Annotated in this window: 54 protein-coding genes and 4 pseudogenes (1 of these 58 only partly in view); 32 read left to right on the plus strand and 26 right to left on the minus strand. The window is 60.4% G+C overall.

Annotated elements, in window-relative coordinates; all coding sequences use genetic code 11:
* On the plus strand, positions 1-975 hold a 975-nt coding region (gene arsK / locus ACPYOJ_RS02480; protein WP_481414843.1), incomplete at its 5' end, for an arsenite efflux MFS transporter ArsK.
* Positions 976-1,146: 171 nt separating this feature from the next.
* On the plus strand, positions 1,147-1,917 hold the full coding sequence (locus tag ACPYOJ_RS02485) for an SDR family NAD(P)-dependent oxidoreductase (RefSeq protein ID WP_481414993.1): 771 nt from the start codon (positions 1,147-1,149) through the stop codon (positions 1,915-1,917).
* Between the two features lie 265 nt (positions 1,918-2,182).
* Here ACPYOJ_RS02485 and ACPYOJ_RS02490 read toward each other — a convergent pair whose 3' ends face one another.
* The gene (locus tag ACPYOJ_RS02490; RefSeq protein WP_481414844.1) at positions 2,183-2,374 is read right to left on the minus strand and encodes a DUF6494 family protein; all 192 of its coding nucleotides are present in this window, start codon (positions 2,372-2,374) and stop codon (positions 2,183-2,185) included.
* A 520-nt stretch (positions 2,375-2,894) separates the two neighbouring features.
* Between ACPYOJ_RS02490 and ACPYOJ_RS02495 the strand changes: the two are divergent.
* Positions 2,895-3,740 (plus strand): annotated as a pseudogene (locus ACPYOJ_RS02495) (septal ring lytic transglycosylase RlpA family protein); the annotation flags it as partial.
* A 544-nt stretch (positions 3,741-4,284) separates the two neighbouring features.
* Here the strand turns inward: ACPYOJ_RS02495 and ACPYOJ_RS02500 are convergent.
* A complete protein-coding gene (locus ACPYOJ_RS02500; RefSeq protein WP_481414845.1) occupies positions 4,285-4,779 on the minus strand; it encodes a YHS domain-containing (seleno)protein in 495 nt (164 codons plus the stop codon).
* Between the two features lie 185 nt (positions 4,780-4,964).
* Between ACPYOJ_RS02500 and ACPYOJ_RS02505 the strand changes: the two genes are divergently transcribed.
* The 4 genes from ACPYOJ_RS02505 to ACPYOJ_RS02520 all read left to right on the plus strand — a co-directional run bounded on the left by ACPYOJ_RS02505 (position 4,965) and on the right by ACPYOJ_RS02520 (position 10,907).
* Entirely contained in the window at positions 4,965-6,806 is a 1,842-nt protein-coding gene (locus ACPYOJ_RS02505; protein ID WP_481414846.1) for a tetratricopeptide repeat protein, read from the plus strand.
* Between the two features lie 289 nt (positions 6,807-7,095).
* Positions 7,096-7,449 carry a hypothetical protein gene (locus tag ACPYOJ_RS02510; RefSeq protein ID WP_481414847.1) on the plus strand — a complete coding sequence of 118 codons (354 nt, stop codon included), beginning with the start codon at positions 7,096-7,098 and terminating at the stop codon, positions 7,447-7,449.
* 1,032 nt (positions 7,450-8,481) lie between these two features.
* The gene (locus tag ACPYOJ_RS02515; RefSeq protein WP_481414848.1) at positions 8,482-8,751 is read left to right on the plus strand and encodes a cyclase; all 270 of its coding nucleotides are present in this window, start codon (positions 8,482-8,484) and stop codon (positions 8,749-8,751) included.
* Positions 8,752-8,903: 152 nt separating this feature from the next.
* Positions 8,904-10,907, plus strand: coding sequence for an ABC transporter ATP-binding protein/permease (locus tag ACPYOJ_RS02520; RefSeq protein ID WP_481414849.1), 2,004 nt, complete (start codon positions 8,904-8,906; stop codon positions 10,905-10,907).
* 54 nt (positions 10,908-10,961) lie between these two features.
* Here the strand turns inward: ACPYOJ_RS02520 and ACPYOJ_RS02525 are convergent, their stop codons facing one another.
* Positions 10,962-12,287, minus strand: a complete 1,326-nt coding sequence (locus ACPYOJ_RS02525) for a solute carrier family 23 protein (protein ID WP_481414850.1) — start codon at positions 12,285-12,287, stop codon at positions 10,962-10,964.
* A gap of 428 nt (positions 12,288-12,715) precedes the next feature.
* Here ACPYOJ_RS02525 and ACPYOJ_RS02530 point away from each other — a divergent pair, with 428 nt between their 5' ends.
* The gene (locus ACPYOJ_RS02530) at positions 12,716-13,189 is read left to right on the plus strand and encodes a VOC family protein (protein WP_481414851.1); all 474 of its coding nucleotides are present in this window, start codon (positions 12,716-12,718) and stop codon (positions 13,187-13,189) included.
* Positions 13,190-13,363: 174 nt separating this feature from the next.
* Here ACPYOJ_RS02530 and ACPYOJ_RS02535 read toward each other — a convergent pair whose 3' ends face one another.
* A complete protein-coding gene (locus ACPYOJ_RS02535; RefSeq protein WP_481414852.1) occupies positions 13,364-14,278 on the minus strand; it encodes a LysR family transcriptional regulator in 915 nt (304 codons plus the stop codon).
* A gap of 166 nt (positions 14,279-14,444) precedes the next feature.
* Between ACPYOJ_RS02535 and ACPYOJ_RS02540 the strand changes: the two genes are divergently transcribed.
* The 7 genes and pseudogenes from ACPYOJ_RS02540 (at position 14,445) to ACPYOJ_RS02570 (ending at position 19,385) form a co-directional block, all read left to right on the plus strand.
* A complete protein-coding gene (locus ACPYOJ_RS02540) occupies positions 14,445-14,870 on the plus strand; it encodes an ester cyclase (protein ID WP_481414853.1) in 426 nt (141 codons plus the stop codon).
* A gap of 35 nt (positions 14,871-14,905) precedes the next feature.
* On the plus strand, positions 14,906-15,130 hold the full coding sequence (locus tag ACPYOJ_RS02545; protein ID WP_168831009.1) for a DUF2798 domain-containing protein: 225 nt from the start codon (positions 14,906-14,908) through the stop codon (positions 15,128-15,130).
* A gap of 136 nt (positions 15,131-15,266) precedes the next feature.
* Complete coding sequence (locus tag ACPYOJ_RS02550) at positions 15,267-16,238, plus strand: DMT family transporter (protein WP_481414854.1); 972 nt, start codon at positions 15,267-15,269, stop codon at positions 16,236-16,238.
* Between the two features lie 58 nt (positions 16,239-16,296).
* The gene (locus ACPYOJ_RS02555) at positions 16,297-16,668 is read left to right on the plus strand and encodes a SpoIIAA family protein (protein ID WP_168831013.1); all 372 of its coding nucleotides are present in this window, start codon (positions 16,297-16,299) and stop codon (positions 16,666-16,668) included.
* The gene (locus ACPYOJ_RS02560; RefSeq protein ID WP_481414855.1) at positions 16,644-17,432 is read left to right on the plus strand and encodes a MarC family protein; all 789 of its coding nucleotides are present in this window, start codon (positions 16,644-16,646) and stop codon (positions 17,430-17,432) included. Before ACPYOJ_RS02555 ends, ACPYOJ_RS02560 begins: the two co-directional genes overlap by 25 nt.
* 167 nt (positions 17,433-17,599) lie before the next feature.
* Positions 17,600-18,836 (plus strand): annotated as a pseudogene (locus ACPYOJ_RS02565) (MFS transporter).
* Between the two features lie 195 nt (positions 18,837-19,031).
* The gene (locus ACPYOJ_RS02570; RefSeq protein WP_481414856.1) at positions 19,032-19,385 is read left to right on the plus strand and encodes a DMT family protein; all 354 of its coding nucleotides are present in this window, start codon (positions 19,032-19,034) and stop codon (positions 19,383-19,385) included.
* A 55-nt stretch (positions 19,386-19,440) separates the two neighbouring features.
* On the opposite strand, the gene ACPYOJ_RS02575 is transcribed toward ACPYOJ_RS02570, so the two are convergent.
* Positions 19,441-19,827 (minus strand): acyl-CoA thioesterase, encoded by a 387-nt coding sequence (locus tag ACPYOJ_RS02575; protein WP_481414857.1) that lies wholly within the window; start codon positions 19,825-19,827, stop codon positions 19,441-19,443.
* Complete coding sequence (locus ACPYOJ_RS02580; RefSeq protein WP_481414858.1) at positions 19,824-20,069, minus strand: hypothetical protein; 246 nt, start codon at positions 20,067-20,069, stop codon at positions 19,824-19,826. The genes ACPYOJ_RS02575 and ACPYOJ_RS02580 overlap by 4 nt, the downstream gene beginning before the upstream one ends.
* 44 nt (positions 20,070-20,113) lie before the next feature.
* On the opposite strand from ACPYOJ_RS02580, the gene ACPYOJ_RS02585 reads away from it, so the two are divergent.
* Positions 20,114-21,403, plus strand: a complete 1,290-nt coding sequence (locus ACPYOJ_RS02585; RefSeq protein ID WP_481414859.1) for an extensin-like domain-containing protein — start codon at positions 20,114-20,116, stop codon at positions 21,401-21,403.
* A gap of 77 nt (positions 21,404-21,480) precedes the next feature.
* On the opposite strand, the gene ACPYOJ_RS02590 is transcribed toward ACPYOJ_RS02585, so the two are convergent.
* Complete coding sequence (locus ACPYOJ_RS02590; protein WP_481414860.1) at positions 21,481-22,530, minus strand: HoxN/HupN/NixA family nickel/cobalt transporter; 1,050 nt, start codon at positions 22,528-22,530, stop codon at positions 21,481-21,483.
* 117 nt (positions 22,531-22,647) lie between these two features.
* On the opposite strand from ACPYOJ_RS02590, the gene nikR reads away from it, so the two are divergent.
* Positions 22,648-23,067 carry a nickel-responsive transcriptional regulator NikR gene (gene nikR / locus ACPYOJ_RS02595; RefSeq protein ID WP_168831018.1) on the plus strand — a complete coding sequence of 140 codons (420 nt, stop codon included), beginning with the start codon at positions 22,648-22,650 and terminating at the stop codon, positions 23,065-23,067.
* 37 nt (positions 23,068-23,104) lie between these two features.
* On the opposite strand, the gene ACPYOJ_RS02600 is transcribed toward nikR, so the two are convergent.
* Positions 23,105-25,045, minus strand: coding sequence for an adenylate/guanylate cyclase domain-containing protein (locus tag ACPYOJ_RS02600; RefSeq protein ID WP_481414861.1), 1,941 nt, complete (start codon positions 25,043-25,045; stop codon positions 23,105-23,107).
* A gap of 223 nt (positions 25,046-25,268) precedes the next feature.
* Here ACPYOJ_RS02600 and ACPYOJ_RS02605 point away from each other — a divergent pair, with 223 nt between their 5' ends.
* Entirely contained in the window at positions 25,269-25,739 is a 471-nt protein-coding gene (locus ACPYOJ_RS02605) for a cupin domain-containing protein (RefSeq protein WP_481414862.1), read from the plus strand.
* Between the two features lie 70 nt (positions 25,740-25,809).
* Here the strand turns inward: ACPYOJ_RS02605 and ACPYOJ_RS02610 are convergent, their stop codons facing one another.
* The 3 genes from ACPYOJ_RS02610 to ACPYOJ_RS02620 all read right to left on the minus strand — a co-directional run bounded on the left by ACPYOJ_RS02610 (position 25,810) and on the right by ACPYOJ_RS02620 (position 28,012).
* Positions 25,810-26,049 carry a hypothetical protein gene (locus ACPYOJ_RS02610; protein WP_481414863.1) on the minus strand — a complete coding sequence of 80 codons (240 nt, stop codon included), beginning with the start codon at positions 26,047-26,049 and terminating at the stop codon, positions 25,810-25,812.
* 181 nt (positions 26,050-26,230) lie between these two features.
* A complete protein-coding gene (locus ACPYOJ_RS02615; protein WP_481414864.1) occupies positions 26,231-27,001 on the minus strand; it encodes a 2-keto-4-pentenoate hydratase in 771 nt (256 codons plus the stop codon).
* 237 nt (positions 27,002-27,238) lie between these two features.
* The gene (locus ACPYOJ_RS02620) at positions 27,239-28,012 is read right to left on the minus strand and encodes an FkbM family methyltransferase (RefSeq protein ID WP_481414865.1); all 774 of its coding nucleotides are present in this window, start codon (positions 28,010-28,012) and stop codon (positions 27,239-27,241) included.
* Between the two features lie 242 nt (positions 28,013-28,254).
* Here ACPYOJ_RS02620 and ACPYOJ_RS02625 point away from each other — a divergent pair.
* Positions 28,255-28,967: pseudogene (locus tag ACPYOJ_RS02625) on the plus strand (DUF1194 domain-containing protein).
* A gap of 171 nt (positions 28,968-29,138) precedes the next feature.
* A complete protein-coding gene (locus tag ACPYOJ_RS02630; RefSeq protein WP_481414866.1) occupies positions 29,139-29,522 on the plus strand; it encodes a YciI family protein in 384 nt (127 codons plus the stop codon).
* Between the two features lie 115 nt (positions 29,523-29,637).
* Here the strand turns inward: ACPYOJ_RS02630 and ACPYOJ_RS02635 are convergent, their stop codons facing one another.
* Both ACPYOJ_RS02635 and ACPYOJ_RS02640 read right to left on the minus strand, forming a co-directional pair.
* Positions 29,638-31,080, minus strand: a complete 1,443-nt coding sequence (locus ACPYOJ_RS02635) for an MltF family protein (protein ID WP_481414867.1) — start codon at positions 31,078-31,080, stop codon at positions 29,638-29,640.
* A gap of 54 nt (positions 31,081-31,134) precedes the next feature.
* The gene (locus ACPYOJ_RS02640) at positions 31,135-32,355 is read right to left on the minus strand and encodes a hypothetical protein (protein ID WP_481414868.1); all 1,221 of its coding nucleotides are present in this window, start codon (positions 32,353-32,355) and stop codon (positions 31,135-31,137) included.
* A gap of 321 nt (positions 32,356-32,676) precedes the next feature.
* Between ACPYOJ_RS02640 and ACPYOJ_RS02645 the strand changes: the two genes are divergently transcribed.
* The 3 genes from ACPYOJ_RS02645 (at position 32,677) to ACPYOJ_RS02655 (ending at position 36,321) form a co-directional block, all read left to right on the plus strand.
* The gene (locus ACPYOJ_RS02645; protein ID WP_481414869.1) at positions 32,677-34,428 is read left to right on the plus strand and encodes a tetratricopeptide repeat protein; all 1,752 of its coding nucleotides are present in this window, start codon (positions 32,677-32,679) and stop codon (positions 34,426-34,428) included.
* A 348-nt stretch (positions 34,429-34,776) separates the two neighbouring features.
* Complete coding sequence (locus tag ACPYOJ_RS02650; protein ID WP_481414870.1) at positions 34,777-35,571, plus strand: DUF899 domain-containing protein; 795 nt, start codon at positions 34,777-34,779, stop codon at positions 35,569-35,571.
* Positions 35,572-35,742: 171 nt separating this feature from the next.
* The gene (locus ACPYOJ_RS02655; protein ID WP_481414871.1) at positions 35,743-36,321 is read left to right on the plus strand and encodes a hypothetical protein; all 579 of its coding nucleotides are present in this window, start codon (positions 35,743-35,745) and stop codon (positions 36,319-36,321) included.
* Positions 36,322-36,405: 84 nt separating this feature from the next.
* Here ACPYOJ_RS02655 and ACPYOJ_RS02660 read toward each other — a convergent pair whose 3' ends face one another.
* The 3 genes from ACPYOJ_RS02660 to ACPYOJ_RS02670 all read right to left on the minus strand — a co-directional run bounded on the left by ACPYOJ_RS02660 (position 36,406) and on the right by ACPYOJ_RS02670 (position 39,646).
* Positions 36,406-37,593, minus strand: a complete 1,188-nt coding sequence (locus ACPYOJ_RS02660) for an ABC transporter substrate-binding protein (protein ID WP_481414994.1) — start codon at positions 37,591-37,593, stop codon at positions 36,406-36,408.
* Positions 37,594-37,756: 163 nt separating this feature from the next.
* Positions 37,757-38,599: an alpha/beta fold hydrolase gene (locus tag ACPYOJ_RS02665; protein ID WP_481414872.1), complete on the minus strand. Its 843-nt coding sequence runs from the start codon at positions 38,597-38,599 to the stop codon at positions 37,757-37,759.
* Positions 38,600-38,671: 72 nt separating this feature from the next.
* Positions 38,672-39,646, minus strand: a complete 975-nt coding sequence (locus ACPYOJ_RS02670; protein WP_481414873.1) for a zinc-binding alcohol dehydrogenase family protein — start codon at positions 39,644-39,646, stop codon at positions 38,672-38,674.
* A gap of 202 nt (positions 39,647-39,848) precedes the next feature.
* On the opposite strand from ACPYOJ_RS02670, the gene ACPYOJ_RS02675 reads away from it, so the two are divergent.
* Positions 39,849-40,469, plus strand: coding sequence for a CGNR zinc finger domain-containing protein (locus tag ACPYOJ_RS02675; protein ID WP_481414874.1), 621 nt, complete (start codon positions 39,849-39,851; stop codon positions 40,467-40,469).
* A 123-nt stretch (positions 40,470-40,592) separates the two neighbouring features.
* On the opposite strand, the gene ACPYOJ_RS02680 is transcribed toward ACPYOJ_RS02675, so the two are convergent.
* Entirely contained in the window at positions 40,593-41,057 is a 465-nt protein-coding gene (locus ACPYOJ_RS02680; protein ID WP_481414875.1) for a cupin domain-containing protein, read from the minus strand.
* A gap of 80 nt (positions 41,058-41,137) precedes the next feature.
* Positions 41,138-42,109: an AraC family transcriptional regulator gene (locus ACPYOJ_RS02685; RefSeq protein WP_481414876.1), complete on the minus strand. Its 972-nt coding sequence runs from the start codon at positions 42,107-42,109 to the stop codon at positions 41,138-41,140.
* 189 nt (positions 42,110-42,298) lie between these two features.
* Between ACPYOJ_RS02685 and ACPYOJ_RS02690 the strand changes: the two genes are divergently transcribed.
* Entirely contained in the window at positions 42,299-43,921 is a 1,623-nt protein-coding gene (locus ACPYOJ_RS02690; protein WP_481414877.1) for an arylsulfatase, read from the plus strand.
* Positions 43,922-44,147: 226 nt separating this feature from the next.
* Positions 44,148-44,594: a DUF1801 domain-containing protein gene (locus ACPYOJ_RS02695; RefSeq protein ID WP_481414878.1), complete on the plus strand. Its 447-nt coding sequence runs from the start codon at positions 44,148-44,150 to the stop codon at positions 44,592-44,594.
* A gap of 162 nt (positions 44,595-44,756) precedes the next feature.
* Here the strand turns inward: ACPYOJ_RS02695 and ACPYOJ_RS02700 are convergent, their stop codons facing one another.
* On the minus strand, positions 44,757-46,022 hold the full coding sequence (locus tag ACPYOJ_RS02700; RefSeq protein ID WP_481414879.1) for an adenylate/guanylate cyclase domain-containing protein: 1,266 nt from the start codon (positions 46,020-46,022) through the stop codon (positions 44,757-44,759).
* A gap of 539 nt (positions 46,023-46,561) precedes the next feature.
* Between ACPYOJ_RS02700 and ACPYOJ_RS02705 the strand changes: the two genes are divergently transcribed.
* Both ACPYOJ_RS02705 and ACPYOJ_RS02710 read left to right on the plus strand, forming a co-directional pair.
* Positions 46,562-47,488: an ABC transporter ATP-binding protein gene (locus ACPYOJ_RS02705; protein ID WP_481414880.1), complete on the plus strand. Its 927-nt coding sequence runs from the start codon at positions 46,562-46,564 to the stop codon at positions 47,486-47,488.
* Entirely contained in the window at positions 47,485-48,246 is a 762-nt protein-coding gene (locus tag ACPYOJ_RS02710) for an ABC transporter permease (RefSeq protein ID WP_481414881.1), read from the plus strand. The genes ACPYOJ_RS02705 and ACPYOJ_RS02710 overlap by 4 nt, the downstream gene beginning before the upstream one ends.
* A gap of 44 nt (positions 48,247-48,290) precedes the next feature.
* Here ACPYOJ_RS02710 and ACPYOJ_RS02715 read toward each other — a convergent pair whose 3' ends face one another.
* From ACPYOJ_RS02715 to ACPYOJ_RS02735, 5 genes are all read right to left on the minus strand, one after another.
* Complete coding sequence (locus ACPYOJ_RS02715; RefSeq protein WP_481414882.1) at positions 48,291-48,674, minus strand: hypothetical protein; 384 nt, start codon at positions 48,672-48,674, stop codon at positions 48,291-48,293.
* 169 nt (positions 48,675-48,843) lie between these two features.
* Positions 48,844-49,053, minus strand: a complete 210-nt coding sequence (locus ACPYOJ_RS02720; protein WP_168831039.1) for a hypothetical protein — start codon at positions 49,051-49,053, stop codon at positions 48,844-48,846.
* A gap of 81 nt (positions 49,054-49,134) precedes the next feature.
* Positions 49,135-49,836: a TIGR02281 family clan AA aspartic protease gene (locus ACPYOJ_RS02725; protein WP_481414883.1), complete on the minus strand. Its 702-nt coding sequence runs from the start codon at positions 49,834-49,836 to the stop codon at positions 49,135-49,137.
* Positions 49,833-50,042, minus strand: a complete 210-nt coding sequence (locus ACPYOJ_RS02730; RefSeq protein ID WP_481414884.1) for a DUF1289 domain-containing protein — start codon at positions 50,040-50,042, stop codon at positions 49,833-49,835. The genes ACPYOJ_RS02725 and ACPYOJ_RS02730 overlap by 4 nt, the downstream gene beginning before the upstream one ends.
* A gap of 18 nt (positions 50,043-50,060) precedes the next feature.
* Positions 50,061-50,843, minus strand: coding sequence for an adenosylcobinamide-GDP ribazoletransferase (locus ACPYOJ_RS02735; protein WP_481414885.1), 783 nt, complete (start codon positions 50,841-50,843; stop codon positions 50,061-50,063).
* 152 nt (positions 50,844-50,995) lie between these two features.
* On the opposite strand from ACPYOJ_RS02735, the gene cobT reads away from it, so the two are divergent.
* The 3 genes from cobT (at position 50,996) to ACPYOJ_RS02750 (ending at position 53,103) form a co-directional block, all read left to right on the plus strand.
* A complete protein-coding gene (cobT, locus tag ACPYOJ_RS02740) occupies positions 50,996-52,012 on the plus strand; it encodes a nicotinate-nucleotide--dimethylbenzimidazole phosphoribosyltransferase (RefSeq protein WP_481414886.1) in 1,017 nt (338 codons plus the stop codon).
* Between the two features lie 120 nt (positions 52,013-52,132).
* Positions 52,133-52,519 (plus strand): diacylglycerol kinase, encoded by a 387-nt coding sequence (locus ACPYOJ_RS02745; protein WP_481414887.1) that lies wholly within the window; start codon positions 52,133-52,135, stop codon positions 52,517-52,519.
* Positions 52,520-52,662: 143 nt separating this feature from the next.
* On the plus strand, positions 52,663-53,103 hold the full coding sequence (locus tag ACPYOJ_RS02750; protein ID WP_168831045.1) for a hypothetical protein: 441 nt from the start codon (positions 52,663-52,665) through the stop codon (positions 53,101-53,103).
* A gap of 61 nt (positions 53,104-53,164) precedes the next feature.
* Here the strand turns inward: ACPYOJ_RS02750 and ACPYOJ_RS02755 are convergent.
* Together ACPYOJ_RS02755 and ACPYOJ_RS02760 are read right to left on the minus strand one after the other, a co-directional pair.
* Positions 53,165-53,458: pseudogene (locus ACPYOJ_RS02755) on the minus strand (transposase family protein); the annotation flags it as partial.
* 13 nt (positions 53,459-53,471) lie between these two features.
* Positions 53,472-55,007 (minus strand): sensor histidine kinase, encoded by a 1,536-nt coding sequence (locus ACPYOJ_RS02760; RefSeq protein ID WP_481414888.1) that lies wholly within the window; start codon positions 55,005-55,007, stop codon positions 53,472-53,474.
* A gap of 105 nt (positions 55,008-55,112) precedes the next feature.
* On the opposite strand from ACPYOJ_RS02760, the gene ACPYOJ_RS02765 reads away from it, so the two are divergent.
* A protein-coding gene (locus ACPYOJ_RS02765; RefSeq protein ID WP_481414889.1) for a thermonuclease family protein crosses the window boundary here: on the plus strand, positions 55,113-55,470 show its 5' portion. 197 nt of this gene lie beyond the right edge of the window; 358 of the gene's 555 nt are visible here — the first part of the coding sequence; the start codon lies at positions 55,113-55,115; its stop codon lies beyond the right edge, outside the window.

Genomic DNA, 55,470 nt, shown 5'->3' on the forward strand with positions numbered 1-55,470 from the left:
TTCGACAAGATCGGAGCCGGCCGCGTGATGGCGATCGGCTCGCTTGTCGCGGCCCTCGCTCTCATCGCCTGCGCCTTGGCGCCGACCAGGGCAGCTTATGTTGTGGCTCTCATTGCCGTCGAAGTCGCTTCCAACCTCGTCCAGTATAGCGCGGCGTTCGCGCTTCTGGTGCAGTTGCGTCCGCAGGTCGCTTCCCGCAGCATCACCTATCTGACGCTCATCGGCGGTTTTGCATCGACGATTTTCTGGCCGATCACCACGGCGCTGCATTCGCATCTCAATTGGCAAAACGTCTATCTGGTTTACGCCGCCCTCAATCTGGCTATCTGCCTGCCGATCCATGCATGGCTGTCGCGCAGCGCGACCACTGAGCGGGCCGCCGCCTCGACCGCGGCTCCGCCAGTGAAGGGAATCTTGGCACCAGAGCGCCGCAGGCTCGGCTTTGCCGTGATGGTAACGGGCTTTTCGCTTATGTCGCTGGTCAGTTCGGCCATGCTAGTGCATCTCGTACCGTTGCTTTCGGGCCTCGGGCTCGGCGCAACTGCAGCGCTCGTTGGCACGCTGTTCGGCCCGTCGCAGGCCGGCAGCCGGTTGACCAACATGGTCTTCGGCAAGAACCTACCGCCGCTCGGCCTTGCAGTAACAGCGGCAACGCTTCTTCCGGTCGGCGTGCTGGTTTTGCTGCTTTCCGCTCCATCCGTGCCGGGGGCTATGGTCTTCGCCGTGATTTTCGGCATGGGCAATGGCCTGCTCAGTATCGTCTCCGGCACCTTGCCACTGCATCTCTTCGGCAGCGACGGTTACGGCAAACTGCAAGGCAAGATGATGGCGGCGCGGCTAACCCTGTCTGCCTTGGCGCCGTTCGTGCTGGCCTTCGCGATGGAGAAATTGGGTATCTCGCTGTCGCTCGGTATCACGGTTGCATTCGGCGGGCTTTCGATTGTCGCTTTGTCGTCCATCGGGTTTCTGCGATGACCGCTTTTGGCCCAAAGCAGACCTGACGCTCGAACTGCTCTATCAATCTGACTCTAGAGACGCTGGGAAATCGTCCATTGATCAAAGGGACGCTCCTCAGCATGCGCAGAACATCTGGTATCCGCACGTCGACGCTGCCATAAATGAGCTTCATCGAGGGGAGGCATCATGATGCAGAAGAATGCGCCGGACTTCAGCCTTGAGGACAAGGTGACTTTAGTGACGGGAGCGAGCCGTGGCATCGGTCGAGCTTGCGCACTTGCCTGTGCCGCAGCGGGCTCGGATATTGTTTTGGGGGTCCGCGATGTCGCAGCGTCGGCGGGCCTGGTTGCCGAACTCGAGGGCGCGGGACGAAAAGTTCTCCCTGTTGAACTGGACATTCCCAATAAGGCCCACATCGCACAAGCCGTCGACGCGGCGCTTACGACGTTCGGTCGGATCGACGTCCTCGTCAACAACGTCGGCGTGGCTCCGGGCAATCTCGCGGAACTCGTCGAAGAGAAGGACCTAGACGAAATACTCGATGTCAACATCAAGGGCACTTTTCTGATGACGCAGGCAGTGGGCCGTCAAATGATCAAGCGCAATAGCGGCCGGATCATCAACATCAGCTCACAGGCCGGTACCGTGGCACTACGCGGCGAGGCAATCTATTGCATGAGCAAGGCGGCAATTAATCACCTCACGCGCTGCCTCGCAGCCGAATGGGCACGCTATAACGTCACCGTAAATACCGTATCGCCGACGTTCATCCACACGGATGGTACAACGCCTTTTCTGTCCGATGCCGACAATCGCAAAGCGACGCTCGCTCACATTCCACTCGGCCGGATCGGTGAAACCGATGATGTGGTGGGTGCCGTCGTCTTCCTTGCATCACCGGCTGCGAGTCTGATCACCGGCGCGAACCTGCTGGTGGACGGTGGATGGTCCGTCGCCTGAGGCCGAGGCGCTCCTGCAGCGCAAGTCTGATGCAGACGAGAACGACGATTTCCCCGGATAGGATCGCCATACGTCATCGGCAAAGGCGATCCAAGATCTCGGCCAGCATGACCCGGAGAACAATGCCTATGCCCGCTTCTGGCGCGCTAAGAAGACATCGCTTGATGACCGCTTTGCGGCCCAGGGCGGCCATGCTTCGATTACGCGCGGGGGTGGACGATGAACTTGGGGCAGCCGGACGTTTCGCTCGATCGCTTCGCCCGGCCTACGGAAGTTCGATCTCGCCGTCCACCACGTGGTTGAGCCCGGTGCCTTCCGCCGTTAGCGTTATGCGGACCTTCAACTTCTTGCCGCCGACCTGCCCCTTGCGCACCGTCTCCTCGATCTTGCGCTGCGACGTGACGCCGACTTCCTTCAGGAACTTGCGGATCGACATGTTGAAGGCGTCTTCGCTCATGGCGGAACTCCTCTATGTGCGAAAGGGATTGTAATAGAAGGCAAGTCGTCAAGGAAGCAGGCAGTGACGCGCCGTGCCACAGAATCTGACGTGAAAAATTTCGGCCACCTAGATCGGCGTTAGCGCCGCTTTGGGTCGAGACGCGCCTTTGCGACCCGGCGCCACGACAAATTGGAACAGCAACCACTCAGTGCGTAGAGGTGAAGTTGCAGTCTTGCCACTGCCGCAGGCTGCGTCCGTGGGTGGCGTTGCAGCGGCCGGCCGCCAGTAGAAGGCGAAGCAAATTCGCGTGTCCCAGGGGAACTTTTAGCATCAAGCCCGATTTTACAATCATATATCACCGGATGGAGCGATTTAATGGCACAACCTCAGAATGCAGCAATGCATCGACGAGTGCCTCAGCCGCGATTCCGTCTGTCTCTCGACCCAACGCACAGCAGACTGCGAGCACGTAGCCGACATGAGCGTTTGTGTCGAGGCTGGCGCGGACGCACGGAAGGCTGTCGCCAGCGTTGGACAGATGCTTGTTGATGTAAATACGGCTGTCAAAGGCGTGCGATGGTTGGCGATCACGATGGCCTGCGCCTGCTGCGCTACCTGTACGACCACGCAAGCGCCGAACACGCGCAGCAACGGATATATTTCCGAAAAGCTATACGGCGTGAGGGCGAGACCGCGGGTCGCTTACGGAAAGAAAATCCCCGGTAGCCGGTATATGCTTGGCGGGCCCTATGTGGTGAAAGGCAAGCGTTACTATCCGAAGGAAGACCCGGACTACGACAGGAAGGGCGTCGCGTCCTGGTACGGCTCGGCGTTTCAGGGGAGGCGGACCGCGAACGGCGAAGTTTACGACGCGGATCACCTTTCCGCCGCGCATCCGACCCTTCCCTTGCCCAGCTATGTGCGGGTGACTAATCTTGAAAACGGATCTTCGCTCATCGTGCGCATCAACGATCGCGGTCCCTATCATAAAGGTCGCATCATCGACGTTTCCAGCAAGGCGGCGGACATGCTGGACCTGAAGCACAGTGGCACGGCCTCTGTCAGGGTGCAGTATGTGGGCCGCGCCCGATTGGGCGGCGACGATATGCCCGATCTCATCGCCTCCTACGTCAAGAAGGATGATCGCTTTCCGGCCGTCAATCCGGAGCCTCGGATCGCAACCGGTGTGATAATGGCCTCGAAACGGTCGATGGGCGATTATTTGCCAAGTGGCAGTCAGTCCCTCAGGTCGACGCAGACGAACCTTGCCGAGCACACGCCGAGCGCCTCCTACCAGACAGCGGCCAAAGCCGCGGCTACTTTCCAGACATTCGAGCAATTTGTGATGCTGTCCGAGACCGGCAACGTCACCTTGGAACGGCCGCCTGAACATACTCCCTCGCTATCACGAAACGTCGCGATCGCATCACTGGATCAGGACATTGGCTTCATGCCTGGCGGTGAGGTCCGCAACCTGTTGACGCCGGCTGTCAAATATTGCTCGGGCGAGGATGATCATGACGGTGTACGCGACATGTGTGAGTTTCAAGTTCTCTTTCTGCCGGGGGGCGATCGCAATAAGCATCTGACCGGGGTGGTCTCCATAAGGCGACGCTGCTCTCGCCAACTCGGCTACCGCTGGCGACAACAATCAGCCCTACCTGGAGTCCACAAAGGTCCATCACGGGACATGCCCGGCTCTGCCGTCGAGCGGCAGCAATCGGTCGGATCGTGACCTTCTCGGCGTACGGAGAGGGCAGACACATCGAGGGAACTCAGACGACGCGACCGCGGGACAAACGATGTCGAGCGCAGTACGGTTTGGTTGCAATTCCCGAATCGAAAATAGAATGCGGTCGTTCATCTGATCCACCCAGCAGGACCAAATTCCGCTGAGTTACAGCCTACTCGTTAGGGTCGAACCGCTGTCATTCCTGAGTTCCTGCCGGGCGCGGCTGCACGAGCGCCCATTGCTTACCGCCTTGCTTGACATGTTCAGCTGCGTCGGCCTGCCACGCGGCGAGATCATCGTGCGAACCGGCAACCATGTAAAGTTTGCCATCGACGATGACCCAGGATTCGGGGTTCGCTGGTACTAGAACGTGACTGATGATTGCGCCAGCGCAGAAGCCCCCGAATTGTGGCGCATAGTGATCGGGATCAGCGATAAACATGTCGCGATGGGCGACGCTGGCAAACCGCCACCTGGCGTCATTCCACATATATTCAAATGAACTGCTGCCTTTAGTCGCTTTGCCCTCGGTGAAGTAGGCGACTGTGTCATAGCCCTTGATTGCGATATGATTCACGCCAGCAGCGGCAATCGGCTTCGTATTCTCGGCATTGATGGCTCCTGCCGTTGCCAAGTGCAGAACGACGATGCAAAGCGTCCATCCGAGTGATCGTGCAAGTGTCACGCGCATTCGCCGGTCCTCCGAAAAGAGGCCTGCGGCGCTCGCTAGGTAGGTCATTCGGGCCGCGCTCGGCGCTCGCCGTGGCCATTCGCAATCTAGTCCCAAATTGTATCAATTCGTCCTATTCTTGACGAGTCAAAACTGGGCGGTGCTGGCGGCGCGCCGGAATAAGCCAGTCCGCCGGGAGGCGGCATGTGGAAGAGCATGGACCGAGACGCAAGCTCACCACGATCCTCAGCGCGGATTGTGCAGGCTATTCCCGCTTGATGCGGGCCGACGAAGAGGGAACCTTTCGGGTCCTTCAGTCGTGCCTTGAATTGATCGCTCGGACCATCGGCGAACACGAGGGCCGCGTCTTCGGCGGCGCTGGCGACAGTGTGGTTGCGGAGTTCCCCAGTCCGGTCGAGGCCGTGCGGGCCGCCGGAGAGATTCAGAAAGCGATCGCGGCCCTGGGAGCCGGACTTGTCGAAGACCGTAGAATGCGGTTCCGGATCGGGATAAACCTTGGCGATGTGATCGTCGAGGGCGACAACCTGATCGGCGATGGCGTCAATGTCGCCGCGCGGCTACAGGGCCTTGCAGAGCCTGGGGGTATCTGCATTTCAGCCGGCGTCCACGAACAGGTGAAGAACAAGCTTACCCTTGCCTGGGATGACCTTGGCGATCAGAGTGTTAAGAACATCGCCGAGCCCGTGCGGGCATTTCGGACACGAGCCGGAGTGCCCGGCCCTAATCGAGCACCAACCGCGAAAACCACCGCTCGCCGGCCTCTGCTGCTGGCGGGAACGGGACTTCTCGCGGCCCTGGCATCGATCGCCTTGATTGCTTCTTATTCAGGCTGGCCAAGCCGACCGCCGCAATGCGGCCGGGCCTCAATCGCCGTGCTGCCGTTCGCAAATTTGAGCGGTGATCCGGCGCAGGAATATTTTAGCGACGGAACAACCGAAGACGTCACCGCAGCGCTCGGCCGATTTAGCGATCTTGCTGTAACAGCCCACGCTGCCGCGATGCCCTATAAAGGAAAGCCCGTGCGGCCCGAAGAGATCAGCCGCGATCTGGGTGTGTGCTACATTCTCACCGGCAGCGTGCGCAGGAGCGGAGAAAAGTTTCTCGTCACGGCGGAACTCACCGACACTCATGATGGCCGACATCTGGATTCTTACAGTGAGGGCGGGGACATCAAGGACCTTTTCGATGCAAGGAACCAGCTCACACTTGGCGTCGTCGGCAAACTGGCCATCAGAATAGAGGATCTTGAGAGGCGGCGCGCTCTCAAGAAGCCGACCGCCAATCTTGACGCTTACGATCTCGTCCTGCGTGGGCGGGACCTCTACGCAAGGAATACGCGCTCCGCAAACAACGATGCGCGCGAGCTATACGAGAAGGCGATCCAACTCGATCCGACCTATGCATCTGCCTACGCTGCGCTCGGCAAGACATATAAGGCAGCCGCCTTTTCCGGCTGGACGGAATTTATAGATGACGCATTTGTGCAGGCGGAGCGGTTGGCTCGGAGGTCCATCGAACTCGACAAAGACAGCGCCGAGGCGCACCGCCTGCTGGGCGACGTCTACTCCTATCGCCGGCAGTTCGACCTCGCAGTCAGCGAGTTGGGTTGGGCAATCGAACTCAATCCAAGCGATGCCGAGGGATATGTCTACCGTGGTGGGCTGGTCGCGTCGTTGGGTCGGTCGGCCGATGCGATCGCCGATTTCGAAATCGCAAAGGCCCTGGACCCGGTTCTGAGCTTCACGTCTCCCGGTTTCGGCTGGGCCTTTTACCTCCAGCATCGCTATGAAGACGCTGTCACGACGTTCGCACAAGGCGCTCACGCCGCGCCGCAAGACATTATCATTCGAGCTGGCCTTGCCGCCTCATACGGCCAGCTAGGACGCAGGCAAGAAGCGGCTCAGGCCGCCGGCGATGTTCTGCGGACTTGGCCGTTCTTCCGAGTTGACCAGTTCATCACGAACTTCCAGTCAGAACCAGATCGTGCATTGATTGCGGAGGGCCTGCATAAGGCCGGGCTGGAATAGGGCTCCGATCAGACGCGAGTATACAATGTTTGGTCTGGGCGTGTGATCGAGCCTCAAGCCTCGCTGTCAATGGCCGCTTCTGGCGCGAAGGCGACATCGTCGGATGACCGCTCCCGGCCCAAACCGGACAATAGAATGTTGCATATCGTTTCAACACCATCTTTATCAATCCAGCGCATGTTTCGTTCAGACGCGAGATGAGAATTTCTTTGAACAGCAACCATGGGGAGCGGTCTTGCGAGTCTTGATACGCTGCTTCTGGATTGGAATTGGTTATGGAGCCGCCGCCTTGACGGCCACGACTATCTGCATGATCGTCAACCAGCTTCTAGCGGGTGTCTGGCCCAACGTGGGAGCGACGCTTTTGCTGATTTTAGCTGCAGCGCCGGTGCTGGGACTCAAGGCACTCCCGCTTGCCGCACTGGCGATCGTTGCCTCAGAGTTCACCACTCTACGGACGTGGTTGTATTTTGGGTTGGTCGGAATCGCTATTGGCCATTTTGTAGCGAGCGGGTTCAACGTCAACCTTTTCAATCGTGAAGGTAACGTGGACTACAACTACATCACAGCAATCCTCGCAGCCTTGATTGCGGGAGTTGTCTATTGGCGCGTGACGGTAGATTATTCTGCGGTCGGGTCATGACCGCTTCTGGCGCAATGCGGACGTGGTGCCATGTCTGTTTTCGGCCCGAAGCGGTCATTCGTCATGTTGCTACAGGGGCGCAGTTATGAACCAGCCGCGGCCATGACTATCTGCACGAAGATTATCAATAGGCTTGCGATTCCTGTCACCCCGGCAAGCGTAGGAGAGCGTAAAAGGCGCATGATCTCAGGCCAGAGGGGATCTGGGGTCTCGACCAGCTTTTCCGCAGACTCTATCAGAGCTATGGCATTTGCTGTACGAGCGTTTGATAGCTTGGCCGTTTCAATGAGTGCTCGCATCTCTCTGAGAATTCGCCAGAAGCTCAGACTTCTGGTGCTCCGACAGGTCAAAGCGGCCTGTCCAGGCTGCACTGTCCACCCTGACAGGGATATCTCGCTTTTCCACGGCATCGAAACCTGCGGCGGTAATCTGGAATAGTCTACCGCCGGACATCTGGTATGCCTGACGCGTGATAACCAGCCCTGTGGCCTCTAAGTCATCCGTCAGAGCCAGCAAGTATTGGTTAGAGCTTTCAAGCCTCGTGTTCTTCTTGATCGTCGGGATAGTGCAGTACCGAGTGTCTCCGCTCGCTAGGCGCCGATGTAGGTACTTGAGAATTGCTAGCTGATCGCTTGCGGCGCTCACCCTCGATTTCCTCCGGGTTTCTTACAAGCTTTAGTAGCATTTCTAGCATCCGATGGAACTGCTGCTAGCGAATTGACGACAGATGTCCACAATGGACTCGGCCTTTCCGTTACAACCATCGTCACAAGATATCTAGGGTCGCAACTCAAGTTAAACGGTCCCAGTCAAACTCGGATTGGTTCAAGCAAGCCTCCAATTTTCGATCGATAGTAGCCTCCGCTCGCATGACCGCAATGGCCGCTTCTGGCGCATTCCGGAAGGGAATTGCATGAACTGAAAACAGCCACCCGTCGCATGCCAGATAATTCCTCACGCGGGAAAGTTCTTTCGGTGATACGGTGGTGAGCCTGATGTCCCAACGTGTAAATGCAAGAGCGGGAGTGTGAGATGACGACACTGTTCGTAAGGCACGAGGTTTCGGACTATGCGACCTGGCGCAAGGTCTATGACGCGTTTCGGCCCGTACAGAAGGCAAACGGCGTTATGGCGGAGGCGGTCTATCAAGCCGCCGACAATCCCAACGACGTTACCGTCACGCATGAGTTTGCCACGGTTGAAGCAGCTCAAGCCTTTGGCAAGCTCGAAGAGCTAAGGGCGGCGATGCGCACGGGAGGGGTGCTGGGCGCGCCAACGGTGTGGCTTGCCAACAAAGCCTAAGAAACAGCCCGGAACAATGTTTGCAAGAGCGGAGCGGAAGCTTGGCTGGCGCCGAGTGGCGACTGCCTTATTTTCTCGACAAGCGCCCTCCCGATGCCATGTTCGACACCGGCATCATGAAACCTTTTGATTTTTAAGCCGTTGTCGCGCTTATGTCCGACGCTAAATTCAATCCGAAATCGGTCGACGGTCCCGAACCGAACGGTGCCGGGACGTCGCGCCAAGAGAAAGCATCGACTGTCGAGGTCGCGCCGCCGCCAAATATCGTCGAACCCGATCCGGAGCTGACGCCTGAGGAGGCCGAGCAGGCGCGCAAGCGATATTTGCTGAGGCGTTTCTGGATCAGCGCGCGCGGTTACTGGGGCCGCGGCTGCGACAGCTTCGCATGGCCCTGCTCAATCGGGCTATTGGCCCTGATCGGCATCAATGTCGGCTTCCAGTATGGAATCAATGTCTGGAACCGCGGAATTTTTGACGCCATCGAGCGACACGATGCCAGCACCGTCTATTTCCTGAGCGCCGTGTTCCTGCCGCTCGTGCTCGGAAGCGTCGCCCTTGTCACCGTACAAGTCTATGTTCGCATGATGATCCAGCGCCGCTGGCGTTCCTGGCTCACGACCGCGCTCATCGCGCGCTGGCTCGCAAACGGCCGTTACTATCAGTTGAACCTCATCGGCGGCGACCATAAGAACCCCGAGGCGCGCATTTCGGAGGATTTGCGTATTGCCACCGAGTCTCCCGTCGATTTCATCGCCGGTGTCATCTCGGCATTTCTGTCGGCCACGACCTTCATCGTGGTGCTGTGGACAATCGGCGGCGCCTTGAGCCTGACAGTCGCCGGTTCGACGGTCGCTATTCCGGGATTTCTCGTTGTCACTGCCGTTCTCTACGCCGTCATTACATCCAGCGTGATCGCGGTCATCGGCCGCCATTTCGTCCAGGTCTCCGAGGTCAAAAACCAGGTGGAAGCCGAATTTCGCTACACGCTGACGCATGTGCGGGAAAACGGCGAGAGCATCGCGTTGCTCGGCGGCGAAGAGGAGGAGCGCAGCGACCTCGACAAGACGTTTACCAATGTGCTCAGGCAATGGGCGCTGCTTGCGCACCAGCACATGCGCACGACGCTCGTGTCGCAGGGGTCGATGCTGATTGCACCCGTTGTGCCAATCCTGCTTTGCGCTCCGAAGTTTCTCGAGGGCAGCATGTCCCTTGGACAGGTCATGCAGGCTGCCTCTGCCTTCGCCATCGTTCAGAGCGCATTCGGATGGCTGGTCGACAACTATCCCCGTCTCGCCGATTGGAACGCCTGTGCACGGCGCATTGCTTCGCTGATGATGTCGCTCGACGGGCTCGAGCGCGCGGAACAGAGCAACGCATTGGGACGCATCACGCGCGGTGAAACGGAAGGCGATGCGATGCTCAGCCTGAACGATCTCTCCGTGTCGCTTGACGACGGCACCGCCGTGGTCAAGGAAACCCAGGTCGTGGTCGAACCAGGCGAGCGGGTGCTCGTGGCCGGAGAATCCGGTTCAGGCAAGAGCACGCTGGTGCGGGCCATCGCAGGTCTTTGGCCGTGGGGTGACGGCAGCGTCAATTTCCACGCCGACAGGCGACTGTTCATGCTACCGCAACGGCCTTATATCCCTTCCGGGACGCTTCGCCGTGCAGTCGCCTATCCCGGCGCCGCTGATAGCTGGGCGCTGGAAAAGATAAAGGCGGCTCTCGACAAGGTGGGACTCGGTTATCTGAACGACAAGATCGAGGAAGATGCGCCTTGGGATCAGACGTTGTCGGGTGGCGAAAAGCAGCGGCTCGCGTTTGCGCGTCTGCTGCTGCACAATCCCGATATCGTCGTGTTGGACGAAGCAACGTCAGCACTCGATGAAAAGAGCCAGGACAAGATGATGGAGATGGTGATCCAGGAACTGCCTGATGTCACCATCATAAGTGTAGCGCATCGAGCTGAGCTGGAAGCCTTTCATAGCCGCAAGATCACATTGGAGCGGCGCGAGGGCGGCGCAAAGCTTGTCAGTGATATCGATCTTGTCCAGCGCAAGAGAAAACGGAACTCGCTTTTGCGCCTTTTGGAGAATCGGCGCTCTCTACCGAAAGGCAGCGTGGATTCGAGTAAGCGACGGACCACTGGCGGTCGATAGACAAGACGGCCGCCCTCAACGCCTGTGTCGCAAGTGCCTGGGGTGCTGGGTGCTCTAGTCCCGATGATTGGGCAAGCTCGCCCACCCCAGCGCGTGGTAGAGGACAATCGCTCCGATTGTCGCGGTGCCAATTCCGTCAAGCGTGAAGCCCGCGACGGCGAGCTTGAAGTTGCCGGCACCCAGCACGAGCGCGACGCCGACCGTGATGAGGTTCCGCGGTTCGCCGAAATCGACCTTGTTTTCGACCCAGATGCGGCCTGCGGTCGCCGCGATGAGGCCGAAGACCACGATCGAAAGCCCGCCGATAACAGGTCCCGGGATCGTCTGGATGAGTGCGCCGAATTTCGGCGAGAAGCCGAGAAGGATCGCGATCGCGGCCGCAACCAGGAAGACGAGCGTGGAGAAGATGCGGGTCACCGCCATCACCCCCATGTTTTCCGCATAGGTCGTCATGCCCGTGCCGCCGAAGGCGCCCGAGAACATGGTCGCGATGCCGTCGCCGATGAAGGCGCGGCCGAGATAGGGGTCGAGATTGCGCCCCGTCATCGCGCTGATCGCCTTGATGTGCCCGAGGTTTTCCGCAACGAGGATGACGACGACGGGGGCGATCAGCGTCATCGCGGAAGCGGAAAAGACCGGCGCAGTGAAGTGAGGCCAGCCGAACCAGGGAGCCGCCTCGACGCCGGCAAAGTTGATCGGCGCGCCGAGGCCAAGCCCATTCGCGAGCACGAGATAGGTGAGATAGGCGAGCGCGCCGCCGATAAGGATCGGCAGGCGGCGCGCCATGCCGGGGGCATAGACCGCGACTGCGCCGACGGCGGCGAACGTCAGAATGGCGACCCAGCGCGAGACCTGGTCGCCGTCCGGGTTCGCCGGGTTCGTTCCCGACGCGCTGGCTATGGCAATCGGCGCGAGCACGAGCCCGATTGCGGCGACGATTGCGCCGGTGAGGACGGGCGGCATCAACCGTTCGATCCAGCGATGGCCAGCGAGCGTGACGATGACGCCGATCAGCGCATAAAGGGCACCCGCGGCGATGATCCCGCCGAGCGCCAGTGCGATGTTCGGGTTGGGTGCCCCGGCTGCAGCCCCCGTCGCGGCAAGAACGGGGCCGATGAAAGCGAAGGAGGAGCCGAGATAGCTCGGCACGCGCCCGCCGACGGCGACGAAGAAAATCAACGTCGAAAGGCCGGAAAAGAAGATCGAGACGTTGGGATCGAACCCCATGATGATCGGGGCGAGCACGGTGGAGCCGAACATGGCCACGACATGCTGGAGCCCGAGCACCATTGTCTGTGCTGCAGGCAGCCGCTCGTCGGGCAGGATGCGCCCTTCCGTCTTCAGCTGCCAACGTGGAAAATAGCCGCCTGTCTCGCCCATCGCTCGCCCCGTTCCGTTCGATGCCCGCCCAGCGACTTTGAGGAATGCTCTCGTAGTGCGTCAAAGGCGTGAAATAGAATTATCTGTCGTCCGATACTCGACCGTCGCTAGGTTCGATTCGTTGTACCGGCTCGTCCCGTTCTCCGATACTGATATCGACTGCTGCTGTCATGGGGTCGAAACGGTTTCCCACAACACTCGACTGCCGAATGATGCCAGCAAGAGATTTAAGTTTTTCGGATAATTCCTGTCTACCTGAAACGATCGCTTCCGGCGCATTTGACATATCCGGCTTCGCCGTTTGGCCCGAAGCATTTAGCGGCGCTTGGCAATCGCCGGGGTGAAATGGCTGACATGGGCTGGAGAAAGACGGTTTGCGTCTTATTTCAGGGAGGAAATGGGAAGTGAAGAGCGAAAGGACCCGCGCAATGGCCAAGAACACGATCTGCCTATGGTACGACAAAGACGCCGAGGCTGCCGCCCGGTTCTACGCCGAAACCTTCCCGGACAGCGCCGTGGGTGCCGTCATTCGTGCACCTGGAAACTATCCAGACGGTAAGCAGGGAGACGTGTTGGTTGTTGAATTCACCGTCGCGGGTATTCCTTGCATTGGCTTGAACGGCGGTCCCGCGTTTAAACACAACGAAGCCTTTTCATTTCAGATCGCGACTGGCGATCAGGAAGAAACCGACCGCTACTGGAACGCCGTTGTCGGCAACGGCGGGCAGGAAAGTGACTGCGGCTGGTGCAAGGACAAGTGGGGTGTGTCCTGGCAGATCACACCGCGCGTACTCACCGACGCGCTTGCGATAGGCGGTGATCAGGCAAAGCGAGCGTTTGATGCAATGATGACCATGAGGAAGATCGACGTTGCGGTGATCGAAGCCGCTCGGCGTGGCTGAGCTATCATCAACTCTACGCCGTAGCGTCCGCGACCGGCTGACGCGACATCGGCGGAGCGCCGCCGCCGTCATCCGTGCTGCTCACGGAAACTGTGGCATAACTGAGCCATGGCGATACATGTCTTGGCGCAGGTTGGCGACAATTGCTAGTTGATCGCGAGGAGAGGCGCCGCGTCACCTCTCGTTGGCGGCCGTCAGCGGCGTTTCGAGGGTCAGGCTCGTGCTTTCCAGCAGGGCCTCGGTCAGGAGCGCGACCAGCGGCTGGACGATGTGCTGCACGGCGGGGTTCTCTCCGATGACGGAGACTTCGGCGACGGGCAGCGCCGGCCAGCGCTCGGAGGTGGGCAGGATCTTCATGCCGTTCTGGACGAAGGACTTGCCGAGGACGGTGACGCCGAGGCCACCGAGAACGGCGGCCTCGATGCCGATGAGGTTGCTTGTGGTGCAGGCCGTCACCCATTCGCGGCCGATCGCATCGAGCGACTCCGTCATGATGGCGCGATAGATGCAGGGCGGGCGCATCATCACCAGGCGGACGGGCCTGCGGTCGTCGGCGCGATAATCGGGGCCGGCGATCCAGACCAGCGGCTCGCGCCAGATGACACGGCCGGGATGGGGGGAACCGTCCTTCCGCTTCTTGGCGATGACGATGTCGAGGCGCCCAGCCTCGTATTCGACGAGCAGATCCTCGCTCGCCGTCGTCGTCAGCTCCAGTTGCACGTCCGGATGAAGGCGGCTGAAGCGGGAAAGCAGCCGGGGGAGCTGCGTCTGGACCAGGTTCTCGGAGATGCCGAGCCTGAGGAGCGGGACCTTTGGCGGATTGCGAAGCTCCTGCATGAAGCTTTCATAATGGGCGAGCAGCCGTTTGCCCGTTACCAGGAGCCGCTCGCCGTCGCACGTCAGGTTCAGCGAGCGGCTGGTCCTGTCGAAGACGCGCATCTGCAGGATGTCCTCGAGGCGGAGCACCTTCTGGCTGACCGCCGATTGCGAGCGGCCGACTACTTCGGCAGCCGCGGTGAAGCTGCCAGTCTCGGCGACCGCCACGAAGGCGCGGAGCAGGTCCAGTTCCAGATCGAGTAGCATTGTCATCGATTAGTCTTTCAACTAGATGCGATTAACTTTATTCGTTTGTCTTCTTTATGGCAATCTCCAACAATGACGCCAGAAACGAACGCGCAACGCATGCCGTTTCAAAGCGATCGAGCGTCCTTTGTGCATCCTATCGGACGCGCGGCACTCTAAAGGAGATATGGATATGGCAACGAGAAATTCGGTCGAAGTCGTCAATAATTTCTGGCGGCAAGTGTGGCAATCGAAGAACCCCGAGGCCGTCGACCGGCTGGTGGCGGAAGACTTCGTCATCACCACGGGCGGAGTCGAGGTCCGCTCGCGGGAAACCTTCAAGAAATGGATCGCGGCCTTTCTTGCGAGCATCGATGACTTCCGGTTCGACGTCGTCGAGATCTTCCAGAACGAGACCGGCGACCGCGTCGTGTCCCGTTGGATGGTCACGGGCAGGAACAACGGCTTCATGGGGTCGCCGGCCTGCGGCTCCCCGATCACCATGACCGGCACTGCCGTGATGCATGTGCGCGAGGACGGGCTCCTGCAGCATAACTGGGTGGAGCGCAATGCCCTCGAGGTGCATCGCAGCCTTGCCGGAGTAGAGCACGTCGCCTGAATTCCACGGGGCGGTGGCGGCAAGGAGCGTCAGCGATGTCTAGAATTTCTCGGAAATACCGCCATTTCGTCTTCGGCGTCATACAGTCGGGGATAACCTGCGCCGTCGCCGCGGCGATCGCGAGCCTTCCCTTCTACGCGGAGGGAAGCTTCGCCGCCCACTGGTTGCGGGCCTATCTCTTCTCTTGGACGGTCATGCTCCCGGTCGTGGTGATCGCAGCGCCTGCCATCCGCAGGCTTGCGGATGCGCTCACGGACTGAAGGACACGACGAGATTTCCACGCATCGCGTGGCCGCGGATCGTTTGAGGGCTCCGTGCCGGCGCGAATGGCCGGAACCTTCGCCACGCCGCGGCCGTCATCTGTGCAGCTCACGGAAACTGTGGCATAAATGAGCCATGGCGATACATGTCTTGGCTGTTCATCGCGACACGGTCGGGACGGAACAGGCGGGGGGCAGTTCGCTTGCAACCGCCTATTCCGTGGGGGTTCTCTGCTGGCTGCTGTCGGCCGGCGTCTATATCGCCGCGAAATGGGTCTCTTCCGAGATGCCGCCCTGGGCGCTCTGCTTCTGGCGCGTGCTGATCGCCTGGGCGATCCTGATGCCGATCGTGCACCGGCATTTCGGCGACATGGTCGCGCTGGTGCGGGGGCGCGCCCTCGAACTGCTTGTCATCGGCGGCGTGGGACTGGCGATCTGCCAGGGGCTGATTTTCGTCGGCCTCGAACATGCCGATGCCACCACCGCCGGCATCATCATTGCGCTGATCCCGATCATCACGATGATCCTTGCCCGTTTGGTTCTGGCTGAGCCGATGGGACGCTGGCAGGTGATCGGATCGATCCTGGCCTTTTTCGGGATCGTGGTCATCATCGTCAAAGGCAGCCCGGCCGCGCTGGTGCGCCTCGACCTCAATCCCGGTGAACTGTGGATCGTCGCCGGCGCGTTCTGTTTCAGCCTCTATACCGTCCTGCTCCGCCGGGCGAAATTCGATGTGGATCGCCTTTCGCTCCTGGTGCTCCTCCTCGGTGCGGCGGTGTTGACGGCGCTGCCTTTCTACCTTTTCGAGCTTGTTTCCGACGAACGCTCGACGCTCAATGCAAGCGGGCTCATCGCGCTCGCCTATGTGGCGATCCCCGGCGGAGCGCTTATGTATTACCTCTTCAATCGCAGCATCGAGGCGTTGGGCGCGGCCCGCGCGGGCGTGCTCCTCTACATCCAGACGATCTTCATCGCCGTGCTCGCCTATCTGATCCTCGGCGAGCAGCTGCAAATCTATCACCTGGAAGGCGCGGCACTCATCGTCGCCGGCTTGCTTCTCATCATCCTGCTGAAGCCGAAAACCAAGTCGGAGGCGGCAAAGGCCTGAGGCGAGGGCGGTAACCGAGGCATCGACCTATGGCATTGAGGAGAAGAGGGAGGTGACCATGATCGTCATTGAACCCCTGCGCGACAAGAACATCCTGATCATCACACCGCATGGTTCGCTCGAAAAAGCCGACTTCGAAACGATCGCGAATGAGGTTGAGCTCGCCCTTCGCTCAAACGGAAAACTCAACGGCCTGATGATCAATATCGAGTCATTCCCCGGATGGAAGAACTTCGAGGCCTTGGCTGCCCATCTGAAATTTGTCTCCGGTCACCATCGACGGATCGAACGGATTGCGGTTGTAACCAGCCGCAGGCTTCTTAGGATCATTCCCGCCGTCGCCGGTTTGTTCGTCCATCCGGAGATTCGTCTGTTCGACCTCAAGCAACGAGCACCAGCGCTTTCATGGCTGGAGACTGGTCGATTATGACTTGCCTGCGGGAAAAAAATGCGGAAGCGGCTCCTTGGTTGCGGCGTGCTGCGCGGCGGTATCTCCTCGCCTCCGTTCTGGCTGTGGTTTGGGTGGCGAGTATTCCCGTGCAGTCCTTTTCGCAATTGCCGCTCGGGGCGGACATACCGGAGGTGGAGATCGGTGCACGCAAGATATTCCTGATGCTCTTTTTGATGCTCGGTCCAATCAAGATATTGGTGCCATTCAAGATCCTTGCAGGCGGCTACGAGCCCGGCGTCCGGCGACGAATAGCCACCAGAGCGATCCTCTTCTCGGCGGCCGCGCTGGCGATCGCCGGATTTCTCGGACGCACCATGCTGGAAAATTTAGAAATCTCATTGCCGGTGCTGGCGATGACCGGCGGCATCATCCTGTTCATCGTGGCCCTGCGAACCGTCTTGCAGCCGACTGCCGCCCTCCCAGTACGACCGACAGGGCAGGGCCAAACGGATATGGGACTGGCACTCACACCGCTGGCATTTCCAACGATCGTGACGCCTTATGGCATAGCCGCCGTCATCGTCTTCGCCACGCTGGCGGGCGGCCGCCAAGCGGAAGGGCTCACCGTGGCGACCATTGTATTGCTGATCCTGGCGCTGGACTGGGTGGCAATGATGTTCGCCGAGACTATTCTTAGATGGATCGGAACTTCACTGCAGGTTTTGGCAGTGGTGCTCGGCGTTACCCAAGCTGCCCTGGGTCTTCAGGTCATTTTGCATAGTTTCAGCATGATTGCCTGGTAACCACCGCTTTCCCCACCCCACATTACAAAAATGTAATGGAACATCAGCAGCATAGCTGACGTTATCCAACGCTGTCTTCTGCAGCGCCACCGCCCATCCCAGGCACCCCTTCCGACGGCATCCGGAATTGCCCCGCCTCGCCGCCGCGTTCGGACGGAGGAATAATCATGTCCGCATTGGCAAGCCTGCGCGCCCTCACGCCGCAGCAGCGCAACACCGTCGTCGCCAGCTATCTCGGCTGGACGCTCGACGCCTTCGATTTCTTCATTCTTGTTTTCGTCCTCAAATATATCGCCGAGGAATTCCATACCGACGTTCCCGCAGTCTCGGCGGCGATCTTCCTGACGCTCGCCATGCGGGCGCTGGGTGCCTTGATCTTCGGCCTGGCGGCCGACCGCTACGGGCGGCGCATCACGCTGATGGTGAACGTGCTGCTCTACTCTGTTCGAGTTCCTCACCGGCTTCTCGACCGGGCTGACCATGTTCCTTGTGCTGCGTGCGCTCTACGGCATCGCCATGGGCGGCGAATGGGGCGTCGGGGCCTCGCTGGTCATGGAGACGGTGCCGGAGGAATCGCGCGGCATCGTCTCAGGTATCCTGCAGGCCGGCTATCCATCCGGCTATCTCATTGCGTCGCTGCTGTTCTTCCTGCTGTTCCCGGTGATCGGCTGGCGCGGCATGTTTTTCGTCGGCGCGCTGCCGGCGCTGCTCGTGCTCTACATCCGCAGCAACGTGCAGGAATCGCCGGCTTTCCTCAAGCGGCAGGCGAGGGGACGCAAGCCGTTCCTCGCAGTGCTCAGGGAGAACATTCCGTTGTTCATCTGGTCGGTGCTGCTGATGACGGCTTTCAACTTCTTCAGCCACGGCACGCAGGATATCTATCCGACCTTCCTGGAAACGCAGCGGAACTACTCGACCTATACGGTGGGCGCGATCGCCATCGTCTACAATATCGGCGCGATCGTCGGTGGGCTCTTCTTCGGGGCGCTGTCGCAGCGGATCGGACGCAAGCGGGCGATCGTCATCGCCGCGCTGGTCGCGATCCCCATCGCGCCGCTCTGGACCTACGCGCCCGGCCCGGTGCTGCTCGCCGCCGGCGCCTTTCTGATGCAGTTCTTCGTCCAGGGCGCCTGGGGGATCGTGCCGGTGCATTTGAACGAGTTGTCGCCGGACGAGGTGCGGGGCACATTCCCGGGTTTCGCCTACCAGCTTGGCAACCTGCTCGCCTCCGGCAATGCGACGATGCAGGCGGGGCTCGCGGCGCGCTGGAACGGCGACTATGCCTTCGCGCTGCTGATCGTCGCAGCCGTCGTGGCGCTGGTGGTCGCGGTCCTTGCGGGCTTCGGCTACGAAAAGAAGGACGTGGGCTTCGGTACGGAGGAGGCGGCGGAGCCGGCGTCGTAGACTGAGACGCGATGCGGCTCTCTATGCGGCGAAGGCAGCCGGGCGCAATCGCGTGATGATGGACGAGAGCGATCGCTGGCACGACGATCTAGCGTGCGGGGCGATTGCCGCTGCTTGCATATGTCGCGGCGGTGCTGCTTGATCGCGGCGCGCGTGGAGCTAATAGTGCGGCACGAACGTCAACAGGATTCCCCGATGCCCTTCACCTTCAGCGCGGCCGCCGTCTGGCCGGTGATCATGCTTTTTGCCTCCAATATCTTCATGACTTTTGCCTGGTACGGACATCTGAAGCACAAGGGCGGTGCCCTCTTTATCGCCATCGCCGCGAGCTGGGGCATCGCTTTCTTCGAGTACTGCCTGGCCGTGCCGGCGAACCGCATCGGCTCGTCGGTCTATTCGACAGCGCAGTTGAAGACGATCCAGGAAGTGATCACGCTGATCATCTTTTCCGGCTTCTCGGTCTTCTATCTCGGCCAAAGCCTGACATGGAACCACGCCGTCGGCTTTGCGCTGATCGCAATCGGCGCGTCCTTCATTTTCCGGGCGTAGGGCGCGAGGCTCAAGAAAAGCGGTGAAGCAGGCGGGTGATGCCGCCTGCTTGACGTCACTCCTCGGGGACAGGCTTCGGCGTGCCGTCTTCATCCAGCGCCACCATGATGAAGGTGGCTGCCGTCACCTTTTCCATCTGGTTGTAGCGCGAACGGTGTGCCCAGGCCTCGACATGGAGCGTGATCGAGGTGCGGCCGACGCGGTCGATATCCGTATAGACCGAAAGCGTATCGCCGATCTTGACCGGCAGCTGAAAGGCCATTTCCTTGACAGCAGCCGTCACCACGCGCCCCCTGGCGCGTTCGGCAGCGCGAATGCCGCTCGCCAAGTCCATCTGCGCCATCACCCATCCGCCGAAGATATCGCCCGCGGGGTTGGCGTCGCCCGGCATGGCCAGCGTCCGGAGTGTCAATTCGCCTTTCGGCTTCGAACCGTCAGTCATTGCATTTCCTTTTTGTTGGTTGCCGCCGCGCGACGCGCGAAAATGGCAGGCGAACGGGGCAGATGGCAAGAGCGGCCTGCATACTTCTGACGCAGGGGAAGGCTTTGGACGTTGCGGGAAAGCTTCTGTTTACCATCAAAGCTTAAACTTGGGTCAAGTTGCCAATTCGCTGCGCCGTAGGCCGGGGCGGACACAAAAATGTCGTCTCCGCCATTTTCACAATTGGCACAGTCATGTTTCATTCCGGTCACGTGCCGGAGGGCGGGGGCCGGCGGGGACATTGAGTATGGCGTATGTTTCCTTCCTGCGGCGTCTGGCAGTGCCCGCGCTCCTTTCCACCGCACTGACGACCTGTTCCATCAGCGATGGCCTCGTGCCGCCGGCCAACATCGATAGGGGCACCAAGGTGAGCTCGATCACACCTGCGCCGCGTCGCGCCGCCATGCAAATGGCGCCAACCGAGATGCAGCCCTCCTATCCCGCCGCGTCAGGCGCACCTGTCTCCAGCAGCCAGGGCTCGGCCGACTATCTCGATACGCCGAACCTCGCTGGCACCGGGCATTCGGCTCGGGCGACGAGCCAGCCGATGCCGAAAAAACTGCCGATGATCGACAGCGACGAAGCGCTGGCGCAGGGGCAGGGACAGGGCCAGCCGCAGACCTGGGGAGGGGCAAAGCAGCTTGCGGTGCCTTCGGGCGGTGTCAACATGGACGCGGAGCTTGGGGTGGAGCCCGTCGTCGGGCTGGCGCAGGAAGAACAGCAGCAGATCGCCGAGGGAGATTCAGCCGAGCCGATCGTCGACGGCATCGGCACCGACAACCCGACACAGATGAACCGGCAGGCCATGCCGCAGCCCGCGGCGCAGGGCGAGATGAGCCGCGCCGCCGTCTGGAGCGATGGCCGTTCGGTGATCGAGCCGTCACGCGTTCCGGAGGAGGACGAGAGCCAGGAGGTCGCGATGGTCAGGCCGAACGATCCGATGATGAGCCGGCCAGCCCCACCCGACCCCAGCGTGATGCCGGCCTCCGAGCTTGCCTGCCGCCGCGAGCTGAAGCGCATGGGCGTGATCTTCACCGACAAGCCGCCGATTTCCAACGGGCCTGCCTGCCAGGTGCCTTATCCTGTTTCGCTGCAGGGACTTTCGGGCAATATCGGTGTCAAGCCGGCGGTGACGCTGAACTGCCAGGTGACGCTTGCCTTCGCCAAATGGGTGAAGAACGAACTCGCGCCGTCCGCCCGCTACCGCTACTGGTCGGGCATCCAGACGATCCAGCCGCTCGGCGGCTATTCCTGCCGCCGCATGAACAACAGCCGCCAGCGCTACAACCCGATGTCCGAACATGCGCACGGCAACGCGATCGACGTCGGCAAGTTCGTGCTGAAGAACGGCCACCAGATCGACGTGCGCAAGAAGGGGCTCTTCTCCTTCCGCGAGGGCAGGCTGCTGAAGGCCGTGCGTTCCGACAGCTGCAGGTATTTCAACACCGTGCTCGGCCCGGGCAGCAATCCGGAGCACTGGAACCACTTCCACTTCGATCTTAGACCGCGCAAGAGCGGCAGGGTTTACTGCAGCTGAGGGCGGTGAAGGCTCGGCGCAGCGGGCAGCCGCATTCCAGCAGACTGCCCGCATCAAGATCGGCCAAGCTTGGGAGGTCAGACTTGATGGGCCGCGAGGTTGTCGTAGCGTCTTGCCTTGTAGATCACCGCCGAGACGATCCAGCTGGCGATAAAGATGCCGACGACGGCGTAGCCGAAATATTCAAGGTCGTCGTTCATGCCACCGACGAAATCCCAGAACGCGCCTTTGAGGCCGAGCTTGTCCGAGATCAGGCCGAGTGCCTCCAGACCGCCAATGAAGACGGCGACGACGACCGATGCCGCGGTGATCGTAAGATTGTACCAAAGCTTGCGGATCGGGTTGATGAAGGCCCAGCGGTAGGCACCGGTCATCAGCATGCTGTCGATCGTATCGAACAGCGACATGCCGGCTGTGAAAAGGGCCGGAAAAACGAGGATGGTCCAGAACGACATGCCCTGGGTGGCTTGCATTGCTGAAATTCCAAGTACGCCGATTTCGGTTGCCGTATCGAACCCAAGTCCGAAGAGGAAGCCGATCGGGTACATATGCCAGGACCGCGAGACGATGCTGAAGGTACGGCGGAAAAGTCGCGAAAGAATACCGCCACCGGCAAGGACCGCATCAAGGTCTTGATCAACGAGCTTCTGGCCGCGGCGCGCACGGCCGAAGGCTGCCCATATGCCTTTCAGAATGAAGAGGTTGGCGAGCCCGATGACAAGAAGGAAGAGTGCTGAGACTGTCGTGCCGATAACGCCGCCGATTTCATGGAATTCGTCAAGCTGGGTCTGCATGGCGGCCGCGGTCGCCGCGATCGCGATTGAAGCCAGGACGACGATGCTCGAATGACCGAGCGAGAAAAAGAAGCCGACGGCGTAGGGCGACTTGTTTTCCTGCATGAGTTTCCGCACGACATTATCGATCGCCGCGATATGATCGGCGTCGAAAGCGTGGCGGAGACCGAACATGTAGGCGAGAAACGCGGTGCCCAACAGTGTCGGTTGATCGGAGAATGCGGTCCACGCCCAAATCCATGCGGCGATGTTGGCAGCGATCAGGAAAATAAAGGTCATCACGACTTTTGTTTTGATCTGTGCTGGTTTGTCGTCAAAAGGATTTGGAAGCATGTCTGTCCTCGGATTAAGAGTGTTCTGGACACCCCCGGCTTACGGAAAGCAAAGTATGAAGTCGACGGCAAAAATGCTTACTGATGCCATTAAGAAAATTTTATTCGAGGAGCTTTCATGCAGCGCGTAACGGTCACTCTTGATGATGATCTGATGGCCGAACTCGATCGGATTATCGAAACCCGAGGCTACCAGAACCGTTCCGAAGCTATCCGCGACCTAGCCCGCGCAGGTCTCAAACAGGCTTCGATCGAAACAGGTTCAATTACCAATTCGATTGGCGTCTTAAGCTACGTGTTCGATCACGAGGCTCGGGAACTGGCGCGTCGCCTTACCAGCGCATTTCATGAACATCATTCTCTGGCGGTCTCAAGCCTGCATGTTCATCTTGACGACCGTCATTGCCTCGAAGTTGGGATTCTAAAGGGGCAACCGAATGAGTTGCAGCATTTTGCTGAGCACGTGATCGCGGAAAGGTCAGTCAAGTACGGACACCTGCACATCATGCCGATCTCAACTGAAATCCCAGAGAGCTAGAGATCCGGATCGCGGTGGGACTGCGAGGAGCTGACTCCTACGCTCTAAGCTCGAAGAGTTCCGTCTGGCCCGTTCGTCCTTTGACGCTGACGATGCCGACAGCAACGAGTTCGAACGTCTCGCCAACGGCATCGCGGACGGCGCCGCTGACGAGGATCGATGTCCCATATTGGCGATTGAGGCCCTCGAGACGCGAGGCGATGTTTACGGTGTCTCCAATGGCGGTGTATTGGCGGCGTGTTTCTGCCCCGACGCTGCCCACCACGGCTTGGCCGGTGTGCAGGCCGAAGCGTGTGATGAGTACAGGCCGTCCATCTGCAGCGTTTGCGGCGTTCATGGCGTCGATCGCAGCCTTCATCGCCAGGGCACAATAGCAGCCGTTTTCGACATGACGGGGATCGTGCAAGGGAGCGTTCCACATCGCAAGAACGCCATCTCCCATATATTGCACGATCGTGCCGCCGTGGCGCTCGACAACCTCGTTGAGGGTTTCGAAATAGCCCGAGAGCAGGGCCACGACCTCCTCGGGCGAGTTCTCTTCGGAAATGGTGGTGAAGTCGCGTATGTCCGTGAAGAGCACGGTAATGTCCTGCCGGACAGCGGTGCCCACGGCAGATTGGCCTGCAATGACGATCCTGCGCACGAGTTCCCGGGGCACGTAAACCGAAAACGTCCTGATGGCATGGCGCGCAGAACTCAAAGCCTTCGCGAGCACATTGACCTCGGAAATCCAGGAATGGGCAATGCGGCTTTCGCCGAATTCAAGCTTGCCCATATGCGTTGCCTCGTCGGCGAGCCGATATAGCGATCGGCTGACCAGCCGGGAGATGACGAGCGCGATCAGGACGCCGGTGGCCAGAAAGGCTGCGGCAATTGCCAGATTGCGCTTCAGCCTGCGCTCGACCGGCCCGACAAGCTCTTCAAGCGGCGCTGCTATGACGACCGTATAGCCGCCGCGAAGACTGGCGATCCCTTCGCGAAAAACCTGTGCCAGATAGTCATGGCCATTTACGGGAAAGCGGACAACCGCGCCCGTCGCCAGACTGCGGTCCGAAGTGAGCAGGTTCCTGACGACCGGGAGCGTTGGATCTGCTTGCGCCAGCGTTGCCACGGATACCTCTTGGCCGGCGCGAAGCCGCCTCCTGACCTCATTCATCACATCCTTGTCGGAGTGGACGATCAAACCGCCTTGCTGATCAAAGACATAGCCACGTGCATGCTCCGAAAGGGCGCTGACGTCGACAACCGCTCCGAGCGTCACCAGCATGACGTCCGCCCCGATCACCACGCGGTTGTTCGGCCCAGAGGGGGTGGCTATCGTCATGGTCAGGAAATGGGTCGATGCCGAGACGTAGGGTCCGACAGACACGGTCCTGCCCTCGCCAACCGCCGCAAGATACCAGGGCCGAACGCGTGGGTCGAACATATCATCACGGTCGGCGCGGCGATTGAGCAGACGCATTTCCTTGTCGTAGAAGGTCCAGATCGTGCTGGGCGGACCATCGACCCTGCTGACGACTCGTACGGCGTAGGCAGCCTGCGCCGGGGCGTTCAAGTTGCCCCTGAATTCGGGATCCGCCGCCACTCCGAGGACCTGAACGAAACCTCCGTCGGGATAGCCTGCATAGATGCCATCGACGCGAAAGGAGGACTGCAAGGCTTTCAGGAGAAAGTCCTGTTTCGCTTTGAGATCATTGGGTGGCGCGGTCAGCATCTCCGGAACGGCCGAGGCAGTCACGACCGCCGTGTAACCGCCCTTGAAGACGTTGCGGTAGTCCTCGATCGTGCGAAGCCCGAGCTGACGCATCTGGGCCTCGCCGGTCGAAAGGGCGGCGAACCTGCCCTGAGTGTAGGTGATCCAGACGATCGGAAGAGCGGTGACAGCCAAAAGCGCCAGGATTATCACGCTCAGATGCAGCCGCAGGGGCACGGCCCAGGTGGCGAGGGTGCCTTTAATCGTGCTCCATCGGGTCTGCATTGCATGGCCTCTCGTGCTCAACCATACAATACCACTGCAATCGCAAATCGGCGCCGGCATCACTGTGCCCGTTTCCGGAAGGGATCGGGCCGTTTCCGAAGTTCGCGCCGATGAGCGGGAAAGCTTGCTTAGACGTGGCCCGCGGACGTACTATCTTGTGTTTCGCGAGCCTGCCCCAGCGCTCAGCCGAGGTGGAAGGCCCGGCGAGAGAGGGAGGTTTGTCATGAAAATCGTATCGATATTCGCAGCCGGCTTGATCGGATTATGCGGGATGGCCTCCTTTGCTTCGGCAGAGGATGCACACCCAATGTTCACTCCCAGTGATATCAAGTGGGGCCCGGCCCCCAAGGTGCTTCCCGCTGGAGCAGAAGCGGCAGTCTTGTTCGGCGATCCCACCAAGAAAGGCTTGTTTGCCCTGCGGCTCAAATTGCCGTCAGGCTATGTGGTTCCGCCGCACACCCATCCTGGGTTTGAAGTGGTCACGGTCATATCAGGGGCTATCAATCTCGGAATGGGCGAAACCGTCGATCGGAGCGCGGCCAAGGCACTGCCCGCAGGCAGTTTCTTCGCATTGCCGCCCGGCACGGCGCATTTCGGTTATTTCGATGAGCCGAGCATCATCCAGATTACGACGAATGGCCCGTGGCGCATCAGATATCTCAATCCGGCGGACGATCCTCAGAAATCGCAATAGCCGTTGCGCTAACGCAATTGTCCCGCCGCCGAGAGGGCGGCGGGGGCGTTATCGCCGTCCGGCATCGACGCTAGGCGGCCTTTTCGTAGACGAGGTCGGGGGCGACAATCCACTCGCCATGTTTGAGCGAGAGGACGTTGAGCCTGCCTTGGCGATCCCTTCCGGCAACGCCGACGAAGCGATAGCGGCTGCCGTGCCGGTCGACGACGGCGGCAGAAATCGGCTTGCCGCGAAGATGGCCGACGACGGGGCCTTCTGTTCTTGCGGCATCAAGCAGAAAATACTCATGAGGGATGTTGCGGCTTACCATCAGGCGCGATCCTCACGCTGAAGGACGGGGCTTGCGTCTGCATTCTGTCCTTTCGTGAGGCTTCCGGAGCTCGCCTTCATCTGCAAAGGTTTCGCGCGGAGACGCCTGGTCTTCTTGATCTCGATCACGAATGGCTTTTGTTGCGGCCGCATTATGCTTTCCTTTCGGTGGTGAATTGACGTCAGGCGAAGACGCACTCGATCTGGCCCAGCGGCCCGAAGTCGGCGGCCAGATGCTGCCCGGCCCACACCTGAAGAATTGTCGTGCACGACCCCGTCGCCACGACGTCGTTTGTCTGGAGCTGCCTGCCATTCGCCGTGAGCTCACCTGCCAGCCAGGCGAGCGCGTTCAGCGGGTTGCCCATGACCGATGCCGACCTTCCGGAAAAGACCGTCTGTTTAAACAGAAAGGTCGTGACTTCGAGGTCCGCGAGCTCGGCGGCTGGAAGCGCCCCGGAATGGTCGCCGCAGATGGTTGCAACATGGAGGCCGAAGTCAGCGATCGCCGCGCTGTCTCCATAGAAGACCCGCCGTGTCCGCCGGCCAATAATGCCGATCGCCGGGCGGCATGTGAGGACGGCGTCGGCCGCGCTCGCGAGATTGATCGGCTCGCCGGCATCCGGAAAGGGCCTGAGGATGGTAAAGACCAACTCGCACTGCACACCGATGGTTCCCGGCGGGAGCCGGAATTCCTTCACACCCGCAAGCAGCGCGGAAGCCGGAATTTCGGAATAGATCGGCCCTGCAAGGCCGAGGGTCCGGCGTGAGACGTCGCTCGTCCCGACGATCGCATAACCCTTGCGTTCGAAGCCGAGCGCATTCTGCGCCGTCGCCTGAATGTCGTAGGCCTCGCGATCGGAGGAAATCAGGTCGAGCGGCAGATCGCAGAGCCCGTCATGCCGACGGCTTTTTGCAAGGATATCTGCCGTGGCGTCCTTGAGTTCGAAGTACATCTCCGTGCTCCATATCGTTGGCCTTGACTCTGCCAACAAAAATGGCCCGGGGCGCGTAGGCATTCCATTCGTGGATCACAGCTAAAAAATCAAAATCTCATAGTGGTTGCGGGTCCTTGCCGTCTTGCCAAGCGGCTGAACCAGAAAAAACCGGCGAGATTGAGATGGACCTCCCGACAGAGCCGCCGCTGTAACCCTACGATGCGCAGGGGACTGGACGAGACTTCGGACCGCAAGCTACTTCCGCTCGGGCTCGAACAGAAAGTTGATGATCTCGGGTGTCGCGAGAGCAGCGTCAAATGATTCCGGAGTATTGAGCGCCTCGAGCTTTCCGAGGTTCACCGACATGCAGCGGTAGCCGAGCGATCGAAGCTCTTCGAAGATCTTCACGCCGTCGACGCCGTGCCGCGTTTCGATCTCAATGAACAAGATCGGCCGATGCTCACGCAGGACAGTTTCGCTTCCAGCGAGAACCGCATCCTCGTGTCCCTCGACGTCGATTTTCAGAAATGAGATCTTGCCCTTCGCCAGTTTCGCCAGCGCGTCGACGGTAACGACGGGAACGGTGAACTCGGTAAGCTCGACGGGCTCGCCGCCGGTGTGGAAAAGCGCAGCATCGCCCCGTTTGGCGATGCTTCCCAAGCCGTGGAGCTGGATCCCATCCTTTCGTTTGGGAACGGTCATCACGGCGACAGAATTGCCGCTCCCGCACGCAGCGCAGACCACTCGTACGTTCTCGGGAAGTGCACGCTGCAAGAAACGGGCGCGCTCGATATTGGGCTCGACGGAGACGACTTCGGCGAACATCGATGAGAGAGGCAGGCTGAACAGGCCGGAGTTCGCGCCGATGTCAAATGCTGTATCGGCTGCTGAAATTCCCCGGGAGGACAGGTAATTCACAAGTGTAGCCACCTCCGAGAGACTGCCAGGGTGGAATTGGCGCTTGACACGAAGATTAACGGACATGCGAGGATTTATTCTGTCGATCAACTCGATAGCAATACTGCGCATACTAGCTCCCTTGAACGTCGAAAATCACGTTGCCAGTGTCCAATGCGAAGCCACTCATTTTATATTCGCATAATGTCATTAATAATAGACCAGCAGTATAAATCGCTGCGAACAACAGGTGGGCTACTTTTATATCATAATGCAATAGGCCTCTCGAAAGACCACGTATTTCTACGGTTTCATCATCGTTCATGATAAGATTCTTTGTCGGCTTGCTGCCGATGAACCCAGAGGGGGCGGCGATGAGAAGGACGCTGCTTTGCATCACTTCAGCACTTGTTTTGTTTACGGCGCCTCAAGCAAGCGCATGCTCGGACATCGCGCTCGTTCTCGCAGTAGATGGCTCCGACAGCATCGATGATGCCGAATATGGGTTTCAGAAAGCTGCGATTTCCGCCGCGTTCCGCGACAAGGCGGTGATTTCAACCTTCGGGAGGCAGGGGTCGTGGCGGTTTCAGCCGTTTTCTGGGGGGACGCCAGGGCAGGGACGCAGGCGCTCGGGTGGTTCGTCATCGATGATGGTGACGATGCGGAGGGTTTCGCACGCGAGATAGACAACAATCAGCGTGCGGTCTTCGGAAATACCGACATAGGCAACGGCATCTGGTCAGCGCTCACCATGCTTTCGGATCCGAACGCATGTGCCCGCAAACTGATTGTCGACATCTCCGGTGACGGCAGGGAGACATTGGGACCGAAACGGCCGCGTGTGATCTCGCTCTATCAAGCACGCAGGCGCGCCGAGCAAATGGATGCAAGGATCAATGCTCTGGTCGTCTCCGACGATTTGGGAGACCTGGCCAGCTACTACGCCAGGAAGGTGATCCTCGGGGCCGATGCGTTCGTCATGCATGTGAAGAATTATGGGGATTACGCTGCCGCCCTTAAAAAGAAACTGATAAGGGAACTCGCGTCCGATGCGGTGGACAGCCGGTTCCACGCAAGCGCTGACTAGCGGCGCCAGGCGCAGCGGAGGCTAGACGGGGCGGGGCTTGCATTTCGCCAGTCAAAAATGTGTAGCTGAGGGCATCTAAAAGGTCTCTGAACGTCAGTCGGCCGGCGTGGGCTCCAACGCGCGCGGATCGAGCCGATGGCGAAGCAGACGGACATATGTGGGGGACGATTTATGTATTATGCCATTTTGGCCTATCACGCAGCGGGCGTGGTCGAATCCTGGACCGAGGAGGAGGATGCGGCGCTGATGATCGACCTGCTCAAGGTCAACGATCGCCTCGTCCAGGAGAAATCCCTCGGACCGGCCGCACGGCTTGGACCCACGGATCGTGCCGTCACCCTGCGCGGGAAGGGCGACGGGATGGTGACCGACGGCCCGTTCGCGGAAACCAAGGAACAATTGCTCGGCTTCTACGTCGTGGATTTTCCGACGCTCGAGGAAGCCGTCGCAGCAGCGCGTGACCTGCGTCGCGCCAACCCGACAGCCGTCTATGAAATCAGGCCGATTTCGCTCTACCTACCCGGCGCGGCTCTGGACTCCAGGGATGATGGCTAGCAGGCCTTTCGCAACGTGATGTAACGGCGAGAACGAGCGTCGCCCGGATCTGTCGGCTGCATGATGAGGTCAAGCGGTCGGGTTCGCTGCTCACTTCGACGCGCACGAAATCCTTCTACTGCTGGTTCAACCCGGTATCCTTGTGCGCGTCCATGCGCGCAACCAGCAACGAGTAGGCGACGTAGTATTTGTAGATGTTGCTGACGTACTGGACGGTTTCCCGCCCGACGATCTCGGATGCCGCGTTTTCCACGTTTCCGAACCAGACGTTGGGGTCGAGGCCCATGGTCTTTGCCTTTTCGCGGAACCTCCGCAGGTTTCCGGGGCCGGCATTGTAAGCAGCGAAAGCGAACAGTTGGCGATCCTTCACATCGAGCCCCTGATCGTCGATATAGGTGTCGATCAGGTGACGGAGGTATTTGGCCCCTGCCTCGACATTGCGGTCGGGATCCTTGTCTATTCCGGTGATGGCGATGACCTTGTCCATGGCCGTCGATGGCAGCATCTGCATGACGCCAACTGCGCCACGCGGCGAGCGCTTGGACTGGTCGAGTTGCGATTCCTGATAGCCCTGGGCCATCAGCATCAGGTAGTCGAATGAGTAGGTGCCGCCGTATTTGCGAAAGATTTCGACCAGCCGCTGAAATCGTTCCACGTCCGCTGGGGAATAGGCGCGCTTTACGATCTTGTCCTGCTTGAAATAGGTGTTGCGGAGGATGTTTCCGAACGTCGTGCCGATCTTGTGTGTCGCCACGAAATCGTTGAGCTCTTTTTTCAGTTCGGGGCTGTCCTTGCGGATCGCCCAGGCAATCTTTCCTCCGGACGCCAGGACGACATCGTGGTTCACCTTTATCCCGGCAAAGACATGCGACCAGATATCGGCCTTGTACGCATCGACGATGGTGAACGGCAAAAGCTCGGCGTTGACCATCTCCATCAGGTCCTCATCTTCGAGGCTTTCATCCATCAGGTCGATGGCGATCTGGGGCTTGTTCTGTTCGGACAGCGTCTTGTTTCGCTCCGACAGATGCTCGTAGTAGCTGCTCGATGCGCGGACGGCGACGTGCTTGCCGCCCAGGTCGTCGATGCTGGCGATTGCCGGACTGTTGGGGGCGGAGACAAGAACCTCTTCGGCATTTTTGTATAGAGGATCGGCGAAATCGACCTGCTTCAGCCGTTCGTCGGTGACCGTCAGGTTTGCCATGACGATGTCCCCATAGCCGTCGTTCAGCGCACTCAGCAGCTTGTCTCGCGGTGTAGGGACGAAGACGACGTGGATGTGCTCGATCTGCTTCTTGCGACCCCGGTTCAGGTATTTTTCCAACTCCAGCCCGAACACGACCGCAGTCCCGAACTGACGTCCCTTGTCGACGAAATAGATCGTCTTGCTGAAAGGCACCAGGACCCGAACGATGCGTCGCTCCTTCATCGCATTCAGATCGAGGATATGCTTTTCGATCAACTGGGGCCCACCCTCGGCGGCGACCGCAGGCAGCATGACGCCTGTTGATGTTGTTATGGCGACGAGCAGAAACAAAGCGTACGTGTACACCCGCATGTTGCGCCTCCCCAGCTTCGCGTAGCGACCGGACTTAGTTTACGCCTGGATCGTTCAGACGAGCAGCAGCTTCTTCAAGACCGAGAACACTTCCTTGTACGGCAGCTTGGTCGCGCCGGCGGCTGCGAATGGAACAAGTGCTGCCGCGGCCACCGGCAGAACCACACCGCGGTTGATCAGCATCGACGACAGTTTGCGCGTCTGATCATATTGCTTTGTCAGGTCGAGAGCTTCGATCGGTTGCTCGGCTTCCTGCGGATCCGGTGCAACGATGTTGCTGCCGACCAACTTGCGCTCTGCCGCCCGCTGCTGGACGGTCGCCCGGGCCGACAATGTCAGCAGCGTCTTGCTCTTGAGATCGGCAAGCGGTTTCGAAAAGGCTGAAAGCGGATAGGCGAAAAAGGCAATCACAATGATCAGCCATGCAACCATTGTTGTCGTCAGCGTCGCTGTCGAAAGTCCGCCCTGCATCAGATGTTTGGCTACCGCTGCGGCCATGCCGCTGCTGACGCCAAACACAAACAGCACGTATGCGTTCGGATAGTCGGCCAGGAACGAAAGGCCACCTTTCCCGTCAGGATGCGTCGCCACCAGACGCAGTTCGAGGCGGGCGATGCGGCGGAGCATATTCGCCCAGACAAGGTGGCGCCAGCAGCCTCGCAGAAACAAAAATACGAACATCGGAATGCTGACGAACACGCCCCACCACCCAGCGGCCGTCAGCCTGCTGGACTCAGGAGAGACGGTCGCAGACCATGTCGAGATTGCAGCCTGATTGAAGTTTGCATAGGCGAAGAGGGCCGCAACCGCGGCAAGTAACAGACAAACCAGCTCGGCCGTCCCGGAGTCGCGTTGTCGAAGGGCGCGAGCCACGTGGGCCGCAGCGGCCTCCATTGACGCAGGAGCAATCAGCGGTGCCCGGGCGAACTGTCCCAACTTTAGTTTCAGCCCGGTTTCGACATGCTGCTCGGCCAATACAAAGGCGGCAATGCCGAGGAAAAAACGGGTCCAAGGACCGGGATCGGACAGGTAGCGCCATACAGTTGGAGTTTCCGAAAACACAGTTGGCAGCGTCAGGACCAGAGGGACACCCCAGGCGATCGCCACGAACAGGACCGCTCTCCTGCCACTCTTGAGGCTGCTCTCATGCAACAAGTTCATCCGCCGCTGCAGGTCGAAGAATGGCCCGCCATGCGCCGCTAGGAAATCCAGATGCGGCTCGGTCGATGAGGGCGCCCCAGCCGTCGATGCCGTGACCTGTGTTTCGCCACCCATGTCACTCATCCCTCTGTGACCATCGACAGTCTCCACAAGCACGCGATCCTGCCCAGGCATTGCGGCAAGCACGCAGAATGTCGAACAACCAAGCCATCAGATTTCGTGCAACAGCGGAAGTACGTTACGGTAAATCGCAGTGTAAACGCGCCCATGAGCGCCCCTTTCAGGCCCTGAGATATTTCTGGCGCACCGGTCATGGCCCTGGAGGAAGTACGGGTTGTCACTGGTCGGTGAATTGATTTGCCAGGCAATCCTTGCGGGTAGATATTGACCGCAGCAGTCTTGGGAGAGACTTGCTGCGAACAGAGGGAGGGCCTCATGAAGATTCGTGATCTCCTGCAAACTGCAGCTTTGCCCACGTTGGCGATCGCCGGTCTGGGGGCTGGTGCGGCGGTAGCCGCGTTCAGCACGACTGATACCGGAACACCGGCGGAAATTTCCGCAGCCCCGCATTGTGTCCTTGTCGCCGCCATTCCGGCCCAGGTGGTGGAGGCGATGAAGGCATACGAGGAGGCGGAACCGCAACTGTGGACCGATCTCGGTTCGATGACCTATCAGATCACCACGAAAAGCGCGGATGCCCAGAACTATTTCAACCAGGGTCTCAGGATGGCCGTCAACTTCAACCATGCGGAAGCGAGGCGCGCTTTCCGCATGGCGCAACGCCTGGACCCGGATTGCGCCATGTGCTTCCTGGGTGAGGCGCTGGTGCTCGGACCGAACATCAACGTGCCGATGGACCCGGCGGCGAACGCGCCCGCCATCGCCGCGCTGAAAAAGGCGCAGAGCCTCGCCGCCGGAGCGAGCGAGAAAGAACAGGATTTGATCAAGGCGGTGGCTACCCGCTATTCGGAGGATCCAGCGGCAGAACGGCCCCAGCTCGACGCTGCCTTCGCCGACGCAACGGCTGCCCTGTCGGACAAATATCCGGATGATCTCGACCTCGCACTGCTTGCCGCCGAGGCGGGAATGGACACGCAGCGCTGGGATTACTGGCAGCCGGGCGGCAAGGAACCCAAAGGTCGGGCAGCCGATATCCAGACGCGCCTGGAAGGAGTGCTTGCCAAAGCCCCCGACAACCCCTGGGCGATCCACCTCTATATCCATCTCGTGGAGGCATCGGACCGGCCGGAGCGCGCCGAACCCTACGCCGAACGGCTCGCCGCCCTGATGCCGGGCGCAGGACACATCGTCCACATGCCGAGCCACATCTACTATCGGGTCGGCCGCTACGTCGATGCCTTCGAGACCAATAAGACAGCCTCCAAGGTCGACGAGGCCTATATCTCGCAGACGCACGCGATGGGCGCGTATCCGCTTGCCTACTACGCGCACAATATCCACTTCGTGCTGGTGTCGGCTCAACTGCTCGGCGATAAGCAGACCGTGCTCGCCGAGGCCGACAAGCTCGATAAATGGCTGAGCAACGACATCGTCGCCGAGATACCCTTCGTGCAACCGCTCAAGGCCGCTCCGTACTTCGCCCGGCTGCAGTATACCGATCCGGAGACGGTTCTGGCGATGCCCGAGCCAACTGGCGCACCGCCCTATGTGATGGCGATGTGGCACTACGCGCGAGGGGTCTCTCTGGCCGGGAAGGATGCCGCCGCCGCTCGCAAGGAGGCCGATGCCATCCAGCGCATCGCAGAAGAGAGCGACTGGTCGGCGCTGGACGCCTGGCACATTCCCGTCCGGCCCGTTCTCGATGTGGCGCAGCGCGTGGTCCTGGCGCGCGTCGCGCAGGAGAGTGGCGACAACAGCGCCGCAATCGAGCGTTGGCGCGAGGCCGCGGACGCCCAGGACGTCATCCCCTATATGGAACCGCCCTACTGGTACTACCCGGTCAGGCAGTCGCTCGGCGCAGCTCTCCTGAAAGGCGGCAAGCCGGCGGAGGCCGAACAGGAGTTCAATGCCGCACTCGAACACGCTCGAGGCAGTGCCTGGGCGCTCTACGGCCTTGAGCAAGCGGCCAAAGCCAAAGGCGATACGGCTACCGAGAGCAAGGCTGCCGCAGAACGCGCGAAGGTTTGGCGCGGCAGTCCCGACATGTTGAACCTGGAGCGGCTGTAGCGCCTCCTGCCGCCGCTTCGAGCTGGCGCATCGAAGCGGCGGCGGAGAACTTGGGGCGAGCATTGGCGCGTGGGCCGTCCGACCTGTCGACTCGGCGCCGGTCTTGCCTTGCCGAAGTCGAATGACCCGATCCGGACCGCGCTCGTTCGATTGCGCTCCAGAACGTCGCCTGCGCAGGCGCCGCGGCGGCAATTGGCGACTCCATCGGAATGCCGCCACACTTGTTACTCCCACTGTCCGATTTCCGATGCCAGACTATCTCTCGAACAATAACGAGCGATGAGCAGCGAATATCGCGCTTCAGGCACGGGGCGGGGAATTCGCCCAAATCAGGAGGTTTCGAAAGCCATGACCACCTCAACCGAGAACGAACGGAAAGGCGGACAGCCTGCCATGCACACACCGCCCATCGTGTCGCAGCAGGCGTGGGAGACTGCCCGCAAGCAGCTGCTGGTGAAGGAAAAGGCCCAAAGCAAAGCCCGTGATGCCCTTGCCGCCGAGCGGCGGCGAATGCCGTGGATGGCCGTGGAGAAGGCCTATGCGTTCGAGGGGCCCGCGGGCAGGGCAAGCCTGGTCGACCTGTTCGATGGCAGGCGTCAGCTGGTTGTCTACCGCGCCTTCTTCGAGCCGGGAGTGTTCGGCTGGCCCGACCGCGCCTGCCGGGGCTGCTCCATGGTGGCCGACCAGGTCGCCCACGTCGCCCATCTGAACGCCCGTGACACCACGCTTGTTTTCGTCTCGCGTGCGCCCCAGGCGGACATCGCGCGGCTGAAGGCGCGCATGGGCTGGGAGATGCCGTGGTACACCATTACGGATAGCTTCGACGCCGACTTCGGCGTGGACGAGTGGCATGGCACGAACGTGTTTTACCGCGACGGCGACCGCGTGTTCCGCACCTACTTCATCAACAACCGCGGCGACGAGCAGATGGGCGGTACCTGGAACTATCTCGACATCACGCCGCTCGGCCGACAAGAGGTCTGGGAGGACTCGCCAGAAGGCTATCCTCAAACCCCGACCTACAAGTGGTGGAACTGGCACGACAGCTACGTCGAGGGTGCCGCTCCCGACAAGAAGTGGGTCGAGGTGTCGGACGCCGGAGAGGCGGCGTTCCGGGACCAACACGGGAGCACGAACCGATGAGCCGGGCCTGTGCGGGTGGATCTGATGGGCGGGGAGGGCCGATCTAGGCGGCGGCGATCGTCTGTGGCAGACTGTATCGGGTACTAAGCACTACGGGCGACTGCCACTGTCGCCGAGACCGTGTTTAAATCCACCGCGCGGATGCGATACTCGACTGAAGGAACCAGATCGATGACGCGTTACATGCGAATTCTGGCTGCGTTCCTGGCACTGCCACTCATCAGTGCCGGGCCGGCGGACGACGGACGCTGGTATGCCGGGGATTATTCCTTCTCCGACGAGCTTGGCGGCTTTCGCATCCTGTCCGTTACGGGCTCAGGGACGAAAGCCGATCCGATAGAAATCAACGAGGAGCTCATCTCGGCCACGCCCGTCACACTGGTGATCAGGGCAGCAAAGCCACTTAAAAATCACGGGTTTCCTGAGGGCAACTTCCATCTGCGGGTCGTCGCCGTGAACGACAGCGGATTGGCCTGGATCGGGTTCGAGTTCGAACTTCAAGAGATCCGCGGCAAACCAAGCGACTTCTATGACGGTCTGTCATTCGATCAGACGAGCCGAAATCCGGACGTCATCTCGTCGAACCGGTTTGCCCGTTTCGAGAGCCACTTCGAGAGTTTCGATCGGCTGAGCTTCTCCAACGGCCACGTCGATCCCGTCGACCGGGGGGCGTTTGGCTTTTTTATTACTGACGTCACGCCGGTTCCCGAGTTCTACCTGGTGCAGGACCCGCAAATACCTTCCTCGTGAGGTGCCGTCGCTCCATGTCAATCAGTTCGGGCCTGTCGCTCCAAGACTTCGCGTCAGCTCGATGCTGTAACCGTTTTCTGCGCGCTACTGCGGGATGGCGCACAGTCCGACGGCGCCTTCATTGAAAACCATAGGGATACCGGAAGGGCTGCCGTCGGGGCATTGGATCTTCGCGCCGACGACGCCGTCCCACCCTTTGGTAATGATCTCCGTTGCCTTTTCCTGCTGCTCGAGGGTCGGGAAGAGCGGATCGGCCTCGGTACCAGAACCCCGGAACTGCGCGAGCGTTCCCCCCGAACCGGCCGGCACCTTCCCGCTGCGCATCAGGTCCGCTATGCGGATCGGATGGCAGTGGCCGTTCAGGAAGGCGAGCTGGGCCTCGTCCGAATATAGGTATTCGATCCACAGTCGGGCGGCGTTCGGATGCGGAGCGAACGCGCTGATCGCCTGGGCATAGACGCCGGCGACGACGCCGGTCTTCGGCCTGACGATCTCGATCCTGGTCTTGCCCCTTAGTCGTTCGCGGTCGCCGAGCGCAAGGTAGTCCCAGCGAATGAGGATGGGCGTCCGCCCGTCGACGAGCGAATCGGAATTGCCGACGATGGGAACGAAGTTGCCCTTGCGGTTGATGTCCGCGAAGAACTTCAGGCCCTGATCGGCCGCATAATCGACACCGCCGTTGGCGGCCGATAGGCCGGCGGCGAAGACGCTCTGGATCGCTTGATTTGATGCAAGATCACCGGCGAGGGCGACCGCATTTCGGTAATCTCTCGAGGCGAGGTCTGCCCAATCCGCCGGCATCTTCGTGACGATATCCGCGTTCACTTCGAAGGCGATCGTCCCGTAGTAACCGCCGTACCAATATCCGTCCGCATCCTTGGCGGCGTCCGGAATGGCGGCCCACCTTGCCACCTTGTGAGGCTGCAGGAGGCCGTCCCTTTTCGCCGATGAGGCGAAAGACAGGCCGACGTCGATCACATCCGGCGTTTGCGGGTCGGTTGCGTTCCGCGCCTTCCTGATCGTGTCAATCACCTTGGCCGATCCCGCGTCCGGCAAAAGTTCGTTGATCGTCAGGCCGTATTTCGCCTTGAAGCCGTCGATGATGCCGCCGTATCCACACCAGTCGCGCGGCAGGGCGATAACCGTGAGTTTGGCCTCGGCCTTGGCGGCGGCCACCAGCTCGTCCATCGGACCGGCGGCGGTCATTCCGGTGAATGTCAGCAAGGCCAGCGCCGCCGACGGCCTGACCAGGCAGTTCGCTCTCCATCCCATTTTCATGGCCGTCCCCTCCATAACTGATGGCCAACGGTTGACGGGATTATAGCAGCTAGCGAGACCCTGGAAAATCGCTATCGGGGCAGCACTTTGTTGACCTGCCCGCCGGTGGGCAATGCCCCGCCGCCCGATGCGGGCAGCGGGGCGCGGGAAGCAGGGATCAACGGAGAAAATCGCGGATCTCGGCGGCAATCTCGGCCGCATGGGTTTCGAGCGCGAAGTGGCCGGTGTCGAAGAATTTCACGACGGCATCGGGAATATCGCGGCGGAAGGCCTCTGCGCCCGGCGGCAGGAAGAAGGGATCGTTCTTGCCCCAGACCGCTAGGACACGCGGCTTATGGGTGCGGAAATAGGTCTGGAACGCCGGGTAGAGCGCGACATTGCTCTTGTAGTCACCGAAGAGATCGAGCTGAACCTCTTCCGCGTCCGGTCGCGCCAGATAGAAATTATCGAGCGAATATCCGTCCGGCGAGACCTTGGCGACATTGGAGACGCCGTGCGTATACTGCCACACCGTCGCTTCCGGCTTGAGCAAGGCCCTCAGTGCATTGCGGTTTTCCTCCGAGGCATCGCGCCAATAGGCCTGGATCGGGTTCCAGCCTTCGCTCAGCCCTTCCTCATAGGCGTTGCCGTTCTGGGAGATAATCGCCGTGATGCGCTCCGGATGCTTCACCGCCAGCCGGAATCCGGTCGGCGCGCCGTAATCGAAGACATAGACGGCGTACCGGTCGAAACCGACGATCTCGGTGAAACGGTCGATCGTCTCGGCGATGCTGTCGAAGCTGTTGCCGCGCGCCGGCTTATCGGACTGGCCAAAGCCCGGAAGGTCAGGAGCAATAATGTGATAGCGATCGGCAAGCAGCGGGATCAGTTCGCGGAACATATGGCTGGAGCTCGGAAAGCCGTGCAGCAACAGGAGTTTGGCAGCACCGAGCGAACCGGCCTCGCGATAGAAGACTTTCGTGCCGTCGACAGTGGCGGTGCGGTAACTGATGCTGGTCATGGTCTTAGTCCTTTCTTAACCCGTCACATTGGGTTTGCATGGTTACAGTGATTGGTTCATCTCTCTGCTTGGTCAGGCGTGCACCACGACGATCTTTCCGCCGGCTTCATTGGCCTCCATGACGCGGTGCGCCTCGCGAATTTCTTCGAAGCGGAAAATTCTCGCCGGTTTCACATCGAGCCGGCCAGCCGCAACCTCGGCGGCGATCTGCTGAAGGGGCACGTCCGAGAGCGGGAAGCCAGGCGTGCCGAACACGAAGCTGCCGAAGAATGTCAGATAGACGCCGCTTGGCATCTGCAGCAGCGGGTTGAAATCGGGGATCGGATCAAGCCCGCCGAGCCATCCGGCGAGGCAGGAACGACCCCCGCGGCGGAGCATGGCCAGGGAATCCAATACCACGCTATTACCCACTAGATCGAGCACCGCATCGATCGCCTTCGCTTCGGCGATATGTTTCGACAGGTCGGGGCGCTCGATCTCACAGCGCTCGGCGCCCAGCTTCTCAAGCAGGGCAAAGCGGTCGCGATTGCGCGTCGTGGCGATCACCCGAACGCCGGCGTTGACCGCCATCTTGAGCGCCGCCTGGCCAAAGGAGGAGGTCGCACCGCGGATGACCAGCAACTGCTCCTTCTCGATCTGCAGATTGCGGAACAGGCAGGTCCAGGCGGTCGCGTAGGTTTCGGGAATGGCCGCGAGTTCGGCCCAGGGCAGGTTTGCCTCGATCAGGGCGACGTTGGAGACCGGGGCGCGGGTATATTCTGCATAGCTGCCGTTGATGGTGCGGCCGAGGCCACCCATCAGCGCCGCCACCTTGGCGCCGACCGGGAACTCGCCGCCGGGGCAGGATTTCACGATGCCCACGCATTCGATGCCGCTGACCGGTGCCGCTTCGGCCCATTCGCCGCGGCGCATATGCATCTCGGCATGGTTGAGCCCGAAGGCCCTGATCTCGATGACGACGTGACCGGCCTTCGGTTCCGGCTCCGAAATATCCTTGTAGACCAGGCTGTCCAGTCCGCCGAATTTCTCAAGAACGATCGCACGCATTGTCAATTCTCCCATCTGGATCGGCAGCCGCCTGCTCGCTGCGGCGGATGCGTGTTGCGTGAAGTAACCTATCTGAATGATTTACAATGGTTACGACGATGCAGCGTAACTTGTCAACCGTCATTGGAGCGGTTATATGAAATTTATATTTTCGAGAGGCCGCCTGCAGTGAGTGCCAGGCGCGCCCGGAACAGGAGTTATGATGGACAACCGCTCTCCCGCCATTTTCGTCGGCGATGCGCTGGGACTGGATTTTTTGAATTCGGTGGCAACACCCGTCGACACGCCGGTCGACTGGATCGAGGACGGCGAGGGGCTACTGGGCTGGCTGGAGCAGGCCGGGCTGGTGCCGCGCGAGACGCTGGAGGCGATGCGGGCCGAGGCGCTACCCGGCGAACTCGACAAGGTCGCCGACCAGGCGAGGAACCTGCGCGAATGGTTCCGGGCTTTCGTGCGCAAGCATAAGGGCCGACCGCTGACAGCCGGTGTGCTGGACGAATTGGGACCGCTGAACCGCCTGCTGGAGCGCGACGAAGGCTTCAGCCGGATCGTTGCGCAACAGGCGGATGGGGGCAAGGGGCTCGAGTTTCAGGCAATGCGCAAATGGCGCTCGCCGGAGGCGCTGCTTTTGCCCATCGGCGAAGCGCTTGGACGCTTCGTCTGCACCGAGGATTTCGCGGACGTGAAAGCCTGCGAGGGTCCAACCTGCACCTTGCTCTTTGCCGACCATACGCGCGGGCACCGCAGGCGCTGGTGCAGCATGGCCATGTGCGGCAACCGCGCCAAACAGGCGGCGCATCGGCATCGCCTCAGACAGGCGTAAAGCGCGGCGGCAAGCTGCGCGAGTTTGGGAGCTCCACCCCTACACCTGCTGAACACCAGACCATCTGCGGCTGCTTAAGGCAGGGAGCCGTGCCAGGATCGGACATGCCGCCGGTCGCGACAATCAATTCTCAGCGGGCCAGTCGTGCAGCAAGGTGATGCCGTATTTTGGAGAAACCGTCCTGAGGCGGTCAACCTCCTCGTGCGTCGGTGGCCCGATCACTTCGCCTTGCCGGAATTCTCGGCCGGCCTCCTCCAGGAACTTGTCGAAGAGGGCTGGTGTATCAATCAGGATATAGCGTGCCGGCTGGCCGCTCATATTCACCAGTTGATGCGGCAGCCCTCGCTTGAGAAAGATGCTTTGACCAGCGGTCAACTGGTGCGCCTCTCCGTTGACCACAGCGGTCAGTTCTCCCTCGAGGACGTAAATGGTTTCATCGTCCTCGGCGTGAACGTGGATCGGCGTCTCGGTGTTTCCGCCGCTGATGTTTTCGAAGAGGCAGAACTGACCGTAGGTCTGCTTGCCGGACAGCAGACGCTTCATAACCACGCCGGCCAGAACAAACTCTTTCGCTTCCATGCTGCTCATAGCAGTCATCCTTGTTCGAATGGGGTTTTGCTCGACCTAAAGTCGGCTCGGTGCTTCCGGGGACTGGTTCCCGTCACCCATCAAGATGCGAAATAGCCGAGAGCCGCGCGCAACGTCTGCGACGGCAGTTCGCCATAGCTGGCCTGATAGTAGCGCGCGAATGCGCCCAAATTGACGAAGCCACAATCGAAGGCGACAGACGTGACGGTTGTCCCAGGCAGCGGCGCAACGAGCATGGAGCGGGCTTCGGCCAGCCGAACACGACGTGCAAAGGCCATCGGCGAAAGGCCGCGTGCTCGCCTGAAGGAATGGAACAGGGTCCTGGCGCTGGTGTTGGCGACCGCCACCAGCGCTTCGATAGTGACAGGCTTGTTCCAGTTGTCACGGATGTATTCTTCCGCGCGCCGAACCTGCCATGGACCGGCCTCGGGCGAGCCGTTTTCAAGCCTGTGGCTATAGTTGTGCTGCGCATGGTGCAGATACGCAACCATGATTGCCTGCTCCATTTCAGCAATGAGAAGCGGCGGCATCGGGTTGCCGGTCCGGCTCAACTCTCCGACGACGAACTCTATCAACCTGAGTTGGGCATCGTCCGCGATCACGCTCAGCGGCGGATCGACAGGTCCGCCGATAAGGCTGGAGAGCTTCCGTACCAAACCCTCGGGCCTGATCCGTATGATGAGATGCTCGAAATCGGACGAATACCGCAGATTGAGTCGCGCGCCGGGTCCGCCGACAATTCCCCTGTTGCGGGACAAAGTGCCCGATGCTCTGTCGATGATCGCGTCGCCGCTGCCGCGTAAGGGAAAGCCCTGCAGAAAGTACCCGGACTGCTCGACCAGCACATTCATGGCCGCGCCATAACGGGCATAGGTCAATCCGACCTCTTCGATTTGACAGTGGTTGAGCCTGGCATCGAACAGGTCTTCGTCCCGCGGGAAGTCAATCGATCGAACCGAGAACAGACCCGAAATGCGGGTCAGGAGCTCATCCGGATCGGATGTTGCCAATTGGTTGAAGCGACCGAGGGGATGGGACCTGACGGCGTCCATAACCTGATTCCCGTTCCACGGCCCGATCCGGGGTTTCTCGCACGTGGTGGTGGCAGTCTGAGGCCGATCATTGCAGGAATCAAGTAGGCGCAAACCCCCGATCATGAGATACTTCCGCGTGTCCTAGGGCCGTTCGTACCCGTTCACGAAGGGTCAATGCGGATAGGAACACTGCCAGGGAGGAAGGACATGAGCAAGGACATCACTAAGGCTCAAGCCGTCAATGGCAATCAAGATCGCACGGGAATGAGCCGCCGGAACCTGTTGCTGCTTGGGGGCACCGCCCTTGCTGCAGCCGCAATATCACTGCCGGTCACGACACGGCCGGCGAAGGCACAAGCCGCAACAAAGCCCCCGAACATTCTCATCCTGTGGGGAGACGACATAGGCTACTGGAACATCAGCACCTACAACCAGGGCATGATGGGCTACAAGACACCCAACATTGATCGCATCGCCAAGGAAGGCGGGATGTTCACCGACTACTACGGCCAGCAAAGTTGTACGGCCGGGCGCGCAGCCTTCATCACCGGACAAACGCCTTACCGCACCGGAATGCTGAAGGTCGGTTTGCCGGGGGCGAAGGAAGGAATGCAGGCGGAAGACCCGACCCTTGCGGACCTGCTCAAGCCCTATGGCTACATGACCGGGCAGTTCGGCAAGAACCATCTCGGCGACCGCGACGAGCATCTGCCGACGGCCCACGGCTTCGACGAGTTCTTCGGCTCGCTCTATCACCTCAACGCCGAGGACGAGCCGGAGCATCCCGACTATCCGAAAGATCCGGCATTCAGGGAAAAGTTCGGCCCCCGCGGCGTTCTGCATTCCTTTGCGGACGGACGAATTGTGAATACCGGACCACTCACGAAGAAGCGCATGGAGACGATCGATCAGGAGGTCACCGATGCCGCGATCGATTTCCTGAAGCGCGCCAAGGAACAGGACAAGCCATTCTTCCTGTGGTGGAACTCGACGCGAATGCACATCTGGACACGGCTCAAGGAAGAAAGTCAGGGAAAGACGGGGCTCGGGATATATCCGGACGGCATGGTCGAACACGACCAGATGGTCGGCCAGATGCTCAAGGCTCTGGACGATCTGGGCCTCGCCGAAAACACGATCGTCATGTATTCGACGGACAACGGTGCGGAGAAGTTCACATGGCCGGACGGCGGCCAGTCACCATTCCGCGGTGAAAAGAATACGAACTGGGAGGGGGGCTTCCGTGTTCCCTGGGCCGTTCGCTGGCCCGGCACCATCGCACCGGGCACGGTCTACAACGACATCGTCGCTCATGAAGACTGGATTCCGACCCTTCTGGCTGCGGCGGGCGAACCGAATATCAAGGACAAACTGCTTGCCGGCTATCCCGTTGGCTCCAAGACCTTCAAGGTGCATCTCGACGGCTACGATATCACCCGGTACCTCGCGGGAGACGGCGCCGATCCTCGCAAGGAGTTCATCTATTTCGTGGACGACGGATCGCTCGTTGGTTTGCGCTACGAACAGTGGAAGATCGTCTTTGCCGAGCAACGCGCCGAGGGGCTTGATGTCTGGCAGGAGCCGTTCGTGCCGCTGCGTCTTCCGAAGCTGTTCAACCTGCGCTCTGATCCATTCGAAACAGCGGACCATGAAGGCATGGACTATGAGCGCTGGCGCGTCGAACACCTGTTCGTCATGGTGCCGGCACAAGCCTATGTCGCCAGGTTCCTCGAGACCTTCAAGGAGTTCCCTCCGCGTCAAAAGCCGGGAAGCTTCTCGATCGACCAAGTGATGGAAAATATTCAGAATTCGCCGGGCGGCGGGAACTAGATCTACAAGCGCCAAGGCGTATCGCGTCCCGACCCCGATCGGGACGCGATTTAATCTCTTCGGCAAAGTGGTAGAGCGACAAGCTCGAACGAAGGCAATCAGCAACCGGTCACACGTCCGCAGGCGCCGCACGCCGTCATGCCTGCGTTACGCCTGCGTGAAATCGTGCTAGATGGCAGAAGACCAAAGCCCGAAAGCAAGATCGCGTATTGTCGAGGAAACCGCCATGCCCAAGACTGACATTGCCGCTGCCCCGGAGGGGAAAGAGGAAGCCTCTCAACTGATCGATGCGCGGATCAAGGCGCTGGGCGACTGGCGGGGTGAGATGCTGGCCCGGATCCGAACTCTCATAAAGCAGGCCGATCCCGACGTGGTCGAGGAGGTGAAATGGAGAAAGCCCTCAAACATGTTGGGGATTCCCGTGTGGGAGCATGGCGGGATCATCTGCACCGGGGAAACCTACAAGAATGCCGTCAAGCTGACCTTCGCCAAGGGCGCCTCGCTGGAAGATCCTTCTAGCCTCTTCAACTCCAGCCTCGAAGGCAACACCAGACGTGCCATCGATTTCCATGAGGGCGAGCAGATCGATGAAGAGGCGCTGAAGGCGCTCATTCGCGCCGCCGTGGCACTGAACATGTCGGCGCGCTCCCGGAAGAGCCCTAAAAGCGCTTGAGGCGCGTCGACTGCGGTGGACCGGAAGCTGCAGTAAGGGACTCTCGCGGGAAAAGGAAAGCCGGTTCCGGCCGGCTCGATGCTGACTGCCAGGGCAGGAACGCGAGGCCGGAACAGGAGAACTTCGTGACTGGCAGCGCCGCGTGGTCCGGAGCGCGGTCGGTCAGTGCAAGGACCAGGTGACCGACGTACCGGCGAGAGTTTTCCTCAGATGCTCGTTCGCCTCCACGCCCGCAGCATCGGCTGCATATTCCGATTTCAGCCGTTCGAGGAAGTACATCGTCATCTTGCCCTTGTTTTTCACCTCAAGGGCACCTCGCGGGGTGCAGTCGAAGTATGACTTTACGTGTTGATAGGTGCCCTCGGAGATGTTCACCTGGTCGGCTTCGTCCGTGCTCTCCATACGAGCCGCGATATTCACTGCGTCGCCCCAGACATCATAGGTGAACTTCTTCCGGCCGACGACGCCGGACATCACACTGCCGGTATGCAGGCCGATGCGCAGGTGCCATGGCCGCTGCCCGATCGCGGCCCAGCGGTGGTTCGACGACACGACAAAGCGCCTGATATCGAGAGCCGCAAGGCAGCAGCGGACAGCGTGGTCCTTGCGGCCCTGCATCAGACCGCCGGCACACATGTAGGAATCTCCGATGGTCTTGAGCTTCTCCAGCCCATGCCGCGCGACGATGCTGTCGAACTCGGAGAAGTACATGTCGAGGTCATCGATCAACTCCCGAGGGGAGAGTTCGACGGCGGATTTGGTGAAGTCGACGAAATCGGTGAAGAGGATCGTCGCGGAGGGATGGTGGCGGGGCTCGACCGAGCCCTTTTCAGTCAATTCCGCGGCTATCTTGAGTGGAAGGATGTTGAGAAGCAGGCTGTCCGAGCGCTGCTTCTCCGCGGCCAATGCCTGCTGCGAGCGCTGAACCTCGGCGAGCTTCAGGCGCAGTTCGAGCTGGGCGATGGTTTGGCGCGCGAGGCGTCGGATGCCTTCGGCAGTCTCGAAGGCAAGCTCGCGCGGGGCGAGGTCGAGGATGCAGAGCGTGCCCAGAGCATGACCGCCTGAATCTATCAGCGGCATGCCTGCATAGAAGCGGATGAAGGGTTCCGTCGCGATGAAAGGAAGCGTCTTGAAGCGGTCGTCGGCGTGCGTGTCGGGGACAACCAACATGTCGCTGCGGCAGAGCGCGTAGGAGCAGCAGACACCGCCGCGAGGGACTTCTTCGAGGTCGGAAGGAACGCCGTGACGGGATTTGATCCATATCTTGGTGTCGCCGACGATGTTGACCATCGCGATCGGAGCACCGGCAATCAGGGCGGCGAGATCGGTGAGGTCATCGAATCCGGCTTCGGGGTCGGTACCGTAAACGCCATATGCCCGTACTGCGGCCAAGCGTTCAGCCTCGTTCTCAGGTAAGGGGAAATCCATGCCTGCGCCCTCCGTTGTGCGAAGGCAAAAATGGCCAAACCGTCGAGGTGAGGCCGGGCGGCTACCAAGCGAAAATCTACTCCAGCTATGTCACTTAAGCAATGACGCCGGCGGGCATCCAAGCGAGCGGTTCGGGCCGACTGTTGCCCGAAAAAAAGAAAGCCGGCTCAGGGCCGGCTCGAAAGCTGACCGGCCGGGCAGGGGAAACGCGAGGCCGGAACTGGAGAACTTTGTGACTGGCAGTGACTGATTACCAAATGCCGAGACAGCAGAAACAGGCGTAACGAGCGCCTTTGGGCGGTTCCGCAAAGAGAAGGGCGGCGGCGCGGAAACCGTTGCTTGCCTCGGTCGTTTTTGTACGCGACGAAAATCACCGCTTGATGACAAATGGAACCTCAGGTGGATTTTTCTTTGCGACTTGCGTGTAGCCGACACTCTTCTTTCCGTGAATAGTCTGTTCATCCTCGGTGGGATGTCAAAAGTGTCGCAGAGGGGCTATATAGCGGGCGAAAAACGAGGAAATACTCAAGAATTCAGCAATGGCTCCCATCATTTCCATCCGAAATCTCACAAAACGCTACGCCAATGGATTCGAAGCGCTGAAGGGCATCGATCTCGATGTCAAAAAGGGCGAGATCCTGGCACTGCTTGGCCCGAACGGCGCGGGCAAGACGACGATGATCTCGATCATCTGCGGCATCGTCAATCCGAGCGGCGGCGAAGTGCTGGTCGCGGGACACAATGTCGTCAAGGATTTCCGCGCAACGCGAACGATGATCGGTCTGGTGCCGCAGGAGTTGACGACGGACCAGTTCGAGACGGTGTGGAACACCGTAAGCTTCTCCCGCGGGCTGCACGGCAAGAAGCCGGACCCGGCGCATATCGAAAAGGTGCTGCGCGAGCTTTCGCTCTGGAGCAAGAAGGACAATATGCTGCGGGAGCTCTCCGGCGGCATGAAGCGTCGTGTGCTGATCGCCAAGGCGCTCAGCCACGAGCCCGAGATCCTGTTCCTTGACGAGCCGACCGCGGGCGTTGACGTGACGCTGCGAAAAGACATGTGGCGCGTCGTCGAGAAGCTGCGGGAATCCGGCGTCACCATCATCCTGACGACGCACTACATCGAAGAGGCCGAGGAGATCGCCGACCGCGTCGGCGTCATCAACGGCGGCAAGCTGCTTCTGGTCGAAGACAAGACCGCGCTGATGACGAAGCTCGGCCGCAAGCAGCTGATCCTCGAGCTTGCCGAACCGCTGGACAAGCTGCCGGACTGTTTCTCCGGAAACGGACTGTCACTGGAGCCGGACGGCAGCCGGCTGATCTATGATTACGACGCGCACAACGAGCAGGAGAGCATCGCCGCACTGCTCACTCGCCTTGCGGCGCAGGACATCCACTTCAAGGATCTCTCGACGCGGCAGAGTTCGCTTGAGGATATCTTCGTAGCGCTGGTGGGAGGCGCGAAATGAACTTCGAAGCCGTCAAGTCCATCTATTTCTTCGAGATGGCACGCACGCGCCGCACGTTACTGCAGAGCGTGGTTTCACCTGTGATCTCGACCTCGCTCTATTTCATCGTCTTCGGGGCCGCGATCGGCTCGCGCATCCAGGAGGTGGAGGGCGTTTCCTATGGCGCCTTCATCACGCCGGGTTTGATCATGCTGACGCTGCTCGGGCAATGCATCAGCAACGGCTCCTTCGGCATCTATTTTCCGAAATTCACGGGCACGATCTACGAGGTGCTCTCGGCGCCGGTCGCCATGACGGAGATTCTGCTCGGATATGTCGGGGCGGCGACGACCAAGGGGCTGCTGATCGGCGTCATCATCCTGCTGACGGCCAACATCTTCGTGGACGTCAGGATCGAGCATCCGTTCATGATGATCCTGTTCTTCCTGCTGACGGCGATCACCTTCAGTCTGTTCGGCTTCATGATCGGCATATGGGCGGGCAATTTCGAGCAGCTGAACCTCATCCCGATGCTGGTCGTGCCACCACTCACCTTTCTCGGCGGGAGCTTCTATTCGATCAACATGCTGCCGCCCTTCTGGCAGGCGGTCAGCCATTTCAACCCGGTGCTTTATCTGGTCAGCGGCTTCCGATGGAGTTTCTTTGGCATCGCGGATGTGAACCCGCTTGCCAGTCTCTCGATGATCGCCATCTTCCTCGCGCTTTGCCTCGGAACGCTGGCGTGGATTTTCAAGACGGGGTACCGGCTGAGGAATTAACGGGAGACAACCTCGATCTGTGTGGCTCCGCAGAACGGCGTCGATTATCTGAGCGCACTGCAGGGGCCGACATCTGTCGGCCTTACACGGCCGGCCTTGAGATCAGACAGCTGCGGGATCGACGGATCCGGCCCTCCGATCGAGGCCTGAAAGACGGCGCGGTTCAATGTGATCATGCGACCGCTCGTTGTGAAGCTGACCATTTCCTTCTTGTTGGCGTAGGCAACGCTCGCATTCATGCGGCAGAAGTACTTCACCCCTCCCTTCGAAACGGCCCAGCCGAGAACGCCGGATTTGGCTGGTGCTAGTTTGCCGACTGTGTAGCCCTGCTTCAGCAGGTTCGAATATGACTCGGCATTTGCGCTCGTAGCGACTGCGAAACTGAAAATCCCAAAGGCGACAATGAAATAACTCAGTCTGAAATTCATACTCTTTCCTCACGAATAAAGGCGGTAAATACTCTTATAGGTGTAATAAATCCATTGCAATCGAAATAGTTGAAACGCCCTCAACCTCTGCGGGCAGGCGCTCGCCACCGCCCGTCTTGACGCTGTCCGACATGACCGGCTCCTTTCAGAATAGGTTTTTTGGCGCGGATCAGATCCGGTTGATCGTCGGAAGGAAGCATACGACCTGCCGGCGCCGAGCGGGCTCCAGGGTGTCGATGCGGTCCGTCCAGAATTGTGCGGCCTCGGGCGTATCCTGCTCCCAGCAGCGGGTGGACACGAGGTTATCGTCGATCACCGCGCGGCGGTGGCCCCCCAGGCGCATATATTCTTCCGCGAGTTGTTTTGAGAGATTTTCCATGCGCAGCTCCTTTCAATCCTTCAACCCGGCTGCCCGAAGCAAAGTTCCATGGATTGAAGAATATCGAGCTGCGTTCCGCTCTTAGTCGCGCATCCTGAGTTCGTCCGTCTGAATCTGCAGCGAACCGAGTGTTTCGAGGAAGCTCATGCCGAGCAGGCTCTGCTCGAGCATGTCGTCTTCGGCGACGCTGGCGGCGACGTCGGTGCGGACGATCGGGCCTATGGCGACGCGGTCGAGCGTCACGGGTGCTGCGCGGGCGCGGCCGTTGGCAGTCATGACCGTCATCGAGTAGTTGAGATTTTCGGGGATGATGCCGATGCGTTCGGCGTCTGCGCGCGACAATGCCACCATGCTGGCGCCTGTATCGACGAGCATCGGGATGGTCTGGCCGTTGACCGAGACGTCGGCCTCGAAATGGCCGTTCAGCAGCTTGTGCAGGATGATCTCGCTGCCGCCTTCGCTGGTGGTGACGACGACGGCATGGCCGGGCACGAGACCGGCGAGCAGGCGGTTTCCGACGCCGAGCAGGTCTTGGCGGTAGAGGTAGACGGTCGCAAGCGCCAGGATGATCACCAGCCAGATCATCAGGTTGCGGATAGTTTCGCCCGCACTGCGGCGGCTCGCCCAGACGCCGGCCGACAGCATCAGCGCGATCGGCAGGAGATAGATCATGCGGCCGAAATCGTTGGTGTTCATGCCGAGCACCCGTCCGCTGTCATGATTGTAGACGAGCACGGCAAGCCCGACGGCGAGGATAAGCAGAAAAATGGCAAGCCGGTTCATGAGCGATGCTCCGGCACTGCGCTCGTCTCGCCGGCCAATATGGCGGGCTGGGCAGACAGACGCGCGTTCAGCATGGCCATGATCTGCTGCCTCTCGCTATCGGAATAGGACATCCAGTTGCCAATCTCGCCAAGGGTGCGGCCGCAGCCGATGCAAAAGCCGGTTGCGGGATCGAGCGAGCATACATGGATGCAGGGTGTTTGCATGGGCAAAATATCGTGATTTCACAAGGCGGTGGCAAGGGCGCAGAGCGCCGCGATTTCGGAAATCTGCTGGGCGGCGCCGAGCGTGTCTCCGGTATGGCCGGCAAGCTTGCGGCGGATATAGAGCGTGAATGCGAGCACGGCGATGCCGGTTGCGAGCAGGCTGCAAACGAACGCCAGCAGACCGAATACCGGCCAGACGAGAAGGGCGGAAAAAAGGCAGCCGGTGACGAGGGCGAGGTGCATCGCACCTTCGTCGGGCCGACCGTACGAGGCGGCGAGCCCATCCTGCTTTGCGGGTGGAAGGCGGTGCCAGTGCCAGACAAGGGCGGCGCGGCTGAGACAAGCTGCCGCGGGAATCGCGAAGACGGCGGCAAGCGGCGGAACTTCGCGGGCAATGGCGGCAAGTGCGGAAGCTCGAAGCGCGATCGAGAGAACGAGCGCGATCGCGCCATAGCTGCCGATGCGGCTGTCCTTCATGATCGCAAGCGCATGGTCGCGGTCGCGGCCGCCGCCGATGCCGTCGACGGTATCGGAGAGCCCATCTTCGTGCAGGGCTCCGGTGACGATGATCTGGACGGCGAGCGCCACAAGCGCTGCCATCAGACGGTCGGCGCGCAGGCCAAGGAGGATGAGGAATACGGCGGCCGGGATGAGCCCGATCAGGATCCCTGCCAGCGGGAAGGCACGCACCGTGCGGCTCAACTTTGCGACGTCGCCGGAAAAAAGCCATTGCGGCACGGGAAAACGGCTCAGGAAAGCGACGGCTCGGACGGTGTCGAGCGCATAGGCCTTAATGTTCATGTCCCCCGCTTCGCGCATGGAAGGTGCGGCGCTTTTGATGTTGTGAGGCCTAACGGCTGCCGTTAATAGACTCGCCAAGAAAGAAGCCGATTTGCCGGAAAATGACAAGTTGGCTTGCATCAATGTTCCAGGAATACAAGGAATCTGCATCCATGAGCGTTTCAGGCCTGCCGTTCGACGATTTCCGTGCGCTGCTGCGCGATCTGCCGGGGCCGGATGCCCGGGCGCTGGTGGCCGCACGCGAGCGTGACGCGCAGCTGACCAAGCCGCCGGGCGCGCTTGGGCGCCTCGAGGAAATCGCCTTCTGGCTGGCGGCCTGGACGGGCAGGGCGCCGGCCGTCAACCGGCCGCTGGTCGCGATCTTCGCCGGCAATCACGGTGTAACGAGACAGGGAATTACGCCTTTCCCGCCAGCGGTGACCCAGCAGATGGTGGAGAACTTTGCCGCCGGTGGCGCAGCGATCAACCAGATCTGCGTCGCCTACGATCTCGGCCTGAAGGTCTTCGACCTGGCGCTCGACTATCCGACAGGCGATATCACGGAAGAAGCAGCGCTTTCCGAGCGCGACTGCGCGGCGACCATGGCCTTCGGCATGGAGGCGATTGCCGGCGGTACGGACCTGCTCTGCATCGGTGAGATGGGCATCGGCAACACGACGATCGCGGCGGCGATCAATTATGCGCTCTACGGCGGCTCGGCACGCGACTGGGTTGGCCCCGGAACCGGTTCGGAGGGCGCGATGCTGGAACGCAAGGTGGCTGCTGTCGAGCGCGCCGTGGAGCTGCACCGCGATCATCTGAACGATCCGCTGGAAATCATGCGCCGCCTCGGCGGCCGTGAGATTGCCGCGATGGCAGGCGCCATCCTTGCCGCGCGCGTCGAGAAGATCCCGGTCTTGATCGATGGCTACGTGGCGACGGCGGCAGGCGCGATCCTGCAAGCAGCCAATCCTTCGGCGCTCGACCACTGCCTGATCGGCCACGTCTCCGGCGAGCCGGGGCATCTCAGGGCGATCGAGATGCTCGGCAAGACGCCGCTTCTAGCGCTTGGCATGCGGCTTGGCGAAGGCACGGGGGCGGCACTTGCGGCCGGCATCGTCAAGGCGGCTGCGGCCTGCCATTCCGGAATGGCGACATTCGCCCAGGCTGGCGTCACCAACAAACACTGAGCATTTCAGTATTGGTGCGGGTTTTGCGACAGGTGCTTGCGGGCGGAACCGGGAACCGGTATTCGCATTTTTACTCATGGATGGCGGCTACGGCCGCCTAGACCGCAAGACGAGGGCGCCTTGACAAAACCTGCCGTAGGCAAGCTGACCGGTGTCAGCCATTTCTTTGCTGCCGCTGGGTATTCCTGGGCAGGCTTTCAGCGCCTGCTCAAGGAATCGGCCTTCCGGCACGAGCTGCTGTTCGCGGTTGTTTCGCTGGTGCTGCTCGCGGCCGCCGGTGCCTTTCTTTGGGAAATGATGATTGCCGTCGTGCTGTTCCTGATGCTCTTTGCCGTCGAGGCACTGAACACGGCGATCGAGGAAGTCATCGACCGCATCTCGCCGGAAATCTCGATGGTTGGCAAACACGCCAAGGATCTCGGTTCCTTCGCCGTGGTCTGCATGATCGGTGTCTGCGGGCTATACGTGCTCTTCACGATCGGCAGGCATCTGCTCGAATTCGTCTGACCCTAGGGTCCGGGCTCATAGCAAGCCGGCGGTGGTTGAGGCGGACGGCAACCCCTAGCCCAGAAGATTCAAAACCGCGAATTGCTCGGAGCGGAGATAACGAGTAGAATCTCGGACTTTAATTCGACCATAAGGAGTAGGCAATGAGCAGACTGTTGATACTGTCGGCTGGTGCCATCCTGGCACTGGCATCCGTAGCGTCCGCTGCGCCGGCTATGCAACCCCTCAAGATCTCCAAGGAATGCAGCCAGTACACCGGCGAGACCCCAAGCTTCTGCACCATTACGGAATCGAACCTCGCGGCGATCCCGGCGGGCTCCAAGATCTTCTACTATGGGCCGGTGACCGGCAGTCCCCTTTTCGGCAGCAGCACGGCGGTCATTACCGTCGGAAACGGAGACACGGCGGTCGGGTACTGCGTCACCTATGACACCGCCAGCCCGATGCAGGGAACCTGTGCGTTCCATGCAGGCAGCGGGGCGCTTGCCGGATTTCAGGCGGTCGTCAAGGTGACGGTCGACGACAAGCAGATCTATCACTGGGACGGAGGCTACCTACTTGGCGCCGTCGAGGCCTCCAAGTGAGAACGAAAGAAATGCTGCTCTCGTCTGGCTGTTTGACGTGAATTCGTGCCCTGACGGATAATCAGTAGGTGTGACAGGCGGCGAGGCAGACGGCCGCAGGGACGTTCGTCGCTGATCGATCGTACCGGGTGGCTTTCGGCGGAATGTTCGGCATCGTCACTTTGCCCTCGACCTTGTGGCGGATGGCATACAGGATCGGGCTCTTGGGCATCTGCTCCAGAAGCAGCTCGCCAGCCGTGCAACCGGCGATCTCGCCATCGGCCAAAAGGAAAGCGATTGGGCGGCACGGGCCGTCGGTCAGGGCGTGGATCTTCGTGGTTCGCCCGCCGGAACTGCCGCCAACGGAATCCGCTTTATGGGTCCGGACCCTAGGCGAAGCTCTTCCGCTTGCGGGAGACGGCTTGCGCTTCCTCGACGGCGGGCAGGCTCTGCAGCACGCGCTTGGCAGGCAGGATGGCGATCGCCTCGGTGCCTTCGCGCAGCTTCGATTTCAACACGAACTGGCCGTCATGCTTGGCAAGGATCGCCTGGACGATCGGCAGGCCGAGGCCGGTCCCCTGTTCGGCGCTCTTGATGGCAATCGAGCCCTGGCCGAAAGCGGAGAGAACGACGGGGATTTCATCCTCGGGGATGCCCGGGCCATTGTCCTTGATGGAGATGTACTGACCGCCGCCGGCCGTCCAGCCGACCTTGACATGGATTTCACCGCTCTTGGGCGTGAATTTCACCGCGTTGGAAAGGAGGTTGAGCACGACCTGACGCAATGACTTCTCGTCGGCCCACAGCGCCGGAAGCTCGGGTTCGAATTGCTGGGTAATGGAAATGTTCTTGCTGCCGGCGCGCAGCTGCACCATGCCGATGCAGTCTTCGACGATATGAAGAAGCGAGATCGCCTCTTCGGTGAGTTCGTATTTTCCGGCTTCGATGCGGGAGAGGTCGAGAATCTCGTTGATTAGATTCAAGAGATGCTGGCCTGAGCGGTGGATGTCGTCCGTATATTCCTTGTAGGTCGGGTTACTGAGCGGGCCCATGACCTCGGCGGACATGACCTCGGAAAAGCCGAGAATGGCGTTGAGCGGCGTGCGCAGCTCATGCGACATGGAGGCAAGGAAGCGCGACTTGGCAAGGTTTGCCTCTTCGGCGCGGCGGCGCGCTTCGTCGGACATGGATTTGGCGACTTCGAGCTCGGCGATCAGGTCGTCCTTCTCCGACTGGAAGGAGAGGATCTTCAGGTTCGACTGGAAGAGCCGGTCGCTGATGTAGTTGAAGAAGACCACCGTCGTGGTGAAGACGGCCGTGAGGCTCACCTCAAGCAGGTCGCGCGAGATGCCGGCCTTTGCGGCGAGGGCGACGACGGCGGGCGCGAAGGCAACGAGGACGGCAGGCGTCAGCATGAAATTCGCCATTGCCGTAACGGAAAGCGCGATCAGCAGCGTCGCGCCCTTATAGAGGATGAAGCCGGAAGGATCGCAGGCGCCGCAGTCTTGCATCGCAAAGATGGCCCAGCAGCAGCCGATCGTCAGCTGCCCGAGAAGCAGAATACGGCGCCATTTGCGCGTCGCCTCAGGGACTATCTCTTTCTTGCGGGCGCGGCGGACGAGATAGACGTTTGCCGCGTAGGTCGTCAGCGTCAGCAGGGTCCAAGGGAAAATTTGCGTGTTGCCGGTGTAGTAGAGGCCGAGCGCGGCAATGATGATGACGAAGAGCGGCATGATGGTCGCGCCCTGGATGAAGGCGCTCATATACATTCTGAGCACGTCGCGATCGAAGGCAGCTGCGGAGGAATGGCCGGATTGCAGCCGCTCACGCGTCTGCCGCACAGCCCTGGAGACAGGTTTGTTACGGTGACTGCGTGATTTGTCGACGATAATCTTATCGGTCGATGTGCTTACGCCGGTACTCATGTGCACTATGATACTTGATCCCTGGATCGTTCCAGCTTAACCGGCAATTCTTAATGAGTTGTTTGCCATTTTTGCCAAGGATTTGTTTTTGAAGGGGGCGAAAGCGTGGCGCGTGGTTTCAGAACGATACGCGACGGCGTGACGGCTTTCGCGATGCTCGCCCTGATCGGGCTGATTGCCGCGAAGCTCAACGACAAACCGGACACGGTGCATGCCGGGCAGTTTCATGCGGCCGACGGCGACAGCCTGACGATCGGTACCGAGCGCATGCGGCTGAAGGGCATCGACGCGCCGGAACTTAGCCAGAGCTGCGAGCGAGATGGCATGAACTGGGCTTGCGGGCGGCAGGCGAGAGAGACGTTGCAGGGGCTGGTCGCCTCGCGCGACACGCAATGCGGCGGCAGCGAGCGCGACCAGTATGACCGGCTGCTCGTAGTGTGTCGCAGCGGCGGTCTTGATATCA

It is taken from the genome of Rhizobium sp. SVR5-9E (assembly GCF_056755095.1).

Bases quoted from the DNA above. Each gene is read 5' to 3' on its own strand.
- ACPYOJ_RS02675 (WP_481414874.1), top strand. From the start codon at position 39,849: ATGGACAACCGCTCTCCCGCCATTTTCGTCGGCGATGCGCTGGGACTG.
- ACPYOJ_RS02545 (WP_168831009.1), top strand. From the start codon at position 14,906: ATGTCTAGAATTTCTCGGAAATACCGCCATTTCGTCTTCGGCGTCATA.
- ACPYOJ_RS02635 (WP_481414867.1), bottom strand. From the start codon at position 31,080: ATGCGGGTGTACACGTACGCTTTGTTTCTGCTCGTCGCCATAACAACA.
- ACPYOJ_RS02615 (WP_481414864.1), bottom strand. From the start codon at position 27,001: ATGTACTTCGAACTCAAGGACGCCACGGCAGATATCCTTGCAAAAAGC.
- ACPYOJ_RS02685 (WP_481414876.1), bottom strand. From the start codon at position 42,109: ATGGACGCCGTCAGGTCCCATCCCCTCGGTCGCTTCAACCAATTGGCA.
- ACPYOJ_RS02705 (WP_481414880.1), top strand. From the start codon at position 46,562: ATGGCTCCCATCATTTCCATCCGAAATCTCACAAAACGCTACGCCAAT.
- ACPYOJ_RS02715 (WP_481414882.1), bottom strand. From the start codon at position 48,674: ATGAATTTCAGACTGAGTTATTTCATTGTCGCCTTTGGGATTTTCAGT.
- ACPYOJ_RS02645 (WP_481414869.1), top strand. From the start codon at position 32,677: ATGAAGATTCGTGATCTCCTGCAAACTGCAGCTTTGCCCACGTTGGCG.
- ACPYOJ_RS02580 (WP_481414858.1), bottom strand. From the start codon at position 20,069: ATGAAACATGACTGTGCCAATTGTGAAAATGGCGGAGACGACATTTTT.
- ACPYOJ_RS02710 (WP_481414881.1), top strand. From the start codon at position 47,485: ATGAACTTCGAAGCCGTCAAGTCCATCTATTTCTTCGAGATGGCACGC.
- ACPYOJ_RS02610 (WP_481414863.1), bottom strand. From the start codon at position 26,049: ATGGTAAGCCGCAACATCCCTCATGAGTATTTTCTGCTTGATGCCGCA.
- ACPYOJ_RS02585 (WP_481414859.1), top strand. From the start codon at position 20,114: ATGGCGTATGTTTCCTTCCTGCGGCGTCTGGCAGTGCCCGCGCTCCTT.
- nikR (WP_168831018.1), top strand. From the start codon at position 22,648: ATGCAGCGCGTAACGGTCACTCTTGATGATGATCTGATGGCCGAACTC.
- ACPYOJ_RS02620 (WP_481414865.1), bottom strand. From the start codon at position 28,012: ATGCGCAGTATTGCTATCGAGTTGATCGACAGAATAAATCCTCGCATG.
- ACPYOJ_RS02520 (WP_481414849.1), top strand. From the start codon at position 8,904: ATGTCCGACGCTAAATTCAATCCGAAATCGGTCGACGGTCCCGAACCG.
- ACPYOJ_RS02680 (WP_481414875.1), bottom strand. From the start codon at position 41,057: ATGAGCAGCATGGAAGCGAAAGAGTTTGTTCTGGCCGGCGTGGTTATG.
- ACPYOJ_RS02560 (WP_481414855.1), top strand. From the start codon at position 16,644: ATGGCTGGAGACTGGTCGATTATGACTTGCCTGCGGGAAAAAAATGCG.
- ACPYOJ_RS02670 (WP_481414873.1), bottom strand. From the start codon at position 39,646: ATGCGTGCGATCGTTCTTGAGAAATTCGGCGGACTGGACAGCCTGGTC.
- ACPYOJ_RS02525 (WP_481414850.1), bottom strand. From the start codon at position 12,287: ATGGGCGAGACAGGCGGCTATTTTCCACGTTGGCAGCTGAAGACGGAA.
- ACPYOJ_RS02600 (WP_481414861.1), bottom strand. From the start codon at position 25,045: ATGCAGACCCGATGGAGCACGATTAAAGGCACCCTCGCCACCTGGGCC.
- ACPYOJ_RS02720 (WP_168831039.1), bottom strand. From the start codon at position 49,053: ATGGAAAATCTCTCAAAACAACTCGCGGAAGAATATATGCGCCTGGGG.
- ACPYOJ_RS02690 (WP_481414877.1), top strand. From the start codon at position 42,299: ATGAGCAAGGACATCACTAAGGCTCAAGCCGTCAATGGCAATCAAGAT.
- ACPYOJ_RS02535 (WP_481414852.1), bottom strand. From the start codon at position 14,278: ATGACAATGCTACTCGATCTGGAACTGGACCTGCTCCGCGCCTTCGTG.
- ACPYOJ_RS02515 (WP_481414848.1), top strand. From the start codon at position 8,482: ATGACGACACTGTTCGTAAGGCACGAGGTTTCGGACTATGCGACCTGG.
- ACPYOJ_RS02605 (WP_481414862.1), top strand. From the start codon at position 25,269: ATGAAAATCGTATCGATATTCGCAGCCGGCTTGATCGGATTATGCGGG.
- ACPYOJ_RS02695 (WP_481414878.1), top strand. From the start codon at position 44,148: ATGCCCAAGACTGACATTGCCGCTGCCCCGGAGGGGAAAGAGGAAGCC.
- ACPYOJ_RS02550 (WP_481414854.1), top strand. From the start codon at position 15,267: ATGGCGATACATGTCTTGGCTGTTCATCGCGACACGGTCGGGACGGAA.
- ACPYOJ_RS02665 (WP_481414872.1), bottom strand. From the start codon at position 38,599: ATGACCAGCATCAGTTACCGCACCGCCACTGTCGACGGCACGAAAGTC.
- ACPYOJ_RS02660 (WP_481414994.1), bottom strand. From the start codon at position 37,593: ATGGGATGGAGAGCGAACTGCCTGGTCAGGCCGTCGGCGGCGCTGGCC.
- ACPYOJ_RS02485 (WP_481414993.1), top strand. From the start codon at position 1,147: ATGCAGAAGAATGCGCCGGACTTCAGCCTTGAGGACAAGGTGACTTTA.
- ACPYOJ_RS02590 (WP_481414860.1), bottom strand. From the start codon at position 22,530: ATGCTTCCAAATCCTTTTGACGACAAACCAGCACAGATCAAAACAAAA.
- ACPYOJ_RS02555 (WP_168831013.1), top strand. From the start codon at position 16,297: ATGATCGTCATTGAACCCCTGCGCGACAAGAACATCCTGATCATCACA.
- ACPYOJ_RS02490 (WP_481414844.1), bottom strand. From the start codon at position 2,374: ATGAGCGAAGACGCCTTCAACATGTCGATCCGCAAGTTCCTGAAGGAA.
- ACPYOJ_RS02650 (WP_481414870.1), top strand. From the start codon at position 34,777: ATGACCACCTCAACCGAGAACGAACGGAAAGGCGGACAGCCTGCCATG.
- ACPYOJ_RS02700 (WP_481414879.1), bottom strand. From the start codon at position 46,022: ATGGATTTCCCCTTACCTGAGAACGAGGCTGAACGCTTGGCCGCAGTA.
- ACPYOJ_RS02655 (WP_481414871.1), top strand. From the start codon at position 35,743: ATGACGCGTTACATGCGAATTCTGGCTGCGTTCCTGGCACTGCCACTC.
- ACPYOJ_RS02530 (WP_481414851.1), top strand. From the start codon at position 12,716: ATGGCCAAGAACACGATCTGCCTATGGTACGACAAAGACGCCGAGGCT.
- ACPYOJ_RS02500 (WP_481414845.1), bottom strand. From the start codon at position 4,779: ATGCGCGTGACACTTGCACGATCACTCGGATGGACGCTTTGCATCGTC.
- ACPYOJ_RS02735 (WP_481414885.1), bottom strand. From the start codon at position 50,843: ATGAACATTAAGGCCTATGCGCTCGACACCGTCCGAGCCGTCGCTTTC.
- ACPYOJ_RS02725 (WP_481414883.1), bottom strand. From the start codon at position 49,836: ATGAACCGGCTTGCCATTTTTCTGCTTATCCTCGCCGTCGGGCTTGCC.
- cobT (WP_481414886.1), top strand. From the start codon at position 50,996: ATGAGCGTTTCAGGCCTGCCGTTCGACGATTTCCGTGCGCTGCTGCGC.
- ACPYOJ_RS02570 (WP_481414856.1), top strand. From the start codon at position 19,032: ATGCCCTTCACCTTCAGCGCGGCCGCCGTCTGGCCGGTGATCATGCTT.
- ACPYOJ_RS02730 (WP_481414884.1), bottom strand. From the start codon at position 50,042: ATGCAAACACCCTGCATCCATGTATGCTCGCTCGATCCCGCAACCGGC.
- ACPYOJ_RS02630 (WP_481414866.1), top strand. From the start codon at position 29,139: ATGTATTATGCCATTTTGGCCTATCACGCAGCGGGCGTGGTCGAATCC.
- ACPYOJ_RS02540 (WP_481414853.1), top strand. From the start codon at position 14,445: ATGGCAACGAGAAATTCGGTCGAAGTCGTCAATAATTTCTGGCGGCAA.
- ACPYOJ_RS02575 (WP_481414857.1), bottom strand. From the start codon at position 19,827: ATGACTGACGGTTCGAAGCCGAAAGGCGAATTGACACTCCGGACGCTG.
- ACPYOJ_RS02760 (WP_481414888.1), bottom strand. From the start codon at position 55,007: ATGAGTACCGGCGTAAGCACATCGACCGATAAGATTATCGTCGACAAA.
- ACPYOJ_RS02640 (WP_481414868.1), bottom strand. From the start codon at position 32,355: ATGGGTGGCGAAACACAGGTCACGGCATCGACGGCTGGGGCGCCCTCA.
- ACPYOJ_RS02750 (WP_168831045.1), top strand. From the start codon at position 52,663: ATGAGCAGACTGTTGATACTGTCGGCTGGTGCCATCCTGGCACTGGCA.